Here is a 54,035-nt window from a genome sequence, read left to right as displayed (position 1 = left end):
CGTCGTCGGCACCGAGCGAGCGGACGAACTCGGTCTTCGTGGGGGCGCAGACGCCGGTGACCGTCGCACCGTACGCCTTGGCGATCTGCACGGCCTGGGAACCGACGCCGCCGGAGGCGCCGATGACCAGCACCCGGTGGCCGGGCCGCACCTGGCCGGTGTCGCGGACCGCGCGCAGGGCGGTCATCCCGGAGACGGGTACGGCGGCGGCCTGGGCGAAGGTCAGGTTTGTGGGCTTGGCGGCCAGCCGCCGCTCGTGGGTGGCCGCGAACTCGGCGTACGACCCGCGCAGGCAGGTGCCGTACACCTCGTCGCCGGGCCGGAAGCGGGTCACCCGGGCGCCGACCTCGGCCACCACACCGGCCACGTCCCGGCCGAGGACCGGCACCCGGGGTCGGCGCAGCCCGGAGGCGAGCCGTACCAGGTAGGGACGTCCGGCCAGAAAGATCAGCACTCCCGGGTCGACACCGGCGGCGCGGACCCGCACCAGTACCTCCCGATCCCCGACGCCGGGACGGTCGATGTCGCGTAGCCGCAGCGCGGACGGCGGGCCGTAGCGGTCGTACACGATGGCCTTCATGGTGCCTCCTCGGGGTACTGGAACACGTCGTCGAGCCGTACGCCGAACACGTTGGCGATCCGAAAGGCCATCTCCAGCGAGGGGGAGTAGCGGCCCTGCTCGATGGCGATGACGGTCTGCCGCGTCACCCCGAGTCGTTCGGCCAGCTCGGCCTGGGTCATCTCGTCCCGGGCGAAGCGCAGTGCCCGGATGTTGTTGGTGACGCGGGTCGGCTTCACCACTGCGGCACGCCCCTGCGGTAGACGATCACCTTCGCCAGCGAGCCGACCACCGCCGACAGCACGAAGCACAGGTAGATCACGTTGGCGATCCAGAACCAGTGCCACTGCGCCAGCGCCATGAGCATCGCCGACACCGCCCCGATCACCACGAACGCCTGCCCGACGTGGTCGCCCAACCGCCCGATCTCCCGGTCGCGGACGTCACTGACCCGCGAGGCGCGCGGGTTCACCACGCCGATCCCGATCTCGAGGAGCATGCTGGCGGCGATGGCGCCGCCAACCGTCCAGAGCAGTACGCCGGCGTACGGCGTCGCGGTCAGTCGCCCGTCGCCGGCCCGGCTCAGGACCACGGCCACGTAGATCGCGTAACCGACCACGCTGACCACCAGCATGATCCAGGCCCGCTTCTCCTGGTGCGTCATGACGACTCCTCGATGTAAAGAATCATTGACACCATGAGAGTAAGGCGTCTTTGACATCATGTCTAGAAACTTTTACATCACGTGCCGTGTGGAGGGTCCTGGCGGGCGAGCGGAGCGGGGTCGCCGGGTGGTCGCGATCTGTCAGCTGGGTCAGCGTCGGGCGGCGCGCAGCGCGTCGTGCAGCTCCCGCGCCACCTGCGCCAGCGCCGCCTCGGCCTGCGGCTGCACGGCCGCCGGCACCGTCGACTCGCTAAGCGCGGCCACGGCGTACGCCTGCCCGTCGGCGTGTTCCACCACGCCGACCTCGTGCCGCAGGTTGAGCAGCGTGCCGGTCTTCGACGACCAGCGGGAGCTGTCGGAGCTGAAGTCCGGGGCGAGCCGTTGTCGTAGCAGGTTGTCACCCATCAGCTCGCGAACCCGGGCGGCCACCGCGGCCGGTATCCGCGACGGGCGCCACAGCGCGTGCAGCAGCTCGACGAAGGCCCGGGCCGAGCCGGAGTTGGCCCGGCCCACGTCCAGCTGGGCGACCGGATGGCCCTGACCGGCGGTGGTCGCGGACGCGGCGAGCGAGTGCGCGAGGTGCACCTCCGGCGCGAGCCGCTCGGCCGGCGTGTCGGTGAGGTCCCGGGTGTGGTGCCGGACACTGATCCCGTCGAGACCGAAACGGCGCAGCGTGTCGGCGACCACGGTGGGCGGGGTCAGCGCGAACAGCGCGTCCGAGGCCCCCTCGTCGCTGATCGCCACGCTGAGGTAGAGCAGATCGTCGATCGCCACGGTGGCCGGGTGCCGGAACCGGCTCAACCCGGTCGGACCGGGCGTGCGCACCCGGCCGGGGGCCACCGTGACCGCGGTGCCGCCGTCGAGTTCGCCGCGTCCGATCCGGTCCACGGTGGCCACCGCCAACGGCACCTTCACCAGCGACGCGACGGGTAGCACCACGTCGTCGTCCAGGCCCAACTCGTCGCCGGAGTCGAGGTCGCGGACCAGAAGACAGCCGCGCAGCCCGGCGTCGCGCAGCGTCTCCCGGGCGGTGCGGAGCAGTCGGCCGACGGTCACGCCGCCTCCGGTACGCCCAGGCACCGCGCCACGGCGGCACCCAACGCGCCACGCAGCCGCTCGGCGTCCTCCCGGACACCGGCCGTCACCTGGTAGCCGCGGACCGGTCGCAGGTCGCCAAGGGGTCGCCAGTGCAGTCCGAGTTCGCGCGCCTCGGCGGGGGAGCAGAGCACCAGGTCGGTGCCGGCGAGCGCCTCGGCGGCGGCGTCGACCACGGACGCCGCGACCGCCACCTGGGTCGGCTGCAACCCGACGGCGTCGCGCAGCCGGGTCAGCGGGTCGCGGACGTGCGGCACGTCGTCCTCAGGTGAGATCCAGACCCGACGTCGACGGGTCCGGCGGTTCGCCCGTGGGGTACGCAGCGTCTCCAGCCGCACCACCTCGACACCCGGGTCGGTGCCGCCCGCGAGACCGAGCGGCACCCGCCACGCGGCCTCGTCCGGCGGTACGCAGATCAGCGCGGCCCGCACCTCGTGGCGCTGCCGCAGTCGGGCCCGTTCCGCCGGCTCGCCCCGGCGCAACTCCAGGTGCAGGTCGTGCCGGCGGGCCTCGACCACCAGCCGGGCCAGCGACCGTGGCGCGCTGACCGCCGGCACGGCCAGCCGGAACGGGCGCAGCCGGGCCCGTTCGGCGTCGTGCTCCATCGCCTCCGCCAACTCGACGATCCGCCGGGCCGAGGCGAGCATGTCCCGCCCGAACATGGTGAGCGTGACGTTGCGCGAGGTGCGGTCGAACAGCCGCCCGCCGAGGTGTCGCTCCAGTGCCGCCACCCGTCGGCTCGCCACCGACTGCGGGATCCGGGCCACGGAGGCGCCGACGGTGAAGCTGCCGTGGGTGCCGACCGACACGAAGGCCCGGCAGGCCGCCACCAGATCCACGCCGGCAGTCTATGCCGAATCGGCATCGGTGCCGCCGTCGGTGTCTTCGACAGCATGAGACGGCGCTGCGAATCTGGGTGCCGGTTACCCGGACGACGTCCGGTAGACCGGTTGATCGAGGGAAGGACCCAGCTGTGACCAGTACCAACCGCCGTACCCGTGCGGTCGCGCTCGCGCTGACACTCGGCCTGCTCGCCGGCTGCTCTCCCGGCAGCCCGTCCACGCCGGCGCCAACGCCGACGGTGTCCACGCCGACGGCGTCCGCCGCGCCGGTCATCGTCGACTTCGCGCCGCTGGAACGGGAGTTCGACGCCCGACTCGGCGTGTACGCGATCGACACCGGCAGCGGCAGCACCGTCACACACCGGGCCGACGAGCGCTTCGCGTACGCCTCGACCTTCAAGGCCCTCGCCGCCGGCGCGGTGCTCGCCGCGACCTCGACCGAGGAACTGGACCGGGTCGTCAGCTACTCCCGCGACGACCTGGTCACCTACTCGCCGATCACGGAACGGCACGTCGACACCGGCCTGTCGCTGCGGGCGATCGCCGACGCGGCGGTGCGCTACAGCGACAACACCGCCGGGAACCTGCTGCTCAAGCAGCTCGGCGGCCCCTCCGGCTTCAAGCAGGCGCTGCGTGGGGTCGGCGACGAGGTCACCGAGCCGGTGCGGTGGGAAACCGAACTCAACGCGTACGTCCCGGGCGAGCGCCGTGACACCAGTACGCCCCGCGCCCTGGCCACCACGCTGCGGGCGTACGCGGTAGACGACGCCCTCTCCCCGGACGACCGGGCCCTGCTGGTCGACTGGCTCAAGCGCAACACCACCGGCGACAAGACGATCCGGGCCGGCGTCCCCGAGGGCTGGGCGGTGGGTGACAAGACCGGCTCGGCCGACCACGGCACTCGAAACGACATCGCGGTCATCTGGCCGCCGGACCGGGCACCGATCGTGCTGGCCGTGCTCTCCGATCGGGCCGAGCCCGACGCCGAGCGCGACGACGCGCTGCTCGCCCGGGCCACCGAGCTCACCCTCGACGCGCTGAGCTGAGCCGGGCCCCTGGGGCTTGGACCGGCCACCAGGCGACCGTGGTGGGTCGGTTCGTGTGTGTCCCGGTCCCGGCCGCGCCGCCCGTCGGCGCGGGCCGGGACCGGGCGTTCGTCAGGGGGTCGGGACCGTGGCGGGGCCGGTCAGGTCGAAGTCGGCGGTGACCGGGGTGTGCCGGATCCGCACCGGCTGCGCCCCGGACACCTGCGCGGCGTTGGGGAACCAGCGGCTCGGTACGTGCGCGCAGTCGCAGCGCAGCAGCACCCGCTGCCCCGGCAGCAGCCGCAGCGTGTAGTCGGCGCCGACGTCGACCACCCCCGTCACGTCGCCGGTCCGCGCGTGGAAGGCGATCACCTGGGAGTAGTTCGGCATCTCGTCGACGGTGATGGTTCCGCTGACCACGGTGCCCGCGACGAGTGTCTGATCGCTGGTCACGGACGTGCCGGACCGGACCCGTACGGTGTCGGCCTTCCGGCGGTCGGCGACCCCGCCGGACCACTGGCTGGCCAGCCCGTAACCGGTGTAGTACAACGGCCAGCGGTACGGTCCGAGGCCGGTGAGCGTGTAGCGGCCGTCGTCATCGGTGATGGCGCCGTAGTCGCTGTTCTTGGGATCCGGGACCACCGGCAGGGTCAGGACATGCCCGCCGGAGACCGGGGTGCCGTCCGCCGCACGGGTGACCCGGCCGGTGACGGTGCCCGGCGGGTCGAACCGGACCGTCGGGGCGGTGACCGTCTCGCCCGGACGCACCCGGATCGTCACTCCCCGCTCCCGCTTCCCGGTGCCGCCGTGCCGACCGACCCACTGCATGCCGTACTGCGTGTTGTCGTAGGGCTCGGCGAGCAGGTGATAGCGGCCGGGCGGCACGTTGCTGGCGAGCACGTCGCCACCGTCGACGCCGGTGCAGCCGCCGTGCCGGCCGTCCTGCACCTCGCCGAGAAACACGACGGTCAGCCGGTCGCGGTTGACGGGGACCAGGGACACGCACCCGCGCACGGCGGCCCCGGTGGCCCTGTCTCGCAACGTGGTGCGCACCTCGCCAGGAGTGGTGGCGTCCGTGGTCCGACCGGCTTCCTCCCGGTGGGACGCGGCGGCGAACGTGGACGTGGACGGCGCGGCGGCGGTGGCGCGCGGGGCGGCGGCGGACTGGGCGAGCCCGGGGCTTGCGGCGGCGGGCAGCGGCAGGCTGACGACGAGCAGGGCGACGGTGAGTGGGACGGCATGACGTGGTGACCGCGGCATCGGCGGGATCCTCTCCACCCGGCGGACGAAACCCACTCACGGTAGCGACTGTGACGGGGCCGTCACAGGTTGTGTCGGGAGGTGGTCAGGGGATCGGCCACTCGTGGACCGGCCGGTTGCTGTGCATCAGCTCCACGTAGTGCCGGACCACCTGGCGCAGCGCGTCCGGGCGGTCCAGCTGGTCGGTCGACTCCAGCCGGTGCAGCGTCTCCACCTGCCAGGTGGCGCCGTTGCGGCCGGTCAGGCAGCGTTGCTCGATGATGCCGAGCAGCCGGTCCCGCTCGTCCGGCTCGACACCCCAACGGTCCAGGCCGTGGTGGGCCAGGGGCAGCAGGCGGCGCAGCACCAGTTCGGCGGCCGGCAGATAACCCAGACCGGGCCAGAAGACGTGGGCGTCGATGCCGTGCCGGGCACAGGTGTTGAAGTTCTCCTCGGCGGCGCTGAACGACATCTGGGACCACAGCGGCCGGTCGGCCTCGGCGAGCGCCCGGACCAGTCCGAAGTAGAACGCCCCGTTCGCGATGGTGTCCAGCACGGTCGGCCCGGCCGGCAGGACCCGGTTCTCCACCCGCAGGTGCGGCCGGCCCCGCAGCACGTCGTAGACCGGCCGGTTCCACCGGTAGATGGTGCCGTTGTGCAGGCGCAACTCGGCGAGGGTCGGCACCCCTCCGGCGGCGAGCGTCTCGGACGGGTCCTCCGGATCGCAGACCGGCAGCAGCGCCGGGAAGAAGCGCACGTTCTCCTCGAACAGGTCGAACACCGAGGTGATCCAGCGCTCGCCGAACCAGACCCGGGGGCGTACGCCCTGGGTCTTGATCTCCTCGGGACGGGTGTCGGTGGCCTGCTGGAACAGCGGGATCCGGGTCTCGCGCCACAGCTCACGGCCGAAGAACAGCGGCGAGTTCGCGCCGAGCGCCACCTGGATCCCGGCGATGGCCTGGGCGGCGTTCCAGTAGTCGGCGAACTGACCGGGCCCCACCTGGAGGTGGAACTGGGTGCTGGTGCACGCCGCCTCCGGCGTGATGGTGTCGGCGGTGACCGCCAGTCGCTCCACCCCGTTGATGGCGATCCGCAGATCCTCACCCCGGGCGGCGAAGATCTGTTCGTTGAGCAGCGCGTAACGGGGATTCGCCGACAGGGTGGCGGCGGTCAGGTGCTCCGGTAGCACGGTCGGCAGAATGCCGATCATCACCAGCTGCGCGTCGACCGTGCGGGCCCGTTGGTCGGCCGAGTTCAGGGCGGCGCGGACGTGCTCCTCGAATTCGGCGGTGCCGGCGCCGGACAGCCGCCGCGGGGCGACGTTGATCTCGACGTTGAACTGGCCGAGTTCGGTCTGGAAGCTCGGGTCGGCCACCGCCTGCAACACGTCGGCGTTGCGCATCGCCGGCATCGACTCGGCGTCGACCAGGTTCAGCTCGATCTCCAACCCGGTCATCGGCCGATCGACGTCGAACCGGGACTCGCGCAGCATCTCGGCGAAGACGTCGAGACAGCGGCGCACCTTGTCCCGGTAGCGAGCCCGATCCTGGCGGCTGAAGGTCTGTACGCCGACTTCCTCGCCCATAGGTCACCACCCTGTCACCGCTGGTACCCCAAACGTCGCACGTCCATGCCACCTGCGGAAGTCGGGACCGGTGGAGAGGTCCGTAGCATGGCCGTCGTGCGTGACAAGGTGACCCGACTGTTCGTGGTGGCGGCGATCGCGGAGGCGATCTCCTGGGCAGGGCTGCTGGCCGGAATGGCCGTCAAGTACGGCCCGCCCGGCAACGAGTTGGGGGTGCAGGTCTTCGGCCCGATCCACGGTGCGCTCTTCGTCGCGTACGGGGTGCTGGTGCTGGCGGTGGCCCGGGTGCAGCGGTGGAGCCTGCTGGCCACGTTCGTGGCGCTGGCCTGCGCGGTGCCGCCGTTCGCCACCGTGGTCTTCGAGCGTTGGGCGCGGCGGCGGGGCATGCTCGACGTCAGCGAGCCGGCCCCGGAGCCCGCTCCGGTCGGCTGAGCCCAGGGCGGCTGGCCCGTGCCGTCGGCGTCGCCGGGCCGCCGCCTCAGGTCACCGCCGTGCAGGCCGCCACCGTCGCGACCACCAGCACGCCCAGCACCGCCTGGAGCAGCAGCGGGGGGCCCAGGTGCGACCACATGGTGGCCGTACGCGGTCGGAGCAGCTGCCCCGTGGTGAGGTTGACGATCCGTTCGATCTTCGGTGCCAGGTCGGGATCACCCTGGTCGCGCAGCGTCAGTTGAACGTGGTCGGCCGGATGCAGGGCGCTCTGCGGCAGGTGCCCGTGCAACTCCACCTCGTAGAGCCGGCCGCCGGCGTCCCGCAGGCGCACCGGGGTGACCAGGTACTCGGGTCCCTTCTTCAGCTCCTTGAAGCTGCGTCGGCCCGTGCCGGAGCCGGCCGAGAGCAGGGCTCGTACCAGCTTGGCCAGCAGGCCCGCCACGCTGGCCGCGGCCAGCACCACCACCAGCACCGGCTGCCCCACCCGCACCTCCCGGGGGTAGCCGTCCATCAGGCGCACGATCTGCGCGGTGAGGATCCGCCCGGTGGGGTGCAGGCTGCGCCGGGAATACGATGTCGCGTCCATCCCACCACCACCCAGAGTCCGCCTACGCCTACAGATCGTATCGATCCTCGGGGTTGAACGACGTGAATGAAAACCGGTCACGCGGTTGCCGGCAGGTGACAAGCACGCTGACGCGGGTAAGCGGTGGGCCGAGCTGGAAAGGGGTCGAGCATGCAGCTGTCCTTCCTGCGCCCGCTGTACCAGCGTCCAGGCCCGTGGTGCTCGGTCTACCTGGACGCCTCCCTGGACACCGAGGACGCGCACGCGGCACTCGATCTGCGTTGGCGTGGCCTGCAACGGCAACTGGCCGAGCAGGGGGCGGACGAGCCGACGATCGCCGCCATCGACCGGGTGATCCGGGGACACGACCCGATGCCCGGCGACTACGGGTTGGCCGTGTTCGGTACCCACGGACAGGTGGTGCTCTCCGAGTACCTGTCCGCCCCGCCGCGACGGGATCTGGCCGCGTACGCCCCGCTGCCGCATGTGATGCCGCTGCTGGCTCAGCGCGGTGAACAGGTGGCGTGGGTGCGGGTGCTGGCCGACCGCACGGGTGCCGACGCGATGTCGGTAAGTGCCGGCGGAGTGCCGCGCCGGGCACATGTCGTCGGCCGGGAAAGCTACCAGCTGCGCCGGGTCCAGCCCGGCGGCTGGTCCCAGTCGCGCTACCAGCGGGCCGCGATGGAGGCATGGCATCACAATGCCGGTGACGTCACCGCCGCGACCGTCGAGCTGGCCGAGCGGGTGGGTGCCGAGGTGGTGGTGGTGGCCGGCGACGTCCGTGCCACCGGCATGATCGCCGCGCAGATGCCGGATCGCTGGCAGGATCTGGTGGTGCGCACCGACGCCGGTTCCCGGGCCGGCGGTGCCGACCAGACCCTGCTCGACGACCTGACCGTGCAGACCATCGCCGAGGTGGCCGACCAGCGGGTGAACGCGGCGCTGGACCGCTTCGGCACGCAGGAGGACGTCGGCGCCGGGCTCGACGCGGTGGTGGCCGCGTTGCAGCGCAACCAGGTCGACACGATGCTGATCGTCGACGACCCGTCGGCCGACGGCCAGCTCTGGATCGGCCCGGCGGCCACCGACATCGCCACCGAGCCGGATCAGCTGGTCGCGGTCGCCGACCCGGAGCGGGTGCGGGCCGACGCGGCGCTGGTGCGTGCCCTGGTGGGCACCGACGCCGAGCTGACCGTGCTCGGCGCCGACGAGGCGCCCGAGCTGGTGGACGGGGTGGGCGCGGTGCTGCGCTACGTCGACCCGGTCACTCCGGGACGGGGCGGTGCCTGACCCGAGCGTCGCTGACGCGGTGGTCGACCGGCTGCTGGCCTGGCGGATTCCGCGGGTCTTCGGCCACCCGGAGGAGGCGGTCGCGGCACTGGTCGAGGCGCTCGACGCCACCGGGAGCGAGCCGGAGTTCGTACCCGTCCGCAACGCGGAGTGCGCCGCGGTCATGGCGGCCGGGCAGGCCCGCTTCACCGGCGGTCCGGGCGTCTGCCTGGCGGCCGGCGGGGCGGCCGCCGCGGGCCTGCTCACGGGACTCCACGCCGCCCGGGGCGCCGGCCTGCCGGTGCTCGCCGTCGTCGCCGATCCGGGCGTCGTCGCGTCCGAGGCCGCCCGGGTCATCCACCGACAGCTCGCCGAGGTGTGCCACCGCCTCCGGTACGCCGCCGAGCCGGCGCGGGTGCCGGAGCTGGTGGACGAGGCGCTGCGCGCCGCGACGCGCGCTCGCGGCCCGGTGGGCCTGGTGGTGCCGAACTCGTCACCGCAGGGTGCGACGCGGGTAGCGGCACCGGGCCCCGGCATCGACGTCCGGCTGGTGCTCGACGAGCTGTCCAGCCGGCTGCCCCCGAACAGCGTGGTGACCGTCGACGGCATCGGGCCGACGATCGGGCTCGCCCACCCGGCGGGGTCGCCGGTCGAGGTGGTCATGGGTCCGGCCGGGCTGCCCGGGGGCGCGCTGCCGTACGCCCTCGCGGCGAAACTGGCCGCTCCCGACCGGCCGGTGATCGCCCTGGTCAGCGACGACGGGATGCGCTCGCACGGGCTGTCCGAGCTGGTCACCATCGCTCGGCGGCGACCGGCGTGGCCCGACCCGCGGCTGGTGGTGCTGGTGCGCAACACCCGGTCCGGTCATCCCCGGCACCTGGACCCGGCCCGGCCGGTCACCGACGACGTCCCGTACGCCGGCTGGGCCCGGTTGCTCGGCCTGCACGGGGTGCGGGTCGACCGGCCGGAGCTGGTCGGCGCGGCCTGGGACGAGGCCCTGAACGCCGATCGCCCGTGCGTGCTGGAGATGGTGATGGACGCCCCGACCCTCGGCCCGTGGAACCGGCAGGCATGGGACAACATCGGGGATGTTGCTGCGCCAGTCGGCGGCGAGCCAGCAACATCCCCGATGTTGCTGGCCGGCAATGGTGTGCCGGCGGAGGCGGGGTGGCTGCTCTCGTCAAAAAGGGACAAGATCCCCTGATTGATGCCGTCCGGTGGGGAGATGCCCTGTTTAACCCGCATCGTGGCGGGAAGCCGGGCCGCGTGGTGAGCGATCGAGGCAAGGTGGGGCCGGTGCGCAAGGTGCGCCCGGGACTGACGGCGGCCGGGGCCGGCATGGCCGGTGACCGTGTGGTCGCGGCCGGCAGCACGGCCCGGATCCTGGTCGCGGCCACCGCCCGCGCCCTACGCGGCAGCGACTGCGCCGACCTCGGGCACGCCGGACCGGTGTCCCGTTTCGCCGGTACGCCCGAGCCGGTGCGGCGGGCGGCGGCGATCCGCTCCGCCGGCCGGATCGCCCTCACCGCCGGACAGGCCGCCGAGGTCGACGCGGAGCGGGTCGCCCGCTGGTTCGTCGACCAGTACCCGCGGCGCCGGTATCCCGGGGTGCTGCTGGGCTCCCCGCACGGCGGGGTGGCGCATCTGGCGGTGGCGCTGGGCATGCCCTGGCTGCCCGCCGGGTTCGAGATGATCGCGCACTGGCCGCAGGGCGCGGTGGACCGGCCCCGCGCCGCCCTGGACCACGGCGCGGCGCTTGCCGGACGGGTGCTCGCCGGCAACCCCGACCTGCGGGTACGGCAGGTGCACTGCCCGGCCAGCCGAGGTGCGCTGGCCGGGGCGACGGTGGCGCTGACCGGCCGCTGGCGGGCGCTGCCGGCGGCGTACCGCAGCTTCCTGACCGACCGGCTGGCACCTGGCGCGCCGGTGCTGGTGCTGCGGGACACCCGGACCTGGCCGGTGGTGGACGCCGCCGACCGGCACAGCTTCCAACTCGGCTGCCCGGCCAGCGGCCTGAACCCGGTGGACTTCCACCCCGACAGCCACGCGCTGCGGCAGGTGCTGCGCTCGGCCGGCGGCGACAGCGCGCACTGGGAACCACCGGAGATCTCCGCCCCACCCGCTGCCGCTGAACATGGCGTGGAGTCCGGTTTCGACCGGGGCGTACGGGACTGGACCTCCCGGCACGGTCATCCGCTGCACCAGATCCTGGTGCCCGCACCGGAGGCGCTCAGTGCGGCCACCGCGGACCTGTACCGACGCTGGCTGCGGGCCGCCGGCAAGACCGGTGACCGCCTGGTGGTCGAGTGCGGGCGGCTGCTCGACCCCTGGCAGGTGCTCCGGGCCGGACTGGTGCCGTACTGGTGCGAGAACGCCACCCGGCGCAGCGTCGAACAGGTGGAGTGGTGGCTGGCCGGCAGCGAGTCGTTCACCTCGATCGACGTGCTGCCGGAGCCACCCGGCGTACGCTCACCGGCGCTGGCCGGGCTCCCGCAGTGGCTGGCGGTCGCCGGCTTCGGTCGGCGGCGTCGGGCCCTGGACCGCACCTCGGCGCGCGGCTACCCGGTCACCTCCGTACCCACCCGCAGGGCCACCGAGGTGCTCCGCGCCCAGCCGTATGACCTGCCCAACCCGGCGCCGCTGACGACCGGCGAGGCCCTGGTCGCGCTGCGCGACGGCGGGAGCCACCACGGCCTGCTGATCTGTTGAGACCGGGCTGACGAAACATCCTCGCGAACCCGCGATCCCGTGATTGAGTACCTACGGAGCGGGAACACCGCCGGCTGCGACAGGCTGATCACCTCGCGTGGCGCGGCGCCGTCGCCCGCTGGCATCCCAGTCACGTAACCCAGTCACAGGCCCGTGCGTGCCTACGCGCGTGCCCGGTGTTGGCGAATCCGGGCGGGGTCCTTCCCGAGGGAGGCGCGGATGTTCGGACAGACCACCACAACCACACCACCACCCACCGATCGTGGGCTTGAGGACCTCGACGCCGCGGCGTTGGCGTACGCGGCGCGGATCGAAGGGTTGCCGCCGGAGCGTCGCCACGAGGCCCGCGACGACCTGGTCCGGTTCGCGTTGCCGTTCGCGGGCCGGTTGGCCCGCCGCTACCGGGGGCGCGGCGAGCCGTTGGAGGATCTGGAACAGGTGGCCCGCCTGGGGCTGGTCAACGCCGTCGACCGGTACGACCCGGAACGGGGTTCCTTCACCGCGTACGCGGCAATCACCATCGTGGGTGAGATCAAGCGGCATTTCCGGGATCGCACCTGGGGCGTGCACGTGCCCCGCCGGCTACGTGACCTGATCCTGGAGGTCGGACAGGCGACGGCGGCGCTGACCAGTGAGCTGTCCCGGGCGCCGACGGTGGCCGAACTGTCGAAACGGCTGGAGACGCCGGAGGAGGAGATCCTCGCCGCGTTGGAGTCGGCGGCCGGCTACAGCCCGGCGTCGCTCAACGCGCCGGTCGGCGGGGAGAGTTCGGCGGAGTTCGGCGACCTGGTCGGCGAGTCGGACCTCGCGCTGGAGTCGGTCGACGACCGGGTGACCGTCAGCGGTCTGCTGCACCGGCTGCCCTGGCGGGAGCGGCGGATCCTGGCCATGCGGTTCTACGGCAACCAGACCCAGGCCGAGATCGCGGCCCGCTTCGGTATCTCCCAGATGCACGTGTCCCGGTTGCTGTCGCGGGCGCTGACCTGGCTGCGCCAGGCGATGCTCGCCGACGCGCCGCCACCGTGGCAGAACGGTCCCGCCGAGTCCGAGTCGGCCAACCAGTCGCGCGCCGCGGCTCCGGTGCGGGGTCGCTGAGCATCGGGAAGGAACGTCGTCGGGGCGGCACCGATCAGTGCCGCCCCGAACGGTACGCGTCGATCAGTTCTGCGGCGTGTCACCGTGTCCGCGCGGATGCCGCCACCGGTCGTTGGGCTGCGCCTCGCGCTGTGCGCCCAGCGGATTGTCCTCCGGCTCGTCGGTCTCCTCGAAGCTCGGCCGGCGTACCTCCTCCGGCTCCGGCACGTCGACCGGCCGGGCGCCGGACTGCGGCGCTGGCTGGTACGCGACGGCCTCCCGCGCGCCGTGCGCCCCCTCGGCACTCGGCGACTCCGGCATGTGCACCTCCCGGTGGATCTCGTCGCGGAACTCCTGCGGCGGTCGGGTGGTCCGCTGTGGAAGGTCACGGCCCAGGTCGGAGACGAGTTCGCCGTACTTGGCGTCGAACGCGGGCCGCTCCGAGCGGATCCGGGGCATCCGGTCGAAGTTGCGCAGCGGTGGCGGGCAGGTGGTGGCCCACTCCAGGGAGTTGCCGAACCCCCAGGGATCATCCACGGTCACCTCGGCGCCGTAGCGCCAGGACTTCCAGGCGTTCCACATGAAGAACAGGGTGGACGCGCCGAGCACGAACGCGAAGATGCTGGAGATGGTGTTCAGCGTGGTGAACCCGTCGGTGGGCAGGTAGTCGGCGTACCGCCGGGGCATGCCCTCGTTGCCGAGCCAATGGTGCACCAGGAAGGTGCCGTGGAAGCCGATGAACATGGTCCAGAAATGCAGCTTGCCGAGCCGCTCGTCGAGCAGGCGCCCGGTCATCTTCGGCCACCAGAAGTAGAAGCCGGCGAAGAGCGCGAAGACCACCGTGCCGAAGACCACGTAGTGGAAGTGGGCGACCACGAAGTAGCTGTCGTGGGTGTGCCAGTCGGCCGGCGGGCTGGCCAGCAGCACGCCGGTCAACCCGCCGAGCAGGAAGGTCACCAGGAAGCCGATGGCGAACAGCATCGGCGTCTCGAAGGTGAGCTGTCCCTTCCACATGGTGCCGATCCAGTTGAAGAACTTCACCCCGGTCGGCACCGCGATCAGGTAGCTCAGGATGCTGAAGAACGGCAACAGCACCTGACCGGTGGCGAACATGTGGTGCGCCCAGACCGTCATCGACAGCACGGTGATCGCGATGGTGGCCAGCACCAGACCGGTGTAGCCGAAGATCGGCTTGCGGGAGAAGACCGGGATGACCTCGGTGATGATGCCGAAGAACGGCAGCGCGATGATGTAGACCTCGGGGTGACCGAAGAACCAGAACAGGTGCTGCCACAGCATCGGTCCGGCGGTGTCGGGGTTGAACACCTGCGCGTCGAGCAGCCGGTCGGCGCTGAGCGCCAGCAGTGCGGCGGCCAGCAGCGGGAAGACCAGGATCACCAGCACGCTGGTGAAGAGCATGTTCCACGTGAAGATCGGCATCCGGAACATGGTCATGCCCGGTGCGCGCAGGGTCAGGATCGTGGTGATCAGGTTGACCGCGCCGAGGATCGTACCCAGGCCGGACACCACCAGGCCGATCACCCACATGTTCGCGCCGACCCCGGGGGAGTGCTCGACGGTGCTCAGCGGCGTGTACGCGGTCCAGCCGAAGTCGGCCGAGCCGCCCGGGGTCAGGAACCCGCCGACCACCATCAGCCCGCCGAACAGGTAGAGCCAGTAGGCCAGCGCGTTGAGTCGGGGGAACGACACGTCCGGGGCGCCGATCTGGATCGGCACGATGTAGTTGGCGAAGCCGAACGCCGCCGGGGTGGCGAACAGCAGCAGCATCACCGCGCCGTGCGAGGTGAAGAGCTGGTTGTACTGCTCCGGGGCGAGGAACTGCAGGCCGGGCCGAGCCAGCTCGGCGCGGATCACCATGGCCTCGATCCCGGCCAGCACGAAGAAGCCGAACGAGGTCAGCAGGTACAGCAGGCCGATCTGCTTGTGGTCGGTGGTGGCCAGGAACCTGACCAGCTTTCCGCCCGGAAGCGGCCTGCGCAGCGGTCCGGGATAGCCGCCGAACCGGGCCGGGGCGAGGATCGCCGGGCCCCGGTCCTGTCCGGGTTCGGTGGTAACCCGCTTGGGCATGAGCGCTCACCTGCGTTGACGACGGATAAGGACGGGCGTGGCTACCCACCCCGTCGACCATGTAACCAGGCGAGAGCGGTAATTTCGGTCAATTCGCCGGTAGCGTGGCCCAGACGGCCTTTCCGTCGCCGGCCGGCGAGCTGCCCCAGCGGTCGGCCAGCTCGCGTACCAACAGCAGCCCACGACCGCCCTCGTCGCGCTGCCCCGCCTCGCCCGGCCGGGCCGCCGCGCTGCTGCCGTCAACCACCGTCAGGTGCAGCCAGGGCCGGCGCAGGGTCACCGTGACCTGCATCGGGGTACCAGCGTGCCGGACCACGTTGCCGACCAGTTCGCTGAGCACCACCGAGGCCGGACCGGCCGCCTCGGGCAGGTTCCACCGGGCACACGCGTCGGTCACCAGTTCCCGGGCCCGTCGGCAGGCCGCCGCCACCGGGTCCAGGCGTAGCCGCAGCCGGCTCACGGCGGACGCGCCGGCGAACCGGCTCGCCTCGTCGCAGCTGTCCCGCATCGGCACCACCCGGCAGGCCGTGGAGGCGGTCAGCAGGGCGGCGGCCTCCGGGTGCGGCGCGCAGAGCACCAGCGGCACCATCGGCCAGTCCGCGGCGCGACGCGCCACGGCGGCGAAGACGGACACCGCCAGCTGCTCCCGCACGGCCAGCTCGGTCAGGTCGACCATCAGCGCGTCGGGCTGCCGGGCCAGACACTCCTCCAGGCGCGCGTACACCTCCCGCATCGAGATCATGTCGAGGGTGCCGGCCAGGCGTACGACGGTGACCTGTGCTCCGTCGTACACCTGGCAGGTGATCCGGCTCGCCATCTCCACCCTCGTCTCGACGGTGTCGCAGAGCCTGGCAGGTACCCGGCCCTCCACCGGGTGAAACGCCAGGGTGGGGCCGGACACGTCATGCCGCGGCGACCTGCCGTCGCGGCAGCCGGTGCCGCAACTCCGCCAGCGGGGGCCGTTCCTCCACGGCGACGTCGCTGACCACGATCTCCCGGTCCAGGTTCGGCAGCGCGTCCGAGCCGCCCCGGCGGAACTGGGTCAGCAGCGCGCTGGGCAGCACGTCCGAATTCGCCCAGCCCCGGCGCTGCAACCGGGACCAGGCGGTGAGCATGATCTGGGCGGACATCCGGCCCAGCGCGGCGGTGTCCTGGTGCCGGTGCTTGCGCTCGCCGAGATCCACCTGGGCCAGCGCGTCCAACCCGACGAGTTCCAGCAGGTCGATCAGCATGGCGGTCTCGACGCCGTAGCCGGAGACGAACGGCACCCGCGACAGCACCTCCCGGCGGCCGGCGTACTCACCGGCGAGGGGCTGCACGAACCCGGCCAGTTCCGGCCAGAACAGGTTCAGCATCGGCCGGGCCATCAGCTCCGTCACCCGGCCGCCGCCGTCGGCCTCCACCCCGCTGCTGCCGACCAGGGGCCGGTGGTAGAAGCCCTTGACGAAGTCGACCGACGGGTCGGTCAGCAGCGGGCCGAGCAGCCCGGTGACGAAGTGCGGCCGAAACTCGCGCAGGTCGGCGTCGACGAAGGCGACCACGTCGCCCTCCGCCGCGGCCAGGCCGGCCCAGAGCGCGTCGCCCTTGCCGGTCAGCCGGGGCAGCCCACGGGTCATCGCGTCCTGGCCGACCACCTCGGCGCCGGCGGCCCGGGCCACCGCCGCGGTGCGGTCGGTGGACCGCGAGTCGACCACGATCAGCTCGTCGACCAGCGACACCCGGTCCATCAGGTGCTCGCGGATGGTCGCCACGATCGCCCCGACGGTTGCTTCCTCGTTGCGCGCCGGCAGCACCACGCTGACCCGGCTGTCACCCTTGGCCCGCAGGAGGCGTCGGGTCGGCCAGTCGGCTGCCGAGGTGGTCCGATAGGTGGCCCAGGCCTCCACCACCGGCGAGACCAGAGATTCGTTGTTGCGCACAGGCACCCCCTCGTCGGCGGGAAGACCGGGAGATGGATTTCCCAGCACCCCGCACGCTAACCGGATTGGTCCCCCAGCTTGATCACAAGCGTGCTCCGGTCACGTTCCCGGCTGATGAACCTTTGATTGCGTCCACCCGCCAGGCCCGATTTCCGCGATTCGTGCACGTCCGGTATCCCTTATGCGCTGGACATCCCTTTTGTCGAGACATTGAGTGCGAGATCGTGCGGATTCGGGAGGGCGGGCGGGACGTTCAAGATCGGTCCGGTCGCGTACCGTTGCGGCTCATGGGTGTGTCGCAACGGTTGAAGACCAGGTTCCGCCGGTTCCTCCAACGCCCGGGTACCACGGTCGATCTGGCTCCGCTGGAGAAGCTGCTGCCGGTCATCGAGGCCCGCGAGGAGGAGATCTCGGCGTTTGACGACGCCGAACTCACCGAGGCGGCGACCGCGGCGTCGAGCTACGAGGAGATCTGTGCGCTCGGCCGCGAGGCGGCCCGCCGCGGCATCGACCAGCGTCCGTACGATGTCCAGCTGCTGGGCGCCATGTCGCTGCTCTCCGGCAAGGTCGCCGAGATGGCCACCGGTGAGGGCAAGACGCTCACCGCGGCGATCGCCGCGTACGGGCACGTCCGGCTCGGCAACGGACCGGTGCACGTGCTGACCGTCAACGACTACCTGGCCCGCCGCGACGCCCAGTGGATGGAGCCGATCTACACCCTGCTCGGGCTCACCGTCGGCTGGGTCAACGAGGCGTCCACCCCGGTCGAGCGGCGTGCCGCGTACGCCTGCGACGTCACCTATGTCTCGGTGAGCGAGGCCGGCTTCGACTTTCTCCGCGACCAGCTCGTCACCGACATCGAGGACCGGGTGCAGCGCCCGCTGCGCACCGCGATCGTCGACGAGGCCGACTCGATCCTGATCGACGAGGCCCGGGTGCCGATGGTCCTCGCCGGCTCGGTCCCCGGCGAGCAGGATCCGGTCCACGCCGCCGCGGCGCTGGTGCGCGGCCTGCGCAAGGGCAGGCACTACACGGTGGCCGAGGACGGCCGGAGCGTCGCCTTCACCTCCGCCGGTCTCGCCGCCGTCGAGGCCAAGCTCGGCATCGACCTGTACGACGAGGAGAACGTCGAGCAGCTCTCCGCGGTCAACGTGGCGCTGCACGCGCACGCCCTGCTGCACCGGGACGTGGACTACATCGTTCGGGACGGCACGGTGGAGCTGATCGACGAGATGCGGGGGCGGGTGGCCCAGCGCCGCCGCTGGCCCGACGGGCTTCAGGCGGCGGTCGAGGCCAAGGAGGGGCTGGACGCCACGGCCGAGGGCGAGGTGCTGGGCACCATCGCCGTGCAGGCGTACGTCGGGCTCTACCCGGTGGTCTGCGGCATGACCGCCACCGCGGTGCTCGTCGGCGACCAGTTGCGGGAGTTCTTCGGCCTGGAGGTCGCGGTGATCCCGCCGAACACCCCGTGCGTGCGGATCGACGAGCCGGACCGCATCTACGCCACCCGGGCCGAGAAGGAGGAGGCGCTGATCGACGAGATCCGGCGCTGCCACGCCGACGGGCGCCCGGTGCTGGTCGGCACGCTGGACGTCAAGGAGTCCGAGCAGTTGGCGGCCGGGCTCAACGCCGCCGGGGTGCCGTGCGTGGTGCTCAACGCGAAGAACGACGACGAGGAAGCGGCGATCATCGCCGAGGCCGGCGCGTACGGCGCGGTCACCGTCTCCACCCAGATGGCCGGCCGGGGCGTGGACATCCGCCTCGGTGGCAGCGACCAGGCCGACCGGGAGCGGGTGGCCGAGCTGGGTGGTCTCTACGTGATCGGCAGCGGCCGGCACGACAGCCGCCGTGTGGACGATCAGTTGCGGGGCCGGGCCGGCCGCCAGGGCGACCCCGGTGGTTCGGTCTTCTACGTGAGCCTGGAGGACGACCTGGTCGTCCGCCACGCCGGCGACACCGTCCCGCCGTCGCCCCGGATGAACGCCGACGGCCTGGTCACCGACCCGCAGGTCGACTACGCCGTGGAGCACGCCCAGCGGGTCGCGGAAGGGGTCAACCACGAGATCCACCGCAACACCTGGCGCTACAGCGTGGTCATCGAGCAGCAGCGCAAGGCCCTCGCCGAGCGGCGGGAGCGGCTGCTCACCAGCGATGTCGCCGCCCTGATGCTGCTGGACAAGATGCCGGAGAAGGCCGGCGAGATGGACGAGGACCTGCTTGCCCAGGTGGCCAGGTCGATCGCCCTCTACCATCTTGACCGGCTGTGGGCGTCGCACCTGGCCGAGCTGTCGGAGGTCCGCGAGGGCGTGCACCTGCGGGCCCTGGGACGGCTCGACCCGCTCGACGAGTTCCACCGGGCCGCGGTGCCGGCCTTCACCGAGCTGGTGCCGGCGATCGAGGCGCGTACCCTCGCCACCTTCGCCGAGACCGAGTTCGACGACGACTGGGAGCCCGACGCGGCGGAACTGGTCCGCCCGAGCGCCACCTGGACGTACCTGGTGCACGACAACCCGTTCGGCTCCGAGCTGGACCGGCTGATCGCCTCGGTCGGGCGGCGGCTCAGCGGGGCCGGCGCTCGCTGAGTCGTCCGGTCCGGCCCACCCCTCCCGGCGGCACCCGTACCCTGGGAGGGGCCCCGGTTTGCGCCGCTTCGACCGTTGTCGGCGCGGGTAGTAGGGCGATCGTGATGTCGAGGGCGGCTCCAGCGCGGGGGCCCAGCCGAGGAGGATACGGGTGACGACGCTGACCGGGCGTACGGGAGTTGCGGGCTCGTGAACCTGGAGACGCGTACACCGCTGGCGGAGACGCTCGGCGTGTTGGAGACCGCTGCCCTGCTGCGGGAGTTGACCGCGGGGCTGATCGCCGTGGACGACTTCGACGCGGCGCTGTCCGCGCTGGTCCGGATCACCCGGGACGCCGTCGGCGGCGTCGCCTGGTGCGGGTTCACCGCCCTGCGGGCCGGCGAACCGGCCGGCGTGGCCGCCTCCGATGCGCAGCTGAGCGGGCTGGACGACCTGCGGTACGGTCCGGACACCCCGGCGATGGAGGCGATCCGCCGCCGGGAAATGGTCGGCGCGGAGGAACTGGACGTCGAACCGCGCTGGCCGGACTGGACGCCCCGTGCCCGGGAACTGGGCGTACGCGGGGTCATCTCGGCACCCGTCGACATCGACGACCAGGTGATCGGCGCGGTGAACCTGTACGCTTCCGAACCCGACGCCCTGACCCCAGCCCATCAGCTGACCGCGATGCTGCTGGCCGAGCACGCCGGCCTGCTGCTGGCGGCGGTGCGCGACCGGGAGAAGCGTGCCGCGCTGACCGGGCAGCAGGACGCTGCGCTGCTCAACGACGGCGTGATCGGTCAGGCGGTCGGCGTCATCATGACCCAACGCGGCTGCCCCGCCGAGGACGCCCTCGACGTGCTGCGCAGCGCCGCGTCGTCGCTGTCGATCCCGCTACGGGAAGTGGCGGAGCGGCTCGTCAGCACGGTCTCGCGACCCCGGGAGAACTGACCGGGGCGTGTCGTTTCGCCCGGGTGGCGCCCGGGTAGCACCCTGGACTGATGGACCGAACCTAGCCAGGGGGACCACGATGCAGAGCCGGCTGCGGGTGCAGGGGCACCCCATCCAACCGATGCTGGTGACCTTTCCGTACGGGCTCTTCGTCTGTGCCGTCATCTTCGACCTCGCCGACGTGGTCGGCGGCCCGGTCTTCCTCGGCGAGGTCGGCTACTGGACGGCGGTGGCCGCCCTGGTGACGGCGGCGTTGACCGCAATGGCCGGGATGGTGGACCTGTGGGACGTGCCGCCCGACCGCACTCGCCACACGGCGATCAGCTTCAACGTCGTCAACGCCGGCATGGCCGGGCTGTTCCTGCTCGCCTGCCTGGTCCGGGCGGACGCGACGAACCGCGGTGCCACTCCGGCGCTGCTGGTCGTGGAAGTGCTCGGCCTCGCCGTCGGTGGGGTGGGCGTCCACCTCGGCGCGCGGCTGATGCGCCACTTCGACGCCACCCGGTCCGAGACGGCAAGCGTCGAGCTCGTACGCGGCGTGGACGCCCCCACCGTCGAGGTCGTACGCCCCCGTCCGTAGCGCCCGGCCCGGTACCCGGGTACTGCGTCGGCGGACGGCGTCGGATAACGCGTTGCCGGAGCGGTCCTGGCCGGACACGCTGACACCCGTGCCGCACGAGACGAGCTTCGAGGAACTGATCGCCGAGGGGGCCACCGCCCCGGTCGAGGGATGGGCGTTCGACTGGCTTGCCGGGCGGGCCACCGAGGAACGCCCACCCTGGGGTTACGCGCGGTTGGTGGCGGCGCGGATGGCGGGCGTCGACGCGGCGTTGGACATCGACACCGGCGGGGGAGAGGTGCTGGCCGAGGTGCCCCACCCGCCCCCGCTGCTGGTGGCGACCGAGGCGTGGCCGGCGAACGTGCCGGTGGCGCGGGAGCACCTTGCGCCACTCGGGGCGAGCGTGGTGGCGGTGACCGGCGACGCACCCCTGCCGTTCCGTGACGCCGTCTTCGACCTGCTGGTCAGCCGGCATCCGGTGCGCACCGACTGGCCCGAGGTGGCCCGGGTGTTGCGTCCGGGCGGTACGTTCCTGTCCCAGCAGATCGGTCCCGGGACCGTACGCGAACTCAGCGAGGCGATCCTCGGCCCGCTGCCGCCGCCGGCGCACCGCCATCCGGAGCACGCCGTGGCTGCCGCCCAGGCTGCCGGCCTGACCGTGGTGGACCTGCGTGAGGCGACACTGCGGACGGTCTTCCACGACATCGGCGCGGTGGTCTGGTTCCTGCGCAAGGTGATCTGGACCGTGCCCGGCTTCACCGTGGCGGCGCACCGACCCGCGCTGCGGCGCCTGCACGATCGGATCCGCGCCGACGGCTCCTTCGTCGCCCACGCCCGCCGCTTCCTCATCGAGGCCCGAGCCTAGGTAGCTAGCCGGCGCGGAGGAGCGTGAGCATCTCGGGCAGGTCGAAGAACTCGGCGGTGGCCACCGCGGACGGATTGCCGCCGTCGGGGTCGGCGCCCGCGTCGAGCAACACGCGTACCGCCTCGGCGTTGCTGCGGAACACCGCCGCGGCCAGCGCCGTCTGTCCCCGGTCGTTGGCGCGGGAGTGATCGGCTCCCCGGTCGAGCAGCGCGCGCACCGTCTCCGGGTGGGCGTGATACGCCGCCAGGATCAGCAGGCTGTCACCCTTCTGATTGGTCAGGTTGACCGGTAGCCCCGCGTCGACGTACCCGGCGAGCTCCGTGGTCGCACCGTCGCGCGCCAGGTCGAACATCCGGTGGGCGAATTCCAGGGTCTCGGCGTCGAGTTCGTCGCTCACCGGTCCAGGTTAGTCGCCGCCGTCGCACCGCTCGCGACCGCCAGTCGACCTGCTCGCCGTTGCCCGACCGTTCGGGGCCGGCACCGCTGTCCCGTTCGCGTGACAGCCGTGGCGTGGGAGCGCGAACAGCCGACGTCACGCCGGGTACGGACATCCCGCCGCGAAGGCCGCGAACGGTGTGGACCACCCCCCGTATCAGGTCAACTTGGCGACTCTGCTGTAATCATCTGGCCTCGTACGCAGAGCGAGCGGACGGCTCCGATGTGTCGGTCAATTGTCACATTCATGCAACGCAGCCGCCCCTTGACCCTCGCACGGGCGCCGGGAAACATCGATAAAGCGGCGTCCCGGGGCCGTGGGGAACACCCGGACCAGCCAAGGAGGACCATGTCGGTCAGCCCCGCTTCGTCGCGCGCCGGATGGCATACGTCCCAACCCGTGGTGCCCGGTCGACCCCCCGGCGGCCAGCGTCGTCCCGCCAACACGGCCGCGCCAGTCCTGACGGTCACCCTGTCCATCCCCCTGGCGTGCGAGGAGTCGCTGACGCCGGCCGCGCGCCGGCTGCTCGACGCGGCCCGGGAGATGCTGGAGCGGGGCGAGGGCACCATCACCACCGTCGGTCCGGTGGTGCCGGAACGCCGCAGCGAGACCGTGCCGGCAGGTCGTACGCCGTCGCGGCAGCTCGCGCCCGCCATTCCCGCCCTGCACATCCTGGCGTCCTCCCGGTCGGTGCTGCGCGACGGCGAACCGTTGCCGCTGACCCGGCTGGAGTTCGACCTGCTGCTGCACCTGGTCGCGAATCCCCGACGGGTCTTCACCCGGCTCCAGCTGCTCAACGCCGTCTGGGGTTACGAGCACGCGGGCGTACGCACGGTCGACGTGCACGTGCGCCGGCTGCGCGGCAAGGTCGGTGTGGATGTTCCGCTGGTCACCACCGTCTACGGCGTCGGTTACCGGCTGGCCGACGACGCCCGGGTCACCCTCGACCGCGCCGGCTGACTGCGTCGCGCCGCCCGGCCCGGGCTCGCTTCGACCAGCGGGCACCATGGTGGGATGCGCGTACGTCCCATCTCACCGCCGCTCCTGGTGAGCGAGTTGGCCGAGCGGCTGGCCGGCGCGATGTCGGCCGGACGGCTGCGGGTCGCGGTGGACGGCGCACCGGCCGCCCGCCCCGACCACCTGGCCGACGCCCTGGTCGACCCACTGCGCGCCCTCGGCCACCCGGTGCTGCACGTGCGGACCGAGGACTTCCTGCGTCCCGCCTCGCTGCGTCTGGAACGGGGCCGGACCAACCCGGATTCGTACTACGAGGGCTGGGTGGACGAGGCCGGTCTGCGACGGGAGGTGCTGGACCCGGCCGGGCCCGACGGGCCCGGCCGGGTGCTGCCCTCGCTCTGGGACGCCCGGACGGACCGGGCCAGCCGGGCCGCCTACGTCGACCTGCCACCCGGTGGGGTGGTGCTGGTCAGTGGCGCGTTCCTGCTCGGCGGCGGGCTGGCCTTCGACGTCGTCGTACATCTGGAGATGTCGGCCGCCGCGCTGCGTCGGCGCACCGACACCGACCTGGCCTGGACCCTGCCCGCGTTCGACAGGTACACCGCCGAGGTCGATCCGGCCAGCTTCGCCGACGTGGTGGTCCGGGTCGACGACCCGCGTCGCCCGGCGTTGGTGGAATCCGTCGACGGACCGGTTTGAGTCGTCGACAGCGAGGGTAAACGCGGGGCTCACAGCGCCCGGGTGTGATGACTTGGGCGGTATGACGGGGTGTGGACCGACCCGCCCGCGGAGACCATAAGGCCCAGGAAGGCAGGCAGCGATGCTCGTCCACGACACGGTCGGCACCGGCCGATCCCAGGCGGAGACCGACCAGATCCGGCTCTCCCTGCAGGCCCGCCACGACGAGCTGACCGAGGAGTACCAGCAGGCGGTGCAGCAGAGCCAGGTGCTGCGGCTCGTCGAGGTCGGCGACACCGCCGGCGACGACCAGGCCGACAGCGGCACCAAGACCGCCGAGCGGGACACCGCACAGTCGTTGCTGCGGACCATCCTGGACCGTCGCGCCCAGTACGAACACGCCCTCGCGCGGCTCGCCGAGGGCACCTACGGCTTCTGCGAGGGCTGCACGGCGCCGATCCCGGTCGAACGGCTGGAGATCTTCCCGTCGGCCACCACCTGCGTCGCCTGCAAGCAGACGCGCGAGCGTCGGGCGGCCTGACCCGCAACGGTTGCCGGTCGGTCCGGGACACGGTGGACTCCACCCATGGGCGAGATCAAGGTGGGCACCGCATCCTGGACCGACCGCACCCTGCTGGACTCCGGCTGGTACCCCCAGACCGCGGACAACCCGGAGAAGCGGCTCGCCTACTACGCGCGCCAGTTCCCGGTCGTCGAGGTCGACGCCACCTACTACTCGCCGCCCGCGGAGCGTACGGCGACGCTGTGGGCCGAGCGGACCCCGGCCGGTTTCACCTTCAATGTGAAGGCGTTCAGCCTGCTCACCGGTCACCCCACCCGGGTCAGCGCGATCTACAAGGATCTGCGACCGGAGACCAGCAAGCGCAATCTCTACCCCGACGACCTGCCGCCGCAGGCGTACGAGGAGGTCTGGACGCGCTTCCTCAGCGCCCTCGATCCCCTGGTCGAGGCGGGCAAGCTCGGCGCGCTGCTGTTCCAGTTCCCGCCCTGGTTCATCATCCGGCGTGACAACAAGCAGTACCTGCTGGAGGTGACGCGGCGCTGCGCGCCGCTGCGCCCGGTCTTCGAGTTTCGGCACGCGTCCTGGTTCGACGGCGACAACGCCACCGAGACCCTCGACTTCCTGCGAGCGCACCGGCTCGCATACGTCAGCGTGGACATGCCGCAAGGGCACCGCTCGTCGATCCCGCCGGTGCTGGCCGCCACCTCCGACCTCGCGGTGGTGCGCTTCCACGGGCACAGCGACAGGTGGACCAGCAAGGACATCCACGAGAAGTTCGGCTACCACTACTCCGAACGGGAGCTCAAGGACTGGGCGCCCAAGCTCCGCGAACTGGCCGGCGAGACCGAACAGACACACGTACTCATGAACAACTGTTACCGCGACTACGCCCAGACCAACGCCCAGCAACTCCAGGCGCTGCTCGGCGAGACCGGCTGACGTCCCCGCCGTCGTGCCCGGCGGCCGTGCGGAGCCGAGCAGGCGACCGCGGCGGCCCGGCCCCGGCAGTGCCCGGCTGCTGCGTACGCGCAGCAGTGGCCACCATCCGTAGACCTGCCCGAGCCCTTCCGGTCTCCCACCCCGCTCCCTTTGCTCTGCTTCACCCCGCGCAACAAACTACTCTCCGTGTCGATCCGGCCGGTGGGCTCATCGGTGCCCCAGCGCATCTCACCAGCTTGCGGGTTGGTGCGTGGAGTGAAGCAGAGCAAAGGGGCCGAACAGGGTAGTGGGGATGACGCCGAGGCGATCACTGAGGGTTGAAGGTAGCGACGACAAAAGCTGTTACGGAGGGTGGGCGAGCGATTCTCACCCGGGTGGGGTGAGGGCACCTCACCTGGCCGCGACCGAGCATGGGGTCAAGCGGGCGACGCGCCGTCGGCGATCGTCCGCGCGGAAGCGACACCACGGAGGTGACCGCGATGACCGTTCGGGTCGTACCGCATCGGCGGCGAACCGGCGTCCTGCGCACCGTCGGAGCGTCCGAGCAGCCCCGACGGGTCGCCCGGGCCGGCCGCGTCAGCCCAATCCGGTACCGGCGCGGCCCGGTGGGTCCGCCGCGACGTCACGACGACCGACGGTGGGAAACCGACCTACGGGGGTGGACAGATGGCTGAGCAGTTCCAGTCCGCGATCGAGTCCTCGATGGACAAGACCAACCTGATCCTGAAGGACATCGAGCAGGCGTACGGATGGCCGAAGGAGCAGCGCAACCAGTCGTACGCCGCGTTGCGTACCGTGCTGCACCTGCTGCGCGACCGGATGGCGGTGCAGGAGAGCGTGGAGTTCTCCGCTCAACTGCCGGTCGTGGTGCGGGGCATCTACTTCGACGGCTGGCAGCCGCAGAACGTGCCGATCAAGCTCAACCGGGACGACTTCCTCTACGAGGTCCGCCAGGGCTTCCCGTACGACGTGGCCGGCGGCCCGGAGCGGGTGGTCCAGGTGGTGCTGGACACCCTGCGTCGGCACATCACCCAGGGCGAGTGGGAGGACGTCAAGGACACGATGCCCGCTGACCTCGCCCGGATCATGCCCTGACCCCGGCCCGTCGTGACCCGCCCCGCCCGCCGTGGGGTGGGTCGACGCGCCCGGTTCGCCGGGCCGGCCGCCCCGCCTCTACCAGAGGTCGAAGTGGAACACCTCGAAGGAGGTGCCGTAGCGTACGCCCAGCCGGGCGCCGACCGGCCGCGCGCCGCCCTCCAGGAACTCCTCGGCGTCGAAACTGCCGTCGCCCAGGCCGGTCAGGTACGCCTCATGGGCCAGCAGCGACGCGACCCCCTGGTCGAACGTGGCCGTGGTGTCCACGCCGTGCCGGGCACGCGGCGACGACGCCGCCCACACCTGTCGTACGCGGCCCCACGGCTCGACGCCGTCGATGAGCTGCTCCGGGAAGATCCAACGGTTGCCGGCGTCGCGGACCGCGTCCAGGGTGGCCCGCCCCACCGCGATGTGGTCGGCCTGGTTGAGCACGTCAGCGCCGTCCCAGGTGGCCCGGAAGTTGTTGGTGATGACGATGTCCGGCCGATGTCGACGGACCACCGCGGCCAGTTCCCGCCGCAGCGGTACGCCGTACTCCAGCACCCCGTCGGGCAGGCCCAGGAACTCGACCGTGTCCACGCCCACCAGGGCTGCCGACTCCCGCTGCTCCTGCTCGCGTACCTCTCGGGCACGCGGCGGCGGCATCCCGTCAATGCCGGCCTCGCCGCTGGTGACCAGGCAGTAGACGATCTGCTTGCCCTGCCCGGTCCAGCGGGCGATGGCGGCGGCGGCGCCGAACTCCAGGTCGTCGGGATGGGCCACGATCGCCAGGGCGCGCTGCCAGTCCTCGGTCACCGGCTCCAGTGGTTCGTCCATGAGCACCTCCGTCGGTGTGTTCGGCAATCCTGCCACCCGAGGCGCTGGCCCGCCCGCAGCGGCGAACTGGTCATGCCGGACGGTTCGGGCGATTACGGTGGGACCAGGTGTGTGGTTAGAGAAGATCGGGAGCGGGGTACCACCCGCGGCAGGACGCACCCGACCAATGGCGGCGGGGGCGGGTCAATCCGAGGGAGCACGATGCCACTCAACGACGATGACATGCAGACCACCAGCGGCGGCGGGGCCGAGGGTCCGGCCGACGGCGGTGCCACTCCGGGTCAGCACGACGGCGGCGCGGACGGCAGCGCCGAGGGTCCGGCCGACGGCGGTGCCACTCCGGGTCAGCACGACGGCGGCGCGGACGGCAGCGCCGAGGGTCCGGCCGACGGCGGTGCGACCCCGGGTCAGCAGGACGGCGGCGCCGACGGCGCAGCCCGGTAACGGATCGCCATGACGTATCTCGACCCGCCGGGCGGCCACGGCCGCCCGGCGGCTTCGTCTCCGGCCGCCGCGCCGTCCGGCCTCGACGAGCCCGCCGAGCGGGCGTCGGCCGCGGCCGCGTTGGCCCGCTGCGTCAGCGTGGAAGCGGCGAAGTTCGCCGCCGCGCACTGGGGGCGCACTCCGCTGTTGTCCCGCGCCGCCGAGCTGCCCAACCCGGCCGGCTTCACTGATCTGCTCAGCCCCGCCGACGCCGACGAACTGCTCAGCCGGCGGGGCCTGCGTACCCCCTTCCTGCGGGTGGCCAAGGACGGCCAGGTGTTGCCGGCGGCGCGGTACACCGGCGGCGGCGGCGCCGGCGCCGAGATCGGCGATCAGGTCCTCGACGAGAGGATCCTCCAGCTGTACGCCGACGGCGCCACCCTGGTCCTGCAGGGTCTGCACCGCACCTGGCCGGCGCTGATCGACTTCACCCGGGACCTGAGCCTGGCCGTGGGGCAGCCGTTGCAGGTCAATGCCTACCTCACCCCGGCGGACAGCCAGGGTTTCGCCACCCACTACGACACTCACGACGTCTTCGTGCTTCAGGTCGACGGCCGCAAGCACTGGCGGATCCATCCGCCGGTGCTGCCCGACCCGCTGGAGCGGCAACCATGGGGCGGTCGCGCCGACGAGGTCGCCGCGACCGCACAGGGGCCGGCCGCGCTGGACGTCGTCCTGGAACCGGGTGACGCGCTCTACCTGCCCCGGGGTTGGCTGCACAGCGCCCAGGCGCAGGAATCCAGCTCGCTGCACTTGACCGTCGGTGTCCGGGCGTTGACCCGGTACGCGTTGGTCGAGGAGTTGCTCGCGCTGGCTGCCGAGGATCAGCGACTGCGGGCGACCCTGCCGTTCGGTGCCGACGTGGCCGATCCGGACGCCATCGAACCGGAGTTGACCGAGACGGTCGAGGCGCTGCGGGAGTGGCTGCTGCGGGCCGACCCGGCCGCTGTGGCCGGCCGGCTGCGGCAACGGGCCTGGTCGGCGTCGCGCCCGGCGCCGATCCGGCCGTTGGCTCAGGCCGCCGCGATCACCACGCTCACCGCCGACAGCCGGGTCACCGTCCGGGCGGGCCTGCACTGGCAGTTGGTCACCGAGGGCGAGCGGGTGGCGTTGCGCCTGTTCGACCGTACGGTCACCCTGCCCGCGCAGTGCGGACCCGGGGTACGGGCGCTGCTCGCCGGCCCGGCGATCCGCGTCGGCGACCTCCCCGGCCTGGACACCGACGCCGACCGCCTCACCCTCACCCGCCGCCTCCTCCGCGAGGCCGCCCTCACCCCCGCCTGATCGTCCCGCCGCCCACGGCGATCAAGAAGTTCGCGTCGGTCTCGCCGGAAACCCCGACGCGAACTTCTTGGTCAAGGAGGGGGGAAGGGCGGTCAGGGAAGGGGCAGGGCTAGGAGGAGAAGAGTGACGGTGAGGCCGGCGATGACGACGATGAGTACGGGGCGGGGGCTCAGCACGGCGTGGCGGCGGTCGGCGATCAGACGCGCCGGGATCAGGCCCAGCACCGGGCCGAGCAGCGTCACCACCAAGGCCAGCACCGGCAGGCCGACGGCCAGGTCACCGTCGTTGCGGACACCCAGGGCGCGGGCGACGGCCCCCAGCGCGTACGCCAGCACCGCACCGCCGACACCACACAACGCCAACAGCGGATTGACGTTGCCCGGTAGCTCGCCGGGCTGACGGGTACGGCGCAGCAGATCGCGTACGGCGTCCAGCAGCGCGACCGGGTCGCCGGTCGCCTCCGGCGCAGGCGCCGGCGGCGCCCCGGCCCGCCGACCGCCACCGCCCAGCCGGCTGTTCAGCTCCTGCCACAGCACCGCCACCTCGGCGTCCACCTGTTCCTGCGCCTCGCGCGCGGCGGCCAGCTCCCGCTCGGCCTGGTACACCTCGTCGGCGGACTCGGCCACCGCTCGGTCGGCCGCCGCGCACTGCTGGTCGTACCAGTTCCGCGCCTCGTCGCGCTGCTCGCGCACCCGGGCGGCCAGCTCGGCGAGCCGGCGCAGCTGGGCGGTGTACGTCTGGCTGGTGACCGGTTCGTTCATCGGGCCGGCCCGTAGGGGATGATGGTCTGCCCCGTCCGGTGCACCGCCCGGTCGAAGAAGAGCCCACGCCACGGGCGGGGGTACCAGTCCGGTCCGCCACTGCCCGGGTACAACGACGGGCCCAGCTCTCCGCCGTGGGTGTCCAGCGCCACCCAGGCACCGATCTGATCGGTGCGGGCACCGGTGCCCCCCAGGTCGGCGCGCATCCGGGCCACCCCACGCCACCAGGCCAGCACGTGCGTACGCCGCTCGGGGCCGTCGTGCATGATCCGGCGCAGGCTTTCCAGCCCGCTGGCCCGGCCGGTGCGGGCGGCGAGCGTCCCGGCCGCCGCGTCGACGGCGAACAGCAGCAGATAGTGGGGTGCTCCGGTGGCGCCGGGCGCATCCAGGGCGTCGGCGGTCTCGGCCATCAGCTCGGCCACGGTCTCCTCGTCGTACCAGGCGGCGTCGTCGGCGAGATCCTCGTACAGGGCCCGGGCCGCCGGGTCGGCGTCCGGATCCAGGCAGGCGATCGAGAAGCGGGCGCTGCCGGGGCGGTGTTGCCGGGCCAGCGATCGGGCCGCCGAGTCCAGCACCGCGCACGCCTCGTCGACCCGGGTACCCAGCACGGCCAGGTTGCGGCCCGGTGCCCGGGGTAGGCGCAGCACCGCCGACCGGGCCTGCACGTCGATGATCTCGCCGAGCAGCGCGACCGGTCCCCGGGGCGTACCGACCTCCGGTGCCCGCAGCGCCCGGAAGTCCGGCGCGTCGGCCAGCCGAGGGACGGCGTCGCCGTCGAAGAGACGGGCGGGCGACGCCTCCGCCGGACGCATCCGCCACAGCCGGTGCTGCAGGTCGCTCCACGTCTCCCAGTCGCTGGCCGACGGGATCCGGGCCACCTGGTTTCCCTCGGACAGGCCCGACTCGGCGTTGACCACGGCGTGGAACTTCGGCAGCGACTGGGCGGCGTCGTTGCGTTCGGCGAGGATGCGCAGCGCCTTCGGCAGCGCGATCCGCAGGGTGAACTGGGCCACCAGCGCGGGTCGACCCCACAGCGCCTCGATGCCGCGTACGTCCTGCGAGGCCAGCACCAGGTGGATGCCCTGGGAGCGGCCCCGGCGGGCCAGGTCCTCCAGCAGGTCGGCCGCCTCCCGGGCGACCGCGTCCCGGCCGGCCAGCAGCATCTGGAACTCGTCGACCACCGCGACGATGCGCGGCCAGTGTCCGGTCGGGTCCACCGCGCGCAGCTCGGCCAGCTTGGTGACCTCGTGTTTCTTGGCCGCGTCCGCGCGCCGGCGCAACTCTTCGGCCAGGAAGCGCAGCAGCGCCAGGCCGAACTCCCGGTCGGTGTTGACGTTGATGCCGACCAGCCGCATGTGCGGCAGCCAGCTCGGGTCGCGACGGCCCTGGGCGAACCGGGCGAAGGACACCCCCTCCTTGAAGTCCAGCAGGTAGAACTCCAACTCGGCGGGGGAGTAGCGGGCCGCGAGTGCCCCGATCCAGGCGAAGATCAGGTTTGTCTTGCCGGTGCCCGAGGGGCCGCCGATCAACGCGTGCGGTGGATAGTCGCCGAGGGTGAGCAGCACCGGCCGGCCCTGCGGCCCCTCACCGATCGGCGCGGTCAGCCCGGTCGCCGAATCGTCCCGCCACATCTGGTCGGCCGGTGGCAGCAGGTCGGTGAACGGGGTGGGCGCCGGGCCGGCGCTGACCACGGAGGCGATGTCCCGGCAGGTCTCGGTGACCAGGGAAGCCGGCGGGGGCGGGTCGAGCCGGACCGGCAGGCTGCCGATCCGGGCGCCGTCGGCGGTCACCGTCACCCGGGTCACCGCTTGTTGGTCGGGCACCGGCACACCCCGCACGATCAGGTGGACCCCGCAGGCCGCGCCGGCACGGACCACCCGGTCGAGTTGGCCGCGCTCGTGCCGGGACAGTTCGTCACCGCCGAGCAGCACCGCGACCCGCCACGGCTCCGGCCGGCGTCCCGTCGCGGCGGCCAGATCGCGCAGCGACGCGTGCTCGCCGGCCAGGACGGTCTCGTTGATCCGGCGGATCTGTTCCACCAGGTCGTCCAGGAGCCGACCCAGACCACCCGGGCCGACGAAGGTGAGCAGCCCCGCCGGACCCAGCGGAGCGAACCCGGCCAGCCCGCCGCCGAGCCGGTCCGGGTCGTAGCCGACCAGCCGTACGCTGCCCGGTGCCGCCCGGCCCAGGCTGCGCAGCAGCAGCGCGGCGACCACGGCGGCGCAGCCGTCGGCGTCCCCGTCCAGCGTCACGTGCCCGGAATCGAGCAGCGGTACCAGTGCCGGTACCGGCTCGGTGCCGGCCAGCCGGACGGTGCCGATCCGGGTCGCGCCTGGTGGTTCGGCTCGCTCGGCCGGAGTGGGACGCCATCCCGGCCAGTCCGCCGAACCCGCGCCGGGTGCTTCCCGCGCTGCGGCCTCGGCCGCCTCCCGGGCCAGCACCGCCAACCGTGCCGCGTGCCGGGAGTCGATCTCGGCGAGGCGGCGGTCGCGTTCGGCGCCGACGCGCTCCGGCACGACGGCGGCGGCCCGACGCACCCGCACCGCCCGATCGTGGGCGGCCGAGAGCGTGATCTGTGCCGTGGCCGACCGTTGCCGGGACGCGCCGAGTGCCTCGGCGAGCAGTTCCCGGACGCGGGTGACCAGCTGATTGCGCCGGTCAGCCATCGATCCCGCGCCTCGGCCGGCTGACTGGCTTGTCGTGGGAGGTGGGCCGGCCGTTGGCGGGCCGGTCGCCGCCACCGGGCTCGGGTGGCAGGTCGCGGCCGAGACGGTCGAGCAGGACGCCGGTGAGCACCCCGGCGGTGACCGCCGGGTCGGCGGCGTGCGGCTGCTCGCCCTCCTCCCGACGTGGCGGAGGCATCCGGCAGACCCGGCTGAGCAGGGTGTCCAGCACCGGGGCTGGCAGGCCGGGGAGTAGGTCGCGGACCCGACCGTCCAGTTCGCGGTGCAGCCGGGCGAGGTCGTCGCCGCGCGGCGGATGACCGAGCAGTTCGCTGGCGAGGTCGCGCAGCAGCGGCGGGGCCACGGCGGCCAGCCCCAGACCGACGTCGGCGTGCGCCCCGCGTAGATCGCGGTGCAGCCCGTCGCGATCACCGGCCCGGACACCGCGTACCACGCGGTTCAGCAGCTCCCGGGAGTCGGCGATGCGTTCGTCAGGCTGTTCCGCCGGACCCTCCCGCCCGCCGGTCAGCTCGGCCACCCGCACCGACCACCAGCGACGCAGCCGCACCTCGCCGGCTGGTTCGGGCGCGGCGACCACCGAATCGGCGGACCCGGGCGCGTCGTGCACCGGCCGCCGTTCGGGCTGCCCCGGGGTGGGTGGCGCGCCGTCGGGGGCCAGCCCGATCGCGGCGAGGTACGCGGTCAGCTGCTCCTGGGCCAGCCGCAACGCGTAGCCGGCGGTTTCCGCGTGCTCGGTGGCGGCGGACAGCTCCGGTACCCCCATCGGGTTGGCCGACTCCTGACGCACCCAGCGCAGCCGCTCACTGGCCAGGCCGAATTTCTCCAGCGCCTGCCCGAGCAGACCCAGCGGCAACTCCTCGGCGGCGGCGCGGACCTGCGCGCCGACCTCCTCGACGATGGACACGCCCGCCCCTACAGCGTCGAGACGTACTGCTGGGCCTGCTCGACCGCGACGAGTGTCGCGGCGAGGCACTCCTCCAGCTCCTGGCTGGCCTGGGTCAGCGACGCCTGCGCCGCCTCCACCGTGGTGTGACCGCTGCCCTCCAGCGCCCCGGCGAGGGTCTGCTGCGCCTCGGCCAGTTTCTCGCCGGCGGCCTGCACGGCGCTCTGACCGTCACCGATCTGCTGAAGTGCGACATCGATGGCTGCCTTGAGCTCGGCGACGCTCGCCACGCGGAACCTCCTGGGGGCGGGGAGGACTCCATTAGAGCCTATGCCGGTAGGGGACAGAACAACTGCCCTGTCAGTGTTCCTGCCCCGCTGACCGGTTGTCGACCAAAGACGCCCCGGGTCCGATTCGTGGGACCGGTGGGCGGGCGCTCACCCACCGCCACCACCGGTCAGCCACCGTGGTCCCCGCACCTCCGCGCCGTACGCGGTGACCCGCTGCCGCAGCTCGCGGTCGGCCGTCACCACCACCCGTCGCCGCTGCCCGGCGCCGGCCACCAGGTCGACCACGGCATCGTCGCCGGAACCGGCGGCGGACACCACGCGTACTCCCTCGACGCCCGGCACGTCCCGGGCCGCCCCCTCCACCACCAGCACCACCTCGACCGGGGGCGGCAGTTCCGGCGGCAGACCACGCTCACCCAGCGGGACGAGCGTGTCGCGTAGTCGGGCGGTGGCGCCGGCCCGGTCGCGCCACCAGCCGTTCGGGCGCGAGCCGACCACGTTGGCCGCGTCCACGATCAGCAGCGGTGTCGGTTCCATCCGTTCAGCCTGCCATCCGGCGGCGGCAACGGCTGGTTGGCCCTTCGTGGCGTTTGTCCGGCCGGCGCCGGGGTAGCCCGTGCCGACCGTCTCGCCCGACCGCGGAGGACAGACATGATTGGACCCGGTGACTTCGGCTCCGACCCGTGGGACGAGTTCCTGGCGCGGTACTTCGGTCGGGGCGAGGGCGGGCGACGCCCGGCGCATCGGGTCGACATCACCCGACTGATGACCGCGGACGCGCGGGAGATGCTGGCCGACGCGGCGCGTCGAGCCGCGCAGAAGCAGAGCAACGACCTGGACACCGACCACCTGCTCTGGGCGGCGTTGCAGCGTGAGCCGCTGCGCGACCTGGTCCGGCGGGCGGGCGCGGACCCGGACACCCTGGTCAACGCCCTGGGCGGACGCGGCGACGGCGCCCCGCACGGCGAGGTGCCGCCGAACCTGTCACTGACCCCGGCGGCCAAGCGGGCCCTGCTCGACGCGCACCAGTTGTCCCGGGCGATGGGCGCCAACTACATCGGGCCCGAACACATCCTGATGGCCCTGCCGTTGAACCCCGAGTCGCCCGCCGGCCGGATGCTCGCCGCCGGCCGGATCCAGCCGGAGTCGTTGCAGGCTGCGAACGCCGAACGGGGTCCGGCGAACGGCCCCCGGCCGGACCGGGGCACACCGACGCTCGACCAGTACGGCCAGGACCTCACCGACCTGGCCCGCAACGACCAGATCGACCCGGTGATCGGGCGCGCCGACGAGATCGAGCAGGCGGTGGAGATCCTGTCCCGGCGTACCAAGAACAACCCGGTGCTGATCGGCGAGGCCGGCGTCGGCAAGACGGCGATCGTGGAGGGACTGGCGGAGCGGATCTGCGACGGCGACGTGCCGCAGACACTGCTCGGCAAGCGCGTGATCCAGCTCGACCTGGCCGGCCTGGTCGCCGGCACTCGGTACCGGGGCGACTTCGAGGAGCGGCTGAAGAAGGTGATCGACGAGATCCGGGCCCACCGGGAGGAGCTGATCATCTTCCTGGACGAGATCCACACCCTGGTCGGTGCGGGCGGCGCGGGCAGCGAGGGCGGCATGGACGCCTCCAACATGCTCAAGCCGGCGCTGGCTCGCGGCGAACTACGGGTGATCGGCGCGACGACCCTCGACGAGTACCGGCGCAGCATCGAGAAGGACGCCGCGTTGGCCCGGCGTTTCCAGCCGGTGTTCGTACCCGAACCCACCGTCGAGGACACCGTGGCCATCCTGCGTGGGCTGCGGGACCGCTACGAGGCACATCACCAGGTGCGGTTCACCGACGAGGCGTTGGTGACCGCCGCGGAACTGTCCGACCGCTACATCACCGACCGTTTCCTCCCCGACAAGGCCATCGACCTGATCGACCAGGCCGGCGCCCGGGTCCGGCTGCGCACCCGGACCCCGGACGCCGACGTGCGCGACCTGGAACAGCAGCTGGAGGAGGTACGGCGGGACAAGGAGCAGGCGGTCGCCGACGAGCAGTACGAACGTGCCTCCGCCCTGCGCGACCGGGTCGCCGAGTTGGAGGGCCAGGTGCACCGGGCCCGGGGCGACGATGGCAGTGGCAACGGCAGCCACGTGCCGGAGGTGGGACCTGAGGAGATCGCCGAGGTGGTGTCCCGGGCCACCGGCATCCCGGCCAGCCAGCTCACCGAGGAGGAACGGGACCGGCTGCTGCGGCTGGAGGGCCAGCTCCACGAGAAGGTCGTCGGGCAGGACGACGCCGTCACCGCGGTCGCCGAGGCGGTCCGTCGCTCCCGTACCGGCCTGGCCGACCCGAACCGGCCGATGGGCAGCTTCCTGTTCCTCGGCCCCACCGGCGTCGGCAAGACCGAACTGGCGCGGGCGTTGGCCGAGGCGCTGTTCGGTGAGGCGGACCGGATGGTCCGGGTCGACATGAGCGAGTTCCAGGAACGGCACACGGTCAGTCGACTGGTCGGTGCTCCGCCCGGCTACGTCGGGTACGAGGAGGCCGGCCAGCTCACCGAGGCGGTCCGTCGCCGCCCGTACGCGGTGGTGCTGCTCGACGAGATCGAGAAGGCCCACCAGGACGTGTTCAACGTGTTGTTGCAGGTGCTCGACGACGGGCGACTGACCGACAGCCAGGGCCGCACCGTCAACTTCAAGAACACGGTACTCATCATGACGAGCAACCTCGGCTCCGAGCTCATCACCGGCACTCAGCGCGCGGTCGGCTTCGGCGCCGGCGAGCCGGGGCAGGAGAGCGACGAGCTGCGGGAGCGGCTGATGCGTCGGTTGCAGGAGAACTTCCGCCCCGAGTTCCTCAACCGGATCGACGAGGTGATCATCTTCCGTCGGCTGGAGGCCGAGCAGTTGCGCCAGATCACCGAACTGCTGCTGGAGGAGACGCGTCGCCGGCTGCACGCCCAGGACATCGAGGTGGACTTCACCACCGCCGGCATCGACTGGCTCGCCGACCACGGCTACCAGCCGGAGTTCGGTGCCCGGCCACTGCGCCGGGTGATCCAGCGGGAGGTCGACAACCACCTGTCCCGGATGCTGCTGGAGCAGCAGATCTCACCCGGTCAGCGGGTCACCGTCGACGCCCGGGACGACCGGCTGGCCTTCGACGTGGCGGCCGGCCGGGGTCATGCCAGGGCGGCGACCTCGCATCCCCGCTGACCGGAAGGGCACTGATGACCGAACCGGACGAGGCCCGCGAAGACGAGCGGACCGAGGCGATCCTGGCACCACCGACGGCCAACCCCGCCCGGGTGCAGGTGCCGCCGGAGGGGCTGGGCGGGCAGACCGACGAGGGGCACCCGGAGGAGTCCGGGTCGCCGCCGGCAGAGGAGGGCTGATGGTACGCGAACAGCGACTCGACCCAGAGGTGGAAGTGCTCTGGGAGGACTTCCACGCCGAGGTCAACGTGCCGTCCGAGCAGCTGCGACAGTGGCTGCTGACCCGCGGCTCCGGCGAGAGCGCGTTCGGCCCCGACCCGGACCTGAACCTGCCGGAGCCGGGCCGGCAGATCCTCGCCGTGCTGCGCAAACGCAAGGTCGACCTGACCCCGGAGGACATCGACGTGATGCGGGACGCCGTCGAGCGGATCCGCTCGCTGACCGCCGCCAAGCCGGGCCGGGGCAACGCCGACGACGAATGGCGGCACAACCTGCTCGACCTGGGCCACGACGTGCTCGTCGAACGCTGACCCCGCCACGGGTGTCCCCGGCGCCGCCGCACCGCGCCGGAGACACCCGCACGTCCGCTCGGGCTCCTCGTCTGGCACACCGGCTTTCCCCAACCCGCCGAACTCGGCTGGGGTTGACTTAGAGCGACCGGTCGCTCTTACAGTGAGTTTCCTAGATACGGCGGTTATGCTCGTCGGCGTGGCCTTCCTGCTGTTGACCGGCAGCCGACGTCGCGCCGACCAGCGACGGGCGTGAACCCATGAGATCAGCGGGCTGGCCGTTGATCGGGCTGGTCGCGGGCGCGGCCGCCGGCTGGCTCTGGGGCTGGTCCGCGAGCGACTACGAGGCGATCGACTCGGCCGTCGGCACCGCGCTGCTCGGCGCGGTGGCCGGCCTGCTTGCCGGCGCGACCGCCTACTCGCTCACCCGCCGCAAGCGTGACAGAGACTGACGGGCTCACTCGGCTTCGAGGCTGGCAATGGCCAGCCCGGCGGCGTCGGCGGCGGCCTGCCGGTCGGCGCGGGTCTGCTCCTCGCGGGTGAGCAGGTTGGCGTACTCGGCCAGGTCGGCCGGGTCGGGCACCTCCGGCAACCGGCGCAGGAACGCCTCGCACTCGCGGACGGCGGCGGTGTGCGCAGCGGCGGCCCGACGAAGCAGTTCGCGGTCGTCGGCGGCGGGATAGAGGTCGGTCATACCCGCCCCTTACCCGCGCTCAGCCGGTTCGCACCCGATGCGCTGACACCACCGGCGCCGGCCGCCGGACGCCGAACGCCGGGTTCCGCAGCAGCCAGGCCAGGTACGCCGGATGCGGCGCGAGGGCATCGGTGTACGCGACCAGGGCGGTCTCCAGCACCAGGTCGGCGGTGCGGGCGGCGGCGGACTCCGGGTGCCAGCCCAGCATCAGCCTCCACCTCAGCGGCGCTTCGACCAGCCGGCGGGTCACCAGACCGGCGACTGGCCGGAACGTGGCCTGACACAACGCCACCGCCTCGCCGGCGTCGACCAGATCGATGCAGCTGCGCACGTCGGCCTCGTACACCTTGCGGGGGGTGAACCCGGCGCGGGCGCAGGCGGCGGCGAAGCAGTCGCCGAAGCAGCCGTCCCCCGGGGCCGCCACCCACTGCTCGTGCCGCAGGTCGGCCAGGTTCACCTCGTCGCGCCCGGCCAGCGGGTGGGTCTCCGGCAGCAGCACCATGACCGGGTCGACCGCCACCTCTCGCCAGCTCAGCCCGTAGTCCGCCGACGGTGTCGAGTCACCGCAGACCCCGGTCAGCGCGTAGTCCAGCCGTCCGCCGGCGACCAGCTGGGCCAGCTCGTCGACCGACCAGGAGGCATGCGTGCTGATCTGCGCCTGCGGTTGCTCGGCGGCCAGCCGGTGCACCAGCCGACCCAGGATCGGGCTGTTCACTCCGCCGAACCGGTACCGGCGGGGGGCGTCGCCCGCGCCGGCCAGTCGGGCCGCCTCGTCCTGCAGGCCCTTCATCGCCGGCAGCAGCACCCGGGCCCGGGCGAGCACCAGCTCGCCGAGGGCGGTGGGCCGCGCACCGCGCCGGTCCCGTTCGAACAGCGGCCCACCGAGGGTGCGTTCGATCCGCTGGAGCTGGGCGGTCAGCGCCGGCTGGGCCAGGCCGAGCGTCGAGGCCGCCTTGGTCACGCTCCCTGTCTCCGCGATGGCGCAGACCACCCGCAGGTGGCGCAACTCCAGGTTCATAGCGTGACGGTAGGGCCACGGCGCAGCCGGCGGTAGTGCCTGGACGGATCAACGACCATGAACGTGGCGTGGGTCTCTCACCGAGGTGGCGGCTCGGTCAGCTCACCCAACTGGGTGTGCCGACCCGCGAGGACGTCTCGAACCTTGTCGACCACCCCGACCGCCGGCTCCACGATCCGGTTCCACGGCGGGTTGTGCGGCACCGCCGGATGCGGTCGGGTCGGTGCCGCCTCCTCGGCGATCTCCAACCGGTTGCCGAGCCGGATCAGCTCCTCCTCGGTGGCGGAGGCGCACAGCCGCTGCATCAGCGGGTCGACCGCACGGGCGTGCGCCTCGACCCGGGCGGCGATGTCGGGCAGGGCGTCGTCGGTCAGCTCCCGCAGGGCCCGCAGCAGCTCGACGTCGCCGGTCAACACCTCGTCGACAAGCGGGTTCGCGCCCTCGACGGCATGCCGGACGGCGGGCAGCAGGTACTGCTCCTCCCCGGAGAGATGCCGCGACAGGGCGGCGACCAGGACGTCGCGGCCGTGCTCCGGGTCCGGCCCGGGCTCGATCAGCCGCCGGGTCAACTGCAGCAGCTGCCGGTGCTCCTCGGCGACCAGGTCGGCGATGCTGCGCCCGGGCGGCTGGTAGGCGTCCCCGGGGGTGGGTGGCAGCGGCGGCAGATGGACGGACATGGTCGCCTCCTGGGCGGGCGGGCGGAGCGACGAGGTGGCTTCGACGGGCATCGGGCAGGCGCGGCAGTACCCGCAGCCGCCCGAACCGAAACTCTAGGCTGATATGAAGGCACGATGACGAGCGACGCCCACGCCGCCCTCCCCGCGCCGACCGACGAGGTCGTCGAGCTGTGCCGGGACCTGCTGCGCATCGACACCACGAACACCGGCGACAACGCCACAAGCGTCGGCGAACGCGGCGCGGCCGAGTACGTCGCGGAAAAGCTCGCCGACGTCGGCATCACCCCGGTCATCCACGAGTCCGCGCCCGGTCGGGCCAACGTGGTCGCCCGGATACCCGGCGCCGACCCCAGCCGCGGCGCGTTGCTCGTGCACGGGCACCTGGACGTCGTACCGGCCGACGCCGACGAGTGGTCGGTGCACCCGTTCTCGGGTGAGCTGCGCGACGGCTACCTGTGGGGTCGCGGTGCCATCGACATGAAGGACTTCGACGCGATGGTCCTGGCGGTGGTGCGGCAGTGGCAGCGTACGGGGGTGCGCCCACCACGGGACATCGTGCTCGCGTTCACCGCCGACGAGGAGGCGGGCAGCGAGTACGGCGCGCACTTCCTGACCACCCGGCACCGCGAGCTCTTCGACGGCTGCACCGAGGGCATCGGTGAGGTCGGCGGCTTCTCGTACACGGTGGACCCGTCGCGGCGGCTCTACCTGATCGAGACCGCCCAGAAGGGCATCGACTGGCTGCGGCTGCACGCCAAGGGTCGGCCCGGGCACGGCTCGATGGTGCACGACGACAACGCGGTCACCGCGCTGGCTGAGGCCGTGGCCCGGATCGGCCGGCACCGCTTCCCGGTGGTGGTCACCGACACCGTGCGTGCCTTCCTGGAGGAGGTCTCCGAGGTCCTCGGGATCGACCTGGACCCGGACGACCCGGAGACCGCCATCGCCAAGCTCGGCCCGATCGCCAACATCGTCGGCGCCACCATCCGCAACACCGCGAATCCGACCCGGCTCGCCGCCGGTTACAAGGACAACGTGATCCCCGGCCGGGCCAGCGCCACCATCGACTGCCGTAGCCTGCCCGGACAGTCGGAGCTGCTGGAGCGGCAGCTGCGCGAGCTGATCGGCCCGGACATCGCCATCGAGTACGTCCAACGGCAGCCGGCGCTGGAGACCACCTTCGACGGCGAACTGGTCGCGGCCATGGGCGCCGCGCTGCTCGCCGAGGACCCGGGCGCCCGGCCCGTGCCGTACATGCTCTCCGGCGGCACCGACGCCAAGGCGTTCTCGCAGCTGGGCATCCGCTGCTTCGGGTTCGCGCCGCTGCGGCTGCCGGCCGACCTGAACTTCTCGGCGTTGTTCCACGGCATCGACGAGCGGGTCCCGGTGGACGGACTACAGTTCGGCGTGCGGGTTCTCGACCGGTTCCTGCGTACCTGCTAGACATCCTGCATTCTTCGTGAAGGGGACGCCTCACATGACCGACCAGCACGGTGAGCTGGACGCCGCCCTCGAGCGCGTGATCGAAGCGGCCCGCCACCACCTGGCCGCCGTCCGGGCCGCGCAGGGCCGGATCGACGACGACGACGTCTGGCAGGCGTACGTCGCGCTGAACAATGCGTCGTTCGCCTACGACGAGCAACTCATGGACGCCTTCGGCGAGGTCACCCCGTGGGACGTCGAGTCCATCGACCCCGACGAGGCCGATCAGCGTTTCGCCGGCGGCGAGGGCGTCGAGTCGACCGATCCGCACCCGCAGGTGATCTCCGTACGCCAGCGGCGCGACTACCGGGTGCCGAGCGTCTCCGCGCTGATCCGCATCGCCGAGGCCGCCCGTCGCGAGGGCGTGCCCGGCGACGAGGAGGTGCCGCCGGTGGAGGGCGTCGGCGAGGCCGTGCTGGAGCTGCTGCAGAGCGGCGACGGCTCGCTCGGCGCGCTCGACGTGCCGGAGCTGGAACCACTCGACGGTGTGGTGATGGTCAGTGAGGTCGGTACCCCGGTCGACCTGGAGTCGTTCGCCGACGACGACCCGGCCGGTCCGTTCCAGCCCGGCGTCGACGATCGCCTGGTCGGCCGCCTCGACGAGCACCCGTTCCTGGAACTCGACGACGAGCACGACCACGTGCACTGACAGCGCAGGCTGCCCCATCGGTCACCGGGCCGGCCGCAACGGTCGGCCCGGTGGTCGGCGCACCGCCGCCGGTCAGTACGACAGGCCCGGCTGCGGCTGGTTGACCCGTCGGCGGCGCAGCACCACCTGCCGCGTACCGTCGCGGAACAGCCGCACCCGGGCCAGCTCCCAGCCGGAGTACTCCGCTTGGATCGCCAGCTGCGCCGCGGCGGTCAACCGATCGACGTTCGGCGGTAACCGCAGTGGCGCGTATTCGTAGTCCATGGGGCCTATGCTGCCCAGCCGGACCCCTGGAGCGCCACCTTTCACCGGGTGATGCTCAACCATCGCGCTCCGGATAGCCGAACTCCAGCGCGGAAACGTCGTCCAGCGCCGTGGTGATCTCGTCGGGCAGGGTCATCCGTTCCACCTGAAGCGCCCCGAGCAACTGCCCCGAGGTGCGGGCGCCGAGGATCGGGGCGGTCACTCCCGGCCGGTCCCGGATCCAGGCCAGCGCGACCTCCAGCGGGGAGACGCCGAGGCCGCTTGCCGCCGTGGCCACCGCCTCCACGATGCTGGAGCAGCGCGGCTCCAGGTAGGTGGCGACAAAACGCTCGAAATGGGGCGACACCGCCCGGGAGTCCGCCGGGCGGCCGTGCCGGTACTTGCCGGTCAGCACACCGCGACCGAGCGGGGACCAGGGCAGCACCCCCAACCCGAGCGCCTCGCAGGCGGGCAGCACCTCCCGCTCCACCCCCCGCTCCAGGAGGGAGTACTCCACCTGGGCGGCCACCACCGGGGCCCGTCCCGGCCAGGCCGCCTGCCAGGCCGCCGCCCGGGCGGTCTGCCAGCCGGAGAAGTTCGACACGCCGACGTAGCGGACCCGGCCACTGGCCACCGCATGATCAAGTGCCGCGAGGGTCTCCTCCAGCGGAGTCTGCGGATCGTAGCCGTGCACCTGGAAAAGGTCGACGTGGTCGGTGCCGAGCCGTCGCAGCGAGGCGTCCAGCGTGCGGAGCAGGTGCCCTCGGGAGCCGTCCCGGCGTCGGCTGCCGCCCGGCCGCAGCCCCGCCTTCGTCGCGATCAACAATTCCTCGCGGGGCACCAGGCTGCCCAGTAACGAGCCGATCACCGACTCGGCGTCGCCGTCACCGTACACGTCGGCGGTGTCGATCAGGTTGCCACCAGCGTCGAGGTAACTCTTCAACTGCGCGGCCGCGTCGTCGGCGTCGGTGTCCCGGCCCCAGGTCATGGTGCCGAGCGCGAGCCGGGAAACCGCCAGCCCGCTGCGGCCGAGCGGTCGCTGCTGCATGGGTGAACCTTATTTCGAACCAGGGCCGGACGGATATCCTCGCTCCCGTCGAGTCTGCCCGCGAATCGGGGTGAGCCGGTGATCGTCCCGGCCACCGACACCGCGTAACCTGATGCGACTGCGGATGGGGGAGGACTCTGTGCGACTCGGGCTAAGCCTCGGATACCAGACAGCGTGGAGCACGCCGGCCGATCACCTGGCCCTGGCTCAGGAGGCGGACCGGCTCGGCTACTCGGTGGTGTGGGCCGCCGAGGCCTATGGCTCCGATTCACCGAGCATGCTGGCCTGGATGGCCGGGCAGACCGAGCGAATCGACATCGGCAGCGCGGTGATGCAGATCCCCGCCCGGACGCCCGCGATGACCGCGATGACCGCGGCCACGATCGACTCGCTGTCCGGGGGGCGGTTCCGGCTCGGCCTGGGAGTGTCCGGCCCGCAGGTCTCCGAGGGCTGGCACGGCGTACGGTTCGGCAAGCCGCTGGCCCGTACCCGCGAGTACGTGGACATCGTCAAGCTGGCGGTGGGCCGCAAGGAGGTCGCCTACGACGGCGAGTTCTACACGCTGCCGCTGCCCGACGGCCCTGGCAAGGCGCTGCGGCTGGGCTTCCACCCGCCGCGCGAACACATCCCGATCTACCTGGCCGCGGTCGGTCCGAAGAACCTGGAACTGGCCGGCGAGATCGCCGACGGCTGGTTGGCCGTCTTCTACGCGCCCGAGTTCGCCGAGGAGCAACTCGCGGCGGTGCGTGCCGGCCGGGCCAAGGCCGGCAAGGAGCTGGCCGGCTTCGACGTGGTGCCGTCCGTGCCGGTCGTGGTCGGCGACGATCTGAACTCCTGCGCCGAGCTGGTCCGCTGGTACGCGGCGCTGTACGTCGGTGGGATGGGCAGCCGCCAGCAGAACTTCTACAACCAACTGGCCACCCGGATGGGCTACGGTGACGCCGCCCGCGAGGTGCAGGAGCTGTACCTGGCCAAGCGGCAGCGCGACGCCGCGGCCGCCGTGCCGATGGAGTTCATCGACCGGACCTCGCTGCTCGGTCCGAAGGAGCGCATCGCCGAGCGGATGCGCGAGTACGCCGAGGCCGGGGTCACCACCCTGTCGGTGACCCTCTTTGCCGCCGACCGCGACACGGGTGTGCAGACCCTGCGGACCGTCGCCGAGGCGCTGGACCTCTCGGGAGTCGGGGAGTGACCTGGATCGAAGCCATCGTCCTGGGCATCGTCCAGGGCCTGACCGAGTTCCTTCCGGTCAGCTCGTCGGGTCACCTGCGGATCACCTCGGCGATCTTCTTCGAACAGGACGCCGGAGCGTCCTTCACCGCGGTCACCCAGCTGGGCACCGAGGCGGCGGTGCTGCTGTACTTCGCCAAGGACATCTGGCGTATCGGCCGAACCTGGGTAGTCGGCATCTGGGACAAATCCGTCCGTTCCAGCCTTGACTACCGCATGGGCTGGTACGTGATCATCGGTTCGATCCCGATCGGTCTCTTCGGCTTCCTGTTCAAGGACCAGATCCGGGAAACCGCCCGCAACCTGTGGGTGGTGGCCACCACCCTGATCGTGTTCGCCTTCGTGCTCGCCTTCGCCGAGTACTGGGGCCGGCAGACCCGTACGCTGCGGGACTTCCGGATGCGGGACGGCGTGGTGATGGGCTTCGCCCAGGCGCTGGCGCTCATCCCCGGTGTGTCACGCTCGGGCGCGACGCTCACCTTCGGTCTCTTCCTGAGCCTGACCCGGGAGACGGCGGCCCGCTACTCGTTCCTGCTGGCCATCCCGGCGGTGGTGATGTCCGGGGTGTTCAGCCTGGGGGACGTCTTCGAACCGGCGGCGCCCGGCACCTCGGTGCCCACCGTCGCGCAGATGATCGTCGCCACGCTCATCGCGTTCGGTGTCGGCTACGCGGCTATCGCCTGGCTGCTGCGCTACGTCGCGCACCACACCCTCTACATCTTCGTGCTCTACCGGGTCGCGATCGGCACGCTCGTCCTGGCCCTGCTGCTCACCGGCACCATCAGCGCCACCTGAGCCTGAGTTCTGGGGTTCCGGCTTCTTGGGTGGTTGCGGTTTGGGCTGGGGGCTGCCGTGCCTGGCTTTGGGGTGGTTGCTGTTGTTGGCTGGGGGCGACCGTGCCCGGCTTCGGGCGGTCAGGCTTTATCCCTGCGCCGGGCACGGTCGCCCCCAGCCAACAACAGCAACCACCCCAAAGCCAGGCACGGCAGCCCCCAGCCAACAACAGCAACCACCCCAAAGCCAGGCACGGCAGCCCCCAGCCAACAACAGCAACCACCCGGGCAGCCTTCAGCCCGAGGCCACCAACTCCACCTCGTACCCCTGACCATCCGCCAGGTACCCGGCGTACGTGTCGGGCCCGCCGGCGTACGGGTGCCGGTCGGCGAAGAGCAGTTCCCAGCCGTACGCCGGTGCCTGCTCGACCAGCCGGTCCACGGCGGCGGCCGGACCGGCGTGGAAGGCCAGGTGATTGAGGCCCGGGGCGCGCCGGTCGTGACGTCTGCCGGTCAGCGCTGGTGATGCCTCAAGTACCAGATACGTCGAGCCGAGTCGCCAGGAGTGGCCGGCTGGCCACTCCTGGAACGACGTCCAGCCCAACTCGCCGAGCAGCCAGCCCCAGCTACGCATTGCGGCGTCCAGGTCGGGTATCCAGAGCTCCACGTGGTGCAGTGCACCGGTGGTTACCGGCCTCCGCCCGGCACCCATAGCACGTCTCCGTCCGGATTTGCCGTTCTTGAGAGGATAAAGAGCAGATCCGACAGCCGGTTGAGATACTTTGCCGGGAGGTGGCTGGTCCGGTCGGGGTCGTGTGCGATGAGCGCCCACGCCGACCGCTCGGCGCGCCGGGCGATCGTCCGCGCCACGTGCAGCAGTGCCGCGCCCGCGGTGCCGCCGGGGAGGATGAAGGAGTCGAGGTTGCTCAGGCGCGCGTTGTACTCGTCGCACCAGCCCTCAAGGCGCTCGACGTACCCCTCGGTGACCCGCAGCGGCGGATACTTCGGGTCCGGTTCGACCGGCGTGGACAGGTCGGCGCCCACGTCGAACAGGTCGTTCTGGATCGACCCCAGCACCGCGCGGAGCGCGTCGGGTAGCTGGCCCAGGGCGAGGGCCACACCGAGGGCGGCGTTGCACTCGTCGACGTCGGCGTACGCGACGATCCGTGGATCGTTCTTCGGCACCTGCTCGTTGTTGCTCAGCCTGGTCATGCCGGCGTCGCCGGCCTTGGTGTAGATGCGCGTGAGGTGGACGGCCATGACGCACAGCCTACGGATACCGGACCTGACGATCCCGGCCCGGCCAGACGCGGGCACGGGTTGGCCTGCGGGCGTCGGCCCTGGTGACGCCGGTGACCCCGCGATCGCCGATGTCGACGTCATCCGGGTACGCGGTGGCGCCCGGCTCGCCGGCACGGTGCATGTGGTCGGTGCGAAGAACTCGGCGCTCAAGCTGATGGCCGCCGCGCTGCTCGCTCCCGGCCGCACGGTGATCACCAACGTGCCCCGGATCACCGACATCGCCATCATGGGGGAGGTGCTGCGCCGCCTCGGCTGCGGCGTACGGTTCGACGCCGACGATCCGGTGGACCCGATGGTGGCGGTCGGCGGGGTGGCCCGGTCCCGGTCGGTCATCATCGACGTGCCGGAGCAGCCGGGCGTCGAGGCCGACTACGACCTGGTCCGCCGGCTGCGGGCGTCGATCTGCGTGCTGGGTCCGCTGCTGGCCCGTCGCGGGTACGTGCGGGTGGCCCATCCGGGCGGTGACGCGATCGGTTCGCGGGGTCTGGACATGCACATCTCCGGGCTGACCCGGATGGGTGCCGACATCTCCGGCGAGCACGGCTTCGTGATCGCCTCGGCCCCCGACCGGCTGCGTGGCGCGGAGATCGTGCTGGACTTTCCCAGCGTCGGGGCGACCGAGAACCTCATCATGGCGGCGGTGCTGGCCGAGGGCACCACCGTGATCGAAAACGCGGCCCGTGAGCCCGAGATCGTCGACATCTGCACGATGCTCCAGCGGATGGGTGCGCTGATCGACGGCGAGGGCACCTCGACCATCACCATCGTCGGCGTACCCCGGCTGAGCCCGGTCCGGCACGCCACGGTGGGGGACCGGATCGTCGCGGGGACCTGGGCGTTCGGCGCGGCGATGACCCGTGGCGACGTGACCGTCACCGGCCTGGATCCGGCGTTCCTGGAGGTCGCGCTCGACAAGGTGGTCACCGCCGGCGGCATGGTGGAGACCCGGGCGGACTCCTTCCGGGTACGCATGGACGAGCGACCCCGCGCGGTGGACGTGGTGACGCTGCCATATCCGGGCTTCGCCACCGACCTGCTGCCGATGGCGATCGGGCTCGCGGCGCTCAGCGAGGGCGCCTCGCTGATCACCGAGAACATCTTCGACGGCCGGTTCATGTTCGCCAACGAGATGATGCGGCTGGGCGCGGACATCAAGACCGACGGGCACCACGCGGTGGTACGCGGCCGGGAGCGACTCTCCGGCGCGCCGGTACGCGCGACCGACATCCGGGCCGGCGCCGGGCTCATCATCGCCGGGCTCTGCGCCGACGGGGTGACCGAGGTGTCCCACGTGCACCACGTCGACCGGGGCTATCCCGACTTCGTGGCCGACCTGCGGGCACTCGGCATCGAGGTGGAGCGGGCTACCGCACCTGAGGAACCCGAGCTGACCATCTGAGCGCCTTATCCATCGTTCAGGCCCGCCGACTAGGGTGCAGACAGACACTCATTCGCAGCGAGGGAGAAGCAGCATGGCGGGTCGACTCGCGGTCGTCGGTGCCGGTCTGATGGGTTCGGGCATCGCCCAGGTGGCGGCGCAGGCGGGCTGGCAGGTGGTGCTGCGGGATCTGGACGAGACGGCGACGAAGCGCGGTCTGGACGGCATCCGGCGGTCGCTGGCGAAGTTCGCGGAGAAGGGCAAGCTCACCGACGACGAGGTCGAGGCGGCACTCGGGCGGATCACCCCCACCACCGAGCTGGAGGCGGCCGGCGACGCGGACATCGTCATCGAGGCGGTCTTCGAGAAGCTGGAGATCAAGCACGAGGTGTTCCGCGCGCTGGACAAGATCTGCAAGGCGGACGCGGTGCTGGCCACCAACACCTCGGCGATTCCGGTGACCCAGATCGCGACGGCCACCGAACGTCCGGAGGCGGTCGTCGGCACCCACTTCTTCTCGCCGGTGCCGATGATGAAGCTCTGCGAGCTGGTGCGTGGCTACAAGACCAGCGATGCCACCCTGGAACGGGCGAAGTCCTTCGCTGAGGAGATCGGCAAGACCGTCGTGGTGGTGAACCGGGACATCGCCGGCTTCGTCACCACCCGGCTGATCTGCGCGCTGGCCATGGAGGCGGTCAAACTGGTCGAGGCGGGCGTCATCTCCGCCGAGGACCTGGACACCGCCTGCCGGCTCGGCTTCGGGCACGCGATGGGCCCGCTGGCCACCGTCGACCTGACCGGTGTCGACGTGTTGCTGAACGCGACCCGCAACATCTACACCGACACGGCGGACGAGAAGTTCTTCCCGCCGGAGCTGTTGCAGCGCATGGCCACCGCAGGCGATCTGGGCCGCAAGACCGGCCAGGGCTTCTACTCGTACTGACGTCGCTGCGGGGGAGGGCCGGTCGGGCCCTCCCCGTGGCTCAGCCGTCGCGGCGGGTGGTCCAGCGGAAGGTGGTCAGGCAGAGCACCAGACCGATCACGCACCAGGCGCCCAGCACCAGGGCGACGCGGGTGAGCTCGAACGAGCCGCCGGGCTCGTCCGCACCGAAGCTCTCCGGCAGGAAAACCGCCCGTAGGCCCTGGCACATCCACTTGAGCGGGAACAACGCCGCCACCTGCTGCATCCAGGTCGGCAGGTTGGTGAAGACGAAGAAGACCCCGGAGATGAACTGGAGCACCAGCGCGACCGGGGTGACCACCGCCGAACCGCTGCGGGCGGTCCGGGCCAGCGACGAGATGGCGATGCCGCAGAGCGTGCAGGCGGTCACCCCCAGGGCGCTGACCCATCCGAAGGTCAACCAGGCCGTGGTGGTGGTCGGCAGGTCCAGGTCGAACAGCGTCACCGAGACCGTGAGCAGCAGTGCGGTCATCACGACGCCGGTCACCAGCACCATGATCACTTTGCCGGCGAACCAGACCCACTTCGGCATCGGCGTACCCCGGTAGCGCTTGAGCACACCCCGGTCCCGCTCGATCGGGATCCAGATGCCGAGGTTCTGGAAGCTGACCGTCATCAGACCGGTCGCGATCATGCCGGTGATGAAGTACTGCGTGTAGCTCACCCCGGGCGCGATCTCCTCGTCGAAGATCGACGCGAAGATCAGCACCATGATGAGGGGGAAGCCCAGCGTGAACACGACGGACTCGCGGCTGCGCAGGAACTGCCGGATCTCCAGTCGCCCCTGACGCAGGGCGAGGCCGGCCGGGCCGCTGCGCCGGGCGGGGGCTGCGGCGGTGACCGGTTCGGCCGGTCTCGTCGTGGTGGTCATCGGTGTCCGATCATCGTCAGGTAGATGTCCTCAAGGGTGGGCCGGGTGACGGTCAGGCCCGGCACCTCACCGCCGAACCGCGCGGCGAGTTCCGCCACCAGCGCCGTCGGCGTCGCGCTCTGCGCGCTGTCCAGCGTGCCGTCGGGGGTACGCCAGGAGACCGTGGCCAGCGCCTCCTGCCGGTTGCCGAGCTGGTTCGGCGCGGCGACCTCGACCAGCCGGCCGGCGGCGATCACGCCCACCCGGTCGGCGAGCGCCTCGGCCTCGTCCAGGTAGTGCGTGGTCAGCACGATGGTGGTGCCGGCGGCGGCGAGATCGCGGATCAGCTCCCAGAACTCCCGCCGGGCCTCCGGGTCGAAGCCGGTCGTCGGCTCGTCGAGGAAGAGCAGTTCCGGGCGTCCCACGATGCCGAGCGCCACGTCGAGCCGGCGCTTCTGGCCGCCGGAGAGGGTGTGCGTACGGGCGCGGGCCTTGGCCGCGAGCCCGACCCGTTCGATCACCTTGTCGGGGTCGTCGGCGTCGGCGTAGAAGCCGGCGAAGTGGTGCACCACCTCGGCGACGGAGAGTTCGTCGAACTCCCCGGTGCCCTGGAACACGATGCCGACCCGCCCCCGCCAGTCGCGCGTCGGGCTGGCCGGGTCGACGTCGAGGACGCGTACCTCGCCGGCGTCGCGCTGGCGGTAGCCCTCCAGGATCTCCACGGTGGTGGTCTTGCCGGCACCGTTCGGCCCGAGCAGGGCGAACACTTCGCCCCGGTGGACGTCCAGGTCCAGGCCGGCGACCGCGAGACTGTCGCCGTACGTCTTGCGCAGCCCCCGGACGCGGATCGCGACGTCGTCACTCATGCCGTCAAGTGTGCGGCCCGCTGGCGCCCGGCGTCCGCACCGGGGGTGGTGGTGGCTGTGTGGTTTTGCACAACCCGCTCTACTGAACGGTAACTTAAACTCCGGCCATGGATGAGAAGGCACTCCCGGGCCGGCTGCCGGAGCGCGACCGCCCCTGGGTGATGCGCACGTACGCGGGGCACTCCTCTGCCGCCGCGACCAACGCACTCTTCCGCCGCAACCTGGCCAAGGGGCAGACCGGCCTGTCGGTCGCCTTCGACCTGCCCACCCAGACCGGGTACGACCCCGACCACGAACTCGCCACCGGCGAGGTCGGCCGGGTCGGCGTCCCGGTGTCGCACCTGGGCGACATGCGGGCGCTCTTCGACGGCATCCCGCTGGCCGACATGAACACCTCGATGACCATCAACGCGCCGGCGATGTGGCTGCTCGGCCTCTACGGCACGGTCGCCGCCGAGCAGGGCGCCGAACTCGCCCGCTGCGCCGGCACCACCCAGAACGACATCATCAAGGAGTACCTCTCCCGAGGCACGCACATCTTCCCGCCGGCCGCCTCGCTGCGACTGACCGCGGACGTGATCGCGTACACGCTGCGCGAGATGCCGCGGTGGAACCCGGTCAACATCTGCTCGTACCACCTTCAGGAAGCCGGGGCCACGCCCGTGCAGGAAGTGGCGTTCGCGCTGGCCACGGCGGTGGCGGTGCTCGACACGGTACGCGAGGGCGACCAGGTGCCGGCGCGGCGGATGGGCGACGTGGTCCAGCGGGTCTCGTTCTTCGTCAACGCCGGGGTGCGGTTCGTCGAGGAGATCGCCAAGATGCGGGCGTTCGGCGCGTTGTGGGACGAGATAACCCGCGACCGGTACGGCGTCGAGGATCCGAAGCAGCGCCGCTTCCGGTACGGCGTGCAGGTCAACTCCCTCGGCCTGACCGAGGCCCAGCCGGAGAACAACGTGCAGCGGATCGTGCTGGAGATGCTGGGGGTCACCCTCTCCCGCGGGGCGCGGGCGCGGGCGGTGCAACTGCCGGCCTGGAACGAGGCGCTCGGCCTGCCGCGTCCGTGGGACCAGCAGTGGTCGCTGCGCATGCAGCAGGTGCTCGCGTACGAGTCGGACCTGCTGGAGTATCCGGACCTGTTCGACGGCTCGCACGTGATGACCGCGCTGGTCGACGAGATCGTCACCGGCGCCCGGGCCGAGCTGGCGACGGTGCTGGAAATGGGTGGCGTGGTCGCCGCCGTCGAGACCGGGTACCTCAAGAGCGCCCTGGTGGCCTCCCTGGCCGGTCGGCGGCGACGAATCGAGACCGGCAGCGACGTGGTGGTCGGCGTCAACCGGTTCACCGAGACCGAGCCGTCACCGCTGACCGCCGCCGGTGCCGAAGCGGTCGTGCAGGTCGATCCCGCCGTCGAGGTCGCTGCCGCAACGGCCGTACGCGCCTGGCGGTCCGACCGCGACCCGATGGCCGTCAACGCGGCACTGGCCCGGCTGCGCGCGGACGCCGCGACCACGAGGAACCTGATGAGCGCCACCCTGGAGTGCGTCCGGGCCGGGGTTACCACCGGCGAGTGGGCGGCGGCCCTGCGCCCGGTCTTCGGCGAGTACCGGGCACCGACCGGGCTGGCGGGCGGGTCCGCCAGCGGCGGTGACGAAGGTCTGGCCGAGGTCCGTGCCCGGGTCGCCGCCACCGCCCGCGAGCTGGGCAGCGGGCGGCTGCGACTGCTGGTCGGCAAGCCCGGCCTGGATGGGCACTCCAACGGCGCGGAGCAGATCGCGGTACGCGCCCGCGACGCCGGCTTCGAGGTGGTCTACCAGGGCATCCGGCTCACCGCTGGGCAGATCGTGGCCGCCGCGGTGGAGGAGGACGTGGACCTGGTCGGCCTCTCCGTGCTCTCCGGCTCGCACCTGGCGGCGGTGCCGGCGGTGCTCGACGGGCTACGCGCCGCCGGCCGACCGGATCTGCCGGTGGTGGTCGGCGGCATCATTCCCGCCCGGGACGCCGAGCAACTGCGGGCGGCCGGGGTGGCGCGGGTGTTCACCCCGAAGGACTTCGCCCTCACCGACATCATCGACGAGCTGGTCACCGTCATCCGGCAGGCGAACGAGCTGTGACGTGGGGTTCCCGGCACGTGGTCGGGAACCGCACGGACGAGGTCTCAGCGGTGGTCGTAGGTCATGCAGTCGGCCATGTCGGCGTCGGGGCCGACCCGGATCGCCGGTGCCTGGCACTCCAACTGCTCGTTGTGCCGGCAGTCGGCGCGTTGGCACGCCCCGACCTGGGCGATCTGCCCGTCGAGGCCGGCCCGGACGGCGGGCATCTCGATGAAGGTGTGGCAGTGGGCGTGGTCCATGCTGCCGATGGTGATGGCGAAGGCGTGACAGTCGCCGGTGTGGTTGTACGCGCAGGCGGCAACCACGCACTCCTGGACCCGGGGCATCTCCATTGCTGCGGTCATGACCCAACCTCCTCCGTTGATTGCCCCAATTTTAGGCTTTAGAGCAGGTTGGGGTGGCGTTTCGGCCGTGCCGGTGGTCCGCGGTCAGACGCGGAAGCCCGCCTCCCGTGCGGCCTGCCGCTCCCGTCGCCGGTCCGCCCGGCGGCGCAGCATCCACGGGAGGAAGAGCACCAGGCCGACCAGGAACACGAGCACCAGCACCGGCAGGATGATCGCGACGAGTGACATCACCACGCTGGTGGCGTCCTCGGCGGTGCTCGCCACCGGCGCGCCCACGCCGGCCGTGGCCGCATTGATCACCGGACGGGCTGTCGATTTCAGCAGATGTACGCCGAACGCGATGAGCACCCCGACCAGCACCGGCAACCACTGGCCGCCGCTGGCGAAGAAGCTGTCCGGGTCGCTCACCGTCACGGTCTCGGACGCGGATCCGGCCCCGAACGCCAACCCGCCGGCCGTCGGCCGGACGACCGTCTGCACCATGTCGTTGACGTGGTCGACCACGGGCACCTTGTCCGCCACGACCTCGACGACGAGCAACACCGCGAGGATGCCCAGCACCCACTCGTTGCCGAGCCACTGCCACCCGCCAGGCAGGTCTATGACGCTGGTGTAGCGGGCCAGCAGCCCCATCGCCAGCAACGGAATGTAGGCGTTCAGCCCCGCCGAGGCGGCGAGGCCGGTACCGGTGAGCACTTCGAGCACCAGCACAGCATGGCACCGGCACGCCAGCGCCGCTCGGTGGCGATGTCCGGTGACTCCGCTACCCTGCTCGGGTGCGGTTGGTGATTGCGAAATGCTCGGTGGACTATGTCGGACGACTCTCGGCCCACCTGCCGCCGGCCACCCGGCTGCTGATGGTGAAGG

At 72.0% G+C, this 54,035-nt stretch carries 58 protein-coding genes (2 of these 58 only partly in view); 29 read left to right on the top strand and 29 right to left on the bottom strand.

Annotated elements, in window-relative coordinates:
• From KBX50_RS07680 to KBX50_RS07660, 5 genes are all read right to left on the bottom strand, one after another.
• A protein-coding gene (locus KBX50_RS07680) for an NAD(P)-dependent alcohol dehydrogenase (RefSeq protein WP_210935844.1) crosses the window boundary here: on the bottom strand, positions 1 to 580 show its 5' portion. It extends 413 nt beyond the left edge of the window; 580 of the gene's 993 nt are visible here — the first part of the coding sequence; its start codon is at positions 578 to 580; its stop codon lies off the left edge, out of view.
• A complete protein-coding gene (locus KBX50_RS07675) occupies positions 577 to 741 on the bottom strand; it encodes a helix-turn-helix transcriptional regulator (protein ID WP_232511145.1) in 165 nt (54 codons plus the stop codon). Before KBX50_RS07675 ends, KBX50_RS07680 begins: the two co-directional genes overlap by 4 nt.
• 53 nt (positions 742 to 794) lie before the next feature.
• Positions 795 to 1,223 carry a hypothetical protein gene (locus KBX50_RS07670; protein WP_210935842.1) on the bottom strand — a complete coding sequence of 143 codons (429 nt, stop codon included), beginning with the start codon at positions 1,221 to 1,223 and terminating at the stop codon, positions 795 to 797.
• A gap of 150 nt (positions 1,224 to 1,373) precedes the next feature.
• Positions 1,374 to 2,279 (bottom strand): serine hydrolase, encoded by a 906-nt coding sequence (locus tag KBX50_RS07665; RefSeq protein ID WP_210935840.1) that lies wholly within the window; start codon positions 2,277 to 2,279, stop codon positions 1,374 to 1,376.
• Entirely contained in the window at positions 2,276 to 3,157 is an 882-nt protein-coding gene (locus KBX50_RS07660; protein WP_210935839.1) for a LysR family transcriptional regulator, read from the bottom strand. Before KBX50_RS07660 ends, KBX50_RS07665 begins: the two co-directional genes overlap by 4 nt.
• Positions 3,158 to 3,291: 134 nt before the next feature.
• On the opposite strand from KBX50_RS07660, the gene bla reads away from it, so the two are divergent.
• Positions 3,292 to 4,206 (top strand): class A beta-lactamase, encoded by a 915-nt coding sequence (gene bla / locus KBX50_RS07655; protein WP_307870879.1) that lies wholly within the window; start codon positions 3,292 to 3,294, stop codon positions 4,204 to 4,206.
• 111 nt (positions 4,207 to 4,317) lie between these two features.
• Here bla and KBX50_RS07650 read toward each other — a convergent pair whose 3' ends face one another.
• Positions 4,318 to 5,445, bottom strand: a complete 1,128-nt coding sequence (locus KBX50_RS07650; RefSeq protein WP_210935837.1) for a carboxypeptidase-like regulatory domain-containing protein — start codon at positions 5,443 to 5,445, stop codon at positions 4,318 to 4,320.
• A gap of 85 nt (positions 5,446 to 5,530) precedes the next feature.
• Positions 5,531 to 7,009 (bottom strand): glutamate--cysteine ligase, encoded by a 1,479-nt coding sequence (locus KBX50_RS07645; RefSeq protein WP_210935836.1) that lies wholly within the window; start codon positions 7,007 to 7,009, stop codon positions 5,531 to 5,533.
• Between the two features lie 87 nt (positions 7,010 to 7,096).
• Here KBX50_RS07645 and KBX50_RS07640 point away from each other — a divergent pair, with 87 nt between their 5' ends.
• On the top strand, positions 7,097 to 7,441 hold the full coding sequence (locus KBX50_RS07640; protein WP_210935835.1) for a DUF3817 domain-containing protein: 345 nt from the start codon (positions 7,097 to 7,099) through the stop codon (positions 7,439 to 7,441).
• A 46-nt stretch (positions 7,442 to 7,487) separates the two neighbouring features.
• Here the strand turns inward: KBX50_RS07640 and KBX50_RS07635 are convergent, their stop codons facing one another.
• Positions 7,488 to 8,027: a hypothetical protein gene (locus tag KBX50_RS07635; RefSeq protein ID WP_210935834.1), complete on the bottom strand. Its 540-nt coding sequence runs from the start codon at positions 8,025 to 8,027 to the stop codon at positions 7,488 to 7,490.
• Between the two features lie 150 nt (positions 8,028 to 8,177).
• Between KBX50_RS07635 and KBX50_RS07630 the strand changes: the two genes are divergently transcribed.
• From KBX50_RS07630 to KBX50_RS07615, 4 genes are all read left to right on the top strand, one after another.
• The gene (locus KBX50_RS07630; RefSeq protein ID WP_210935833.1) at positions 8,178 to 9,296 is read left to right on the top strand and encodes a Vms1/Ankzf1 family peptidyl-tRNA hydrolase; all 1,119 of its coding nucleotides are present in this window, start codon (positions 8,178 to 8,180) and stop codon (positions 9,294 to 9,296) included.
• Positions 9,289 to 10,479, top strand: a complete 1,191-nt coding sequence (locus KBX50_RS33530) for a thiamine pyrophosphate-binding protein (protein WP_210935832.1) — start codon at positions 9,289 to 9,291, stop codon at positions 10,477 to 10,479. The genes KBX50_RS07630 and KBX50_RS33530 overlap by 8 nt, the downstream gene beginning before the upstream one ends.
• A 134-nt stretch (positions 10,480 to 10,613) precedes the next feature.
• On the top strand, positions 10,614 to 11,984 hold the full coding sequence (locus KBX50_RS07620; RefSeq protein WP_210936001.1) for a hypothetical protein: 1,371 nt from the start codon (positions 10,614 to 10,616) through the stop codon (positions 11,982 to 11,984).
• A gap of 219 nt (positions 11,985 to 12,203) precedes the next feature.
• Positions 12,204 to 13,079, top strand: coding sequence for a SigB/SigF/SigG family RNA polymerase sigma factor (locus KBX50_RS07615; RefSeq protein ID WP_210935831.1), 876 nt, complete (start codon positions 12,204 to 12,206; stop codon positions 13,077 to 13,079).
• A 63-nt stretch (positions 13,080 to 13,142) separates the two neighbouring features.
• Here the strand turns inward: KBX50_RS07615 and ctaD are convergent, their stop codons facing one another.
• The 3 genes from ctaD to KBX50_RS07600 form a co-directional block, all read right to left on the bottom strand.
• Positions 13,143 to 15,146 (bottom strand): cytochrome c oxidase subunit I, encoded by a 2,004-nt coding sequence (gene ctaD, locus KBX50_RS07610; protein ID WP_093402769.1) that lies wholly within the window; start codon positions 15,144 to 15,146, stop codon positions 13,143 to 13,145.
• 88 nt (positions 15,147 to 15,234) lie between these two features.
• Positions 15,235 to 15,963, bottom strand: coding sequence for an ATP-binding protein (locus KBX50_RS07605; protein ID WP_210935830.1), 729 nt, complete (start codon positions 15,961 to 15,963; stop codon positions 15,235 to 15,237).
• Between the two features lie 85 nt (positions 15,964 to 16,048).
• The gene (locus KBX50_RS07600) at positions 16,049 to 17,032 is read right to left on the bottom strand and encodes a glucosyl-3-phosphoglycerate synthase (RefSeq protein WP_307870886.1); all 984 of its coding nucleotides are present in this window, start codon (positions 17,030 to 17,032) and stop codon (positions 16,049 to 16,051) included.
• A 320-nt stretch (positions 17,033 to 17,352) separates the two neighbouring features.
• Between KBX50_RS07600 and secA2 the strand changes: the two genes are divergently transcribed.
• The 4 genes from secA2 (at position 17,353) to KBX50_RS07580 (ending at position 22,001) form a co-directional block, all read left to right on the top strand.
• Positions 17,353 to 19,647 (top strand): accessory Sec system translocase SecA2, encoded by a 2,295-nt coding sequence (gene secA2 / locus KBX50_RS07595; protein ID WP_210935828.1) that lies wholly within the window; start codon positions 17,353 to 17,355, stop codon positions 19,645 to 19,647.
• A 189-nt stretch (positions 19,648 to 19,836) separates the two neighbouring features.
• On the top strand, positions 19,837 to 20,577 hold the full coding sequence (locus tag KBX50_RS07590) for a GAF and ANTAR domain-containing protein (protein ID WP_210935827.1): 741 nt from the start codon (positions 19,837 to 19,839) through the stop codon (positions 20,575 to 20,577).
• Positions 20,578 to 20,656: 79 nt separating this feature from the next.
• Positions 20,657 to 21,157 carry a DUF2231 domain-containing protein gene (locus KBX50_RS07585; RefSeq protein ID WP_210935826.1) on the top strand — a complete coding sequence of 167 codons (501 nt, stop codon included), beginning with the start codon at positions 20,657 to 20,659 and terminating at the stop codon, positions 21,155 to 21,157.
• 88 nt (positions 21,158 to 21,245) lie between these two features.
• Positions 21,246 to 22,001: a class I SAM-dependent methyltransferase gene (locus KBX50_RS07580; protein ID WP_210935824.1), complete on the top strand. Its 756-nt coding sequence runs from the start codon at positions 21,246 to 21,248 to the stop codon at positions 21,999 to 22,001.
• A 4-nt stretch (positions 22,002 to 22,005) separates the two neighbouring features.
• On the opposite strand, the gene KBX50_RS07575 is transcribed toward KBX50_RS07580, so the two are convergent.
• Positions 22,006 to 22,398: an ankyrin repeat domain-containing protein gene (locus KBX50_RS07575; RefSeq protein ID WP_210935823.1), complete on the bottom strand. Its 393-nt coding sequence runs from the start codon at positions 22,396 to 22,398 to the stop codon at positions 22,006 to 22,008.
• A gap of 387 nt (positions 22,399 to 22,785) precedes the next feature.
• Between KBX50_RS07575 and KBX50_RS07570 the strand changes: the two genes are divergently transcribed.
• The 5 genes from KBX50_RS07570 (at position 22,786) to KBX50_RS07550 (ending at position 26,629) form a co-directional block, all read left to right on the top strand.
• The gene (locus KBX50_RS07570) at positions 22,786 to 23,397 is read left to right on the top strand and encodes a winged helix-turn-helix domain-containing protein (protein ID WP_210935822.1); all 612 of its coding nucleotides are present in this window, start codon (positions 22,786 to 22,788) and stop codon (positions 23,395 to 23,397) included.
• A gap of 54 nt (positions 23,398 to 23,451) precedes the next feature.
• Positions 23,452 to 24,093, top strand: coding sequence for a uridine kinase (locus KBX50_RS07565; protein WP_210935821.1), 642 nt, complete (start codon positions 23,452 to 23,454; stop codon positions 24,091 to 24,093).
• Positions 24,094 to 24,214: 121 nt separating this feature from the next.
• Positions 24,215 to 24,613, top strand: coding sequence for a TraR/DksA C4-type zinc finger protein (locus KBX50_RS07560; RefSeq protein WP_210935820.1), 399 nt, complete (start codon positions 24,215 to 24,217; stop codon positions 24,611 to 24,613).
• A gap of 45 nt (positions 24,614 to 24,658) precedes the next feature.
• The gene (locus KBX50_RS07555; RefSeq protein ID WP_210935819.1) at positions 24,659 to 25,534 is read left to right on the top strand and encodes a DUF72 domain-containing protein; all 876 of its coding nucleotides are present in this window, start codon (positions 24,659 to 24,661) and stop codon (positions 25,532 to 25,534) included.
• A gap of 666 nt (positions 25,535 to 26,200) precedes the next feature.
• On the top strand, positions 26,201 to 26,629 hold the full coding sequence (locus KBX50_RS07550) for a DUF2267 domain-containing protein (protein WP_210935818.1): 429 nt from the start codon (positions 26,201 to 26,203) through the stop codon (positions 26,627 to 26,629).
• Positions 26,630 to 26,707: 78 nt separating this feature from the next.
• Here the strand turns inward: KBX50_RS07550 and KBX50_RS07545 are convergent, their stop codons facing one another.
• On the bottom strand, positions 26,708 to 27,445 hold the full coding sequence (locus tag KBX50_RS07545; RefSeq protein WP_247673292.1) for a PIG-L deacetylase family protein: 738 nt from the start codon (positions 27,443 to 27,445) through the stop codon (positions 26,708 to 26,710).
• A 201-nt stretch (positions 27,446 to 27,646) separates the two neighbouring features.
• Here KBX50_RS07545 and KBX50_RS07540 point away from each other — a divergent pair, with 201 nt between their 5' ends.
• Positions 27,647 to 27,889: a hypothetical protein gene (locus KBX50_RS07540; protein ID WP_093402782.1), complete on the top strand. Its 243-nt coding sequence runs from the start codon at positions 27,647 to 27,649 to the stop codon at positions 27,887 to 27,889.
• Between the two features lie 9 nt (positions 27,890 to 27,898).
• Complete coding sequence (locus tag KBX50_RS07535; RefSeq protein ID WP_210935816.1) at positions 27,899 to 29,212, top strand: cupin domain-containing protein; 1,314 nt, start codon at positions 27,899 to 27,901, stop codon at positions 29,210 to 29,212.
• A gap of 92 nt (positions 29,213 to 29,304) precedes the next feature.
• Here the strand turns inward: KBX50_RS07535 and KBX50_RS07530 are convergent, their stop codons facing one another.
• From KBX50_RS07530 to KBX50_RS07510, 5 genes are all read right to left on the bottom strand, one after another.
• Positions 29,305 to 29,973, bottom strand: a complete 669-nt coding sequence (locus KBX50_RS07530; RefSeq protein ID WP_210935814.1) for a hypothetical protein — start codon at positions 29,971 to 29,973, stop codon at positions 29,305 to 29,307.
• The gene (locus KBX50_RS07525) at positions 29,970 to 32,639 is read right to left on the bottom strand and encodes an FtsK/SpoIIIE domain-containing protein (RefSeq protein ID WP_210935812.1); all 2,670 of its coding nucleotides are present in this window, start codon (positions 32,637 to 32,639) and stop codon (positions 29,970 to 29,972) included. Before KBX50_RS07525 ends, KBX50_RS07530 begins: the two co-directional genes overlap by 4 nt.
• A complete protein-coding gene (locus KBX50_RS07520; protein ID WP_307870876.1) occupies positions 32,632 to 33,561 on the bottom strand; it encodes a hypothetical protein in 930 nt (309 codons plus the stop codon). The genes KBX50_RS07525 and KBX50_RS07520 overlap by 8 nt, the downstream gene beginning before the upstream one ends.
• A gap of 8 nt (positions 33,562 to 33,569) precedes the next feature.
• Entirely contained in the window at positions 33,570 to 33,830 is a 261-nt protein-coding gene (locus KBX50_RS07515) for a hypothetical protein (protein ID WP_092379879.1), read from the bottom strand.
• Between the two features lie 147 nt (positions 33,831 to 33,977).
• Positions 33,978 to 34,367, bottom strand: coding sequence for a hypothetical protein (locus tag KBX50_RS07510; RefSeq protein ID WP_210935810.1), 390 nt, complete (start codon positions 34,365 to 34,367; stop codon positions 33,978 to 33,980).
• A gap of 114 nt (positions 34,368 to 34,481) precedes the next feature.
• On the opposite strand from KBX50_RS07510, the gene KBX50_RS07505 reads away from it, so the two are divergent.
• The 4 genes from KBX50_RS07505 to KBX50_RS07490 all read left to right on the top strand — a co-directional run bounded on the left by KBX50_RS07505 (position 34,482) and on the right by KBX50_RS07490 (position 37,994).
• Positions 34,482 to 37,034 carry an ATP-dependent Clp protease ATP-binding subunit gene (locus tag KBX50_RS07505; RefSeq protein WP_210935808.1) on the top strand — a complete coding sequence of 851 codons (2,553 nt, stop codon included), beginning with the start codon at positions 34,482 to 34,484 and terminating at the stop codon, positions 37,032 to 37,034.
• A 14-nt stretch (positions 37,035 to 37,048) separates the two neighbouring features.
• On the top strand, positions 37,049 to 37,213 hold the full coding sequence (locus KBX50_RS07500; protein WP_166458402.1) for a hypothetical protein: 165 nt from the start codon (positions 37,049 to 37,051) through the stop codon (positions 37,211 to 37,213).
• Positions 37,213 to 37,563, top strand: coding sequence for a DUF3140 domain-containing protein (locus tag KBX50_RS07495; protein WP_210935806.1), 351 nt, complete (start codon positions 37,213 to 37,215; stop codon positions 37,561 to 37,563). Before KBX50_RS07500 ends, KBX50_RS07495 begins: the two co-directional genes overlap by 1 nt.
• A 239-nt stretch (positions 37,564 to 37,802) precedes the next feature.
• Positions 37,803 to 37,994 carry a hypothetical protein gene (locus KBX50_RS07490; RefSeq protein ID WP_210823542.1) on the top strand — a complete coding sequence of 64 codons (192 nt, stop codon included), beginning with the start codon at positions 37,803 to 37,805 and terminating at the stop codon, positions 37,992 to 37,994.
• Positions 37,995 to 37,999: 5 nt separating this feature from the next.
• Here KBX50_RS07490 and KBX50_RS07485 read toward each other — a convergent pair whose 3' ends face one another.
• The 3 genes from KBX50_RS07485 to KBX50_RS07475 form a co-directional block, all read right to left on the bottom strand.
• On the bottom strand, positions 38,000 to 38,236 hold the full coding sequence (locus tag KBX50_RS07485) for a hypothetical protein (protein WP_093402790.1): 237 nt from the start codon (positions 38,234 to 38,236) through the stop codon (positions 38,000 to 38,002).
• A 19-nt stretch (positions 38,237 to 38,255) separates the two neighbouring features.
• Positions 38,256 to 39,254, bottom strand: a complete 999-nt coding sequence (locus KBX50_RS07480; protein ID WP_210935804.1) for a LysR family transcriptional regulator — start codon at positions 39,252 to 39,254, stop codon at positions 38,256 to 38,258.
• 77 nt (positions 39,255 to 39,331) lie between these two features.
• Positions 39,332 to 39,931 (bottom strand): hemerythrin domain-containing protein, encoded by a 600-nt coding sequence (locus KBX50_RS07475; RefSeq protein WP_210935802.1) that lies wholly within the window; start codon positions 39,929 to 39,931, stop codon positions 39,332 to 39,334.
• A 114-nt stretch (positions 39,932 to 40,045) separates the two neighbouring features.
• On the opposite strand from KBX50_RS07475, the gene KBX50_RS07470 reads away from it, so the two are divergent.
• Positions 40,046 to 41,374 carry a M20/M25/M40 family metallo-hydrolase gene (locus KBX50_RS07470; protein WP_210935800.1) on the top strand — a complete coding sequence of 443 codons (1,329 nt, stop codon included), beginning with the start codon at positions 40,046 to 40,048 and terminating at the stop codon, positions 41,372 to 41,374.
• Between the two features lie 34 nt (positions 41,375 to 41,408).
• Positions 41,409 to 42,062, top strand: coding sequence for a hypothetical protein (locus KBX50_RS07465; RefSeq protein ID WP_210935798.1), 654 nt, complete (start codon positions 41,409 to 41,411; stop codon positions 42,060 to 42,062).
• A gap of 72 nt (positions 42,063 to 42,134) precedes the next feature.
• On the opposite strand, the gene KBX50_RS07460 is transcribed toward KBX50_RS07465, so the two are convergent.
• Together KBX50_RS07460 and KBX50_RS07455 are read right to left on the bottom strand one after the other, a co-directional pair.
• Positions 42,135 to 42,326 (bottom strand): DUF5703 family protein, encoded by a 192-nt coding sequence (locus KBX50_RS07460; RefSeq protein ID WP_210935797.1) that lies wholly within the window; start codon positions 42,324 to 42,326, stop codon positions 42,135 to 42,137.
• 55 nt (positions 42,327 to 42,381) lie between these two features.
• Positions 42,382 to 43,353 carry an aldo/keto reductase gene (locus tag KBX50_RS07455; RefSeq protein WP_210935795.1) on the bottom strand — a complete coding sequence of 324 codons (972 nt, stop codon included), beginning with the start codon at positions 43,351 to 43,353 and terminating at the stop codon, positions 42,382 to 42,384.
• Positions 43,354 to 43,492: 139 nt separating this feature from the next.
• Here KBX50_RS07455 and KBX50_RS07450 point away from each other — a divergent pair, with 139 nt between their 5' ends.
• A complete protein-coding gene (locus KBX50_RS07450; protein WP_210935793.1) occupies positions 43,493 to 44,545 on the top strand; it encodes an LLM class F420-dependent oxidoreductase in 1,053 nt (350 codons plus the stop codon).
• The gene (locus tag KBX50_RS07445) at positions 44,542 to 45,378 is read left to right on the top strand and encodes an undecaprenyl-diphosphate phosphatase (protein ID WP_210935791.1); all 837 of its coding nucleotides are present in this window, start codon (positions 44,542 to 44,544) and stop codon (positions 45,376 to 45,378) included. The genes KBX50_RS07450 and KBX50_RS07445 overlap by 4 nt, the downstream gene beginning before the upstream one ends.
• Before the next feature lie 273 nt (positions 45,379 to 45,651).
• On the opposite strand, the gene KBX50_RS07440 is transcribed toward KBX50_RS07445, so the two are convergent.
• Positions 45,652 to 46,068, bottom strand: coding sequence for a VOC family protein (locus KBX50_RS07440; RefSeq protein ID WP_210935789.1), 417 nt, complete (start codon positions 46,066 to 46,068; stop codon positions 45,652 to 45,654).
• Entirely contained in the window at positions 46,044 to 46,616 is a 573-nt protein-coding gene (locus KBX50_RS07435; RefSeq protein ID WP_210935786.1) for a cob(I)yrinic acid a,c-diamide adenosyltransferase, read from the bottom strand. Before KBX50_RS07435 ends, KBX50_RS07440 begins: the two co-directional genes overlap by 25 nt.
• On the opposite strand from KBX50_RS07435, the gene murA reads away from it, so the two are divergent.
• Together murA and KBX50_RS07425 are read left to right on the top strand one after the other, a co-directional pair.
• On the top strand, positions 46,615 to 48,057 hold the full coding sequence (murA, locus tag KBX50_RS07430) for a UDP-N-acetylglucosamine 1-carboxyvinyltransferase (protein ID WP_210935784.1): 1,443 nt from the start codon (positions 46,615 to 46,617) through the stop codon (positions 48,055 to 48,057). The two genes, KBX50_RS07435 and murA, sit on opposite strands and share 2 nt — an antisense overlap.
• Positions 48,058 to 48,130: 73 nt before the next feature.
• A complete protein-coding gene (locus tag KBX50_RS07425) occupies positions 48,131 to 48,979 on the top strand; it encodes a 3-hydroxyacyl-CoA dehydrogenase family protein (protein ID WP_210935782.1) in 849 nt (282 codons plus the stop codon).
• Between the two features lie 40 nt (positions 48,980 to 49,019).
• On the opposite strand, the gene KBX50_RS07420 is transcribed toward KBX50_RS07425, so the two are convergent.
• Positions 49,020 to 49,868: an ABC transporter permease gene (locus KBX50_RS07420; RefSeq protein WP_210935780.1), complete on the bottom strand. Its 849-nt coding sequence runs from the start codon at positions 49,866 to 49,868 to the stop codon at positions 49,020 to 49,022.
• Positions 49,865 to 50,713, bottom strand: coding sequence for an ABC transporter ATP-binding protein (locus tag KBX50_RS07415; protein ID WP_210935778.1), 849 nt, complete (start codon positions 50,711 to 50,713; stop codon positions 49,865 to 49,867). The genes KBX50_RS07420 and KBX50_RS07415 overlap by 4 nt, the downstream gene beginning before the upstream one ends.
• A gap of 107 nt (positions 50,714 to 50,820) precedes the next feature.
• Here KBX50_RS07415 and KBX50_RS07410 point away from each other — a divergent pair, with 107 nt between their 5' ends.
• Positions 50,821 to 52,824, top strand: coding sequence for a protein meaA (locus tag KBX50_RS07410; protein WP_210935776.1), 2,004 nt, complete (start codon positions 50,821 to 50,823; stop codon positions 52,822 to 52,824).
• 44 nt (positions 52,825 to 52,868) lie between these two features.
• On the opposite strand, the gene KBX50_RS07405 is transcribed toward KBX50_RS07410, so the two are convergent.
• Positions 52,869 to 53,168: a DUF1540 domain-containing protein gene (locus tag KBX50_RS07405; RefSeq protein ID WP_210830096.1), complete on the bottom strand. Its 300-nt coding sequence runs from the start codon at positions 53,166 to 53,168 to the stop codon at positions 52,869 to 52,871.
• A gap of 84 nt (positions 53,169 to 53,252) precedes the next feature.
• Positions 53,253 to 53,873 (bottom strand): DUF4126 domain-containing protein, encoded by a 621-nt coding sequence (locus tag KBX50_RS07400; RefSeq protein ID WP_210935774.1) that lies wholly within the window; start codon positions 53,871 to 53,873, stop codon positions 53,253 to 53,255.
• Between the two features lie 71 nt (positions 53,874 to 53,944).
• Here KBX50_RS07400 and nucS point away from each other — a divergent pair, with 71 nt between their 5' ends.
• Positions 53,945 to 54,035 carry the 5' portion of an endonuclease NucS gene (gene nucS, locus KBX50_RS07395; RefSeq protein WP_093410627.1) on the top strand. The gene runs 569 nt beyond the window's last position, so 91 of the gene's 660 nt are visible here — the first part of the coding sequence; it begins with the start codon at positions 53,945 to 53,947; its stop codon lies beyond the right edge, outside the window.

The sequence above is a fragment of the Micromonospora sp. C51 genome (assembly GCF_018070435.1).
In the GTDB taxonomy this organism is placed as follows: Bacteria; Actinomycetota; Actinomycetes; order Mycobacteriales; family Micromonosporaceae; genus Micromonospora; species Micromonospora sediminimaris.
Note: the sequence above shows the minus strand (reverse complement) of the source record. Positions and strands in the feature narration are given on the sequence as shown.

What these genes read in the sequence shown, in the direction of transcription:
- KBX50_RS07525 (WP_210935812.1), bottom strand. Translation starts at nt 32,639, where the DNA reads ATGGCTGACCGGCGCAATCAGCTGGTCACCCGCGTCCGGGAACTGCTC.
- KBX50_RS07615 (WP_210935831.1), top strand. Translation starts at nt 12,204, where the DNA reads ATGTTCGGACAGACCACCACAACCACACCACCACCCACCGATCGTGGG.
- KBX50_RS07405 (WP_210830096.1), bottom strand. Translation starts at nt 53,168, where the DNA reads ATGACCGCAGCAATGGAGATGCCCCGGGTCCAGGAGTGCGTGGTTGCC.
- ctaD (WP_093402769.1), bottom strand. Translation starts at nt 15,146, where the DNA reads ATGCCCAAGCGGGTTACCACCGAACCCGGACAGGACCGGGGCCCGGCG.
- KBX50_RS07545 (WP_247673292.1), bottom strand. Translation starts at nt 27,445, where the DNA reads ATGGACGAACCACTGGAGCCGGTGACCGAGGACTGGCAGCGCGCCCTG.
- KBX50_RS07640 (WP_210935835.1), top strand. Translation starts at nt 7,097, where the DNA reads ATGGCCGTCGTGCGTGACAAGGTGACCCGACTGTTCGTGGTGGCGGCG.
- KBX50_RS07565 (WP_210935821.1), top strand. Translation starts at nt 23,452, where the DNA reads ATGCGCGTACGTCCCATCTCACCGCCGCTCCTGGTGAGCGAGTTGGCC.
- KBX50_RS07550 (WP_210935818.1), top strand. Translation starts at nt 26,201, where the DNA reads ATGGCTGAGCAGTTCCAGTCCGCGATCGAGTCCTCGATGGACAAGACC.
- KBX50_RS07540 (WP_093402782.1), top strand. Translation starts at nt 27,647, where the DNA reads ATGCCACTCAACGACGATGACATGCAGACCACCAGCGGCGGCGGGGCC.
- KBX50_RS07635 (WP_210935834.1), bottom strand. Translation starts at nt 8,027, where the DNA reads ATGGACGCGACATCGTATTCCCGGCGCAGCCTGCACCCCACCGGGCGG.
- KBX50_RS07535 (WP_210935816.1), top strand. Translation starts at nt 27,899, where the DNA reads ATGACGTATCTCGACCCGCCGGGCGGCCACGGCCGCCCGGCGGCTTCG.
- KBX50_RS07605 (WP_210935830.1), bottom strand. Translation starts at nt 15,963, where the DNA reads ATGGCGAGCCGGATCACCTGCCAGGTGTACGACGGAGCACAGGTCACC.
- KBX50_RS07435 (WP_210935786.1), bottom strand. Translation starts at nt 46,616, where the DNA reads ATGGCCGTCCACCTCACGCGCATCTACACCAAGGCCGGCGACGCCGGC.
- KBX50_RS07560 (WP_210935820.1), top strand. Translation starts at nt 24,215, where the DNA reads ATGCTCGTCCACGACACGGTCGGCACCGGCCGATCCCAGGCGGAGACC.
- KBX50_RS07455 (WP_210935795.1), bottom strand. Translation starts at nt 43,353, where the DNA reads ATGCAGCAGCGACCGCTCGGCCGCAGCGGGCTGGCGGTTTCCCGGCTC.
- KBX50_RS07415 (WP_210935778.1), bottom strand. Translation starts at nt 50,713, where the DNA reads ATGAGTGACGACGTCGCGATCCGCGTCCGGGGGCTGCGCAAGACGTAC.
- KBX50_RS07460 (WP_210935797.1), bottom strand. Translation starts at nt 42,326, where the DNA reads ATGGACTACGAATACGCGCCACTGCGGTTACCGCCGAACGTCGATCGG.
- KBX50_RS07650 (WP_210935837.1), bottom strand. Translation starts at nt 5,445, where the DNA reads ATGCCGCGGTCACCACGTCATGCCGTCCCACTCACCGTCGCCCTGCTC.
- secA2 (WP_210935828.1), top strand. Translation starts at nt 17,353, where the DNA reads ATGGGTGTGTCGCAACGGTTGAAGACCAGGTTCCGCCGGTTCCTCCAA.
- KBX50_RS07495 (WP_210935806.1), top strand. Translation starts at nt 37,213, where the DNA reads ATGGTACGCGAACAGCGACTCGACCCAGAGGTGGAAGTGCTCTGGGAG.
- KBX50_RS07485 (WP_093402790.1), bottom strand. Translation starts at nt 38,236, where the DNA reads ATGACCGACCTCTATCCCGCCGCCGACGACCGCGAACTGCTTCGTCGG.
- KBX50_RS07585 (WP_210935826.1), top strand. Translation starts at nt 20,657, where the DNA reads ATGCAGAGCCGGCTGCGGGTGCAGGGGCACCCCATCCAACCGATGCTG.
- KBX50_RS07570 (WP_210935822.1), top strand. Translation starts at nt 22,786, where the DNA reads ATGTCGGTCAGCCCCGCTTCGTCGCGCGCCGGATGGCATACGTCCCAA.
- KBX50_RS07645 (WP_210935836.1), bottom strand. Translation starts at nt 7,009, where the DNA reads ATGGGCGAGGAAGTCGGCGTACAGACCTTCAGCCGCCAGGATCGGGCT.
- KBX50_RS07420 (WP_210935780.1), bottom strand. Translation starts at nt 49,868, where the DNA reads ATGACCACCACGACGAGACCGGCCGAACCGGTCACCGCCGCAGCCCCC.
- KBX50_RS07530 (WP_210935814.1), bottom strand. Translation starts at nt 29,973, where the DNA reads ATGAACGAACCGGTCACCAGCCAGACGTACACCGCCCAGCTGCGCCGG.
- KBX50_RS07475 (WP_210935802.1), bottom strand. Translation starts at nt 39,931, where the DNA reads ATGTCCGTCCATCTGCCGCCGCTGCCACCCACCCCCGGGGACGCCTAC.
- KBX50_RS07490 (WP_210823542.1), top strand. Translation starts at nt 37,803, where the DNA reads ATGAGATCAGCGGGCTGGCCGTTGATCGGGCTGGTCGCGGGCGCGGCC.
- KBX50_RS07425 (WP_210935782.1), top strand. Translation starts at nt 48,131, where the DNA reads ATGGCGGGTCGACTCGCGGTCGTCGGTGCCGGTCTGATGGGTTCGGGC.
- KBX50_RS07470 (WP_210935800.1), top strand. Translation starts at nt 40,046, where the DNA reads ATGACGAGCGACGCCCACGCCGCCCTCCCCGCGCCGACCGACGAGGTC.
- KBX50_RS07465 (WP_210935798.1), top strand. Translation starts at nt 41,409, where the DNA reads ATGACCGACCAGCACGGTGAGCTGGACGCCGCCCTCGAGCGCGTGATC.
- KBX50_RS07620 (WP_210936001.1), top strand. Translation starts at nt 10,614, where the DNA reads ATGGCCGGTGACCGTGTGGTCGCGGCCGGCAGCACGGCCCGGATCCTG.
- KBX50_RS07510 (WP_210935810.1), bottom strand. Translation starts at nt 34,367, where the DNA reads ATGGAACCGACACCGCTGCTGATCGTGGACGCGGCCAACGTGGTCGGC.
- KBX50_RS07630 (WP_210935833.1), top strand. Translation starts at nt 8,178, where the DNA reads ATGCAGCTGTCCTTCCTGCGCCCGCTGTACCAGCGTCCAGGCCCGTGG.
- KBX50_RS07505 (WP_210935808.1), top strand. Translation starts at nt 34,482, where the DNA reads ATGATTGGACCCGGTGACTTCGGCTCCGACCCGTGGGACGAGTTCCTG.
- KBX50_RS07555 (WP_210935819.1), top strand. Translation starts at nt 24,659, where the DNA reads ATGGGCGAGATCAAGGTGGGCACCGCATCCTGGACCGACCGCACCCTG.
- KBX50_RS07675 (WP_232511145.1), bottom strand. Translation starts at nt 741, where the DNA reads ATGACCCAGGCCGAGCTGGCCGAACGACTCGGGGTGACGCGGCAGACC.
- KBX50_RS07410 (WP_210935776.1), top strand. Translation starts at nt 50,821, where the DNA reads ATGGATGAGAAGGCACTCCCGGGCCGGCTGCCGGAGCGCGACCGCCCC.
- KBX50_RS07440 (WP_210935789.1), bottom strand. Translation starts at nt 46,068, where the DNA reads ATGGGTGCCGGGCGGAGGCCGGTAACCACCGGTGCACTGCACCACGTG.
- KBX50_RS07670 (WP_210935842.1), bottom strand. Translation starts at nt 1,223, where the DNA reads ATGACGCACCAGGAGAAGCGGGCCTGGATCATGCTGGTGGTCAGCGTG.
- KBX50_RS07480 (WP_210935804.1), bottom strand. Translation starts at nt 39,254, where the DNA reads ATGAACCTGGAGTTGCGCCACCTGCGGGTGGTCTGCGCCATCGCGGAG.
- KBX50_RS07500 (WP_166458402.1), top strand. Translation starts at nt 37,049, where the DNA reads ATGACCGAACCGGACGAGGCCCGCGAAGACGAGCGGACCGAGGCGATC.
- murA (WP_210935784.1), top strand. Translation starts at nt 46,615, where the DNA reads ATGACGCACAGCCTACGGATACCGGACCTGACGATCCCGGCCCGGCCA.